Annotated in this window: 55 protein-coding genes and 1 tRNA gene; 19 read left to right on the top strand and 37 right to left on the bottom strand. The window is 64.5% G+C overall.

Going from position 1 to position 56,403, the window contains the following annotated elements:
* Positions 1-115: 115 nt before the first annotated feature.
* The 3 genes from VNC39_RS11945 to VNC39_RS11935 are packed head-to-tail and all read right to left on the bottom strand — an operon-like array spanning position 116 to position 3,336.
* Positions 116-1,594 (bottom strand): sensor histidine kinase, encoded by a 1,479-nt coding sequence (locus VNC39_RS11945; protein WP_325399509.1) that lies wholly within the window; start codon positions 1,592-1,594, stop codon positions 116-118.
* 19 nt (positions 1,595-1,613) lie between these two features.
* Complete coding sequence (locus tag VNC39_RS11940; RefSeq protein WP_325399475.1) at positions 1,614-2,297, bottom strand: response regulator transcription factor; 684 nt, start codon at positions 2,295-2,297, stop codon at positions 1,614-1,616.
* A 4-nt stretch (positions 2,298-2,301) separates the two neighbouring features.
* The gene (locus VNC39_RS11935; protein WP_325399474.1) at positions 2,302-3,336 is read right to left on the bottom strand and encodes a S1C family serine protease; all 1,035 of its coding nucleotides are present in this window, start codon (positions 3,334-3,336) and stop codon (positions 2,302-2,304) included.
* 249 nt (positions 3,337-3,585) lie between these two features.
* Here VNC39_RS11935 and VNC39_RS11930 point away from each other — a divergent pair, with 249 nt between their 5' ends.
* The 3 genes from VNC39_RS11930 to VNC39_RS11920 all read left to right on the top strand — a co-directional run bounded on the left by VNC39_RS11930 (position 3,586) and on the right by VNC39_RS11920 (position 5,687).
* Positions 3,586-3,918 (top strand): hypothetical protein, encoded by a 333-nt coding sequence (locus VNC39_RS11930; RefSeq protein WP_325399472.1) that lies wholly within the window; start codon positions 3,586-3,588, stop codon positions 3,916-3,918.
* Between the two features lie 89 nt (positions 3,919-4,007).
* The gene (locus tag VNC39_RS11925; RefSeq protein WP_325399470.1) at positions 4,008-4,370 is read left to right on the top strand and encodes a hypothetical protein; all 363 of its coding nucleotides are present in this window, start codon (positions 4,008-4,010) and stop codon (positions 4,368-4,370) included.
* Positions 4,371-4,520: 150 nt separating this feature from the next.
* Complete coding sequence (locus tag VNC39_RS11920) at positions 4,521-5,687, top strand: TDT family transporter (protein WP_325399468.1); 1,167 nt, start codon at positions 4,521-4,523, stop codon at positions 5,685-5,687.
* Positions 5,688-5,821: 134 nt separating this feature from the next.
* On the opposite strand, the gene VNC39_RS11915 is transcribed toward VNC39_RS11920, so the two are convergent.
* Together VNC39_RS11915 and VNC39_RS11910 are read right to left on the bottom strand one after the other, a co-directional pair.
* Positions 5,822-6,844, bottom strand: coding sequence for a dipeptidase (locus tag VNC39_RS11915; protein ID WP_325399507.1), 1,023 nt, complete (start codon positions 6,842-6,844; stop codon positions 5,822-5,824).
* Positions 6,844-7,725: an A/G-specific adenine glycosylase gene (locus tag VNC39_RS11910; protein WP_325399466.1), complete on the bottom strand. Its 882-nt coding sequence runs from the start codon at positions 7,723-7,725 to the stop codon at positions 6,844-6,846. The genes VNC39_RS11915 and VNC39_RS11910 overlap by 1 nt, the downstream gene beginning before the upstream one ends.
* Positions 7,726-7,832: 107 nt before the next feature.
* Here VNC39_RS11910 and VNC39_RS11905 point away from each other — a divergent pair, with 107 nt between their 5' ends.
* From VNC39_RS11905 to smc, 3 genes are read left to right on the top strand one after another with little or no spacing between them, the layout of a single operon-like run.
* Positions 7,833-8,321, top strand: a complete 489-nt coding sequence (locus VNC39_RS11905) for a DUF721 domain-containing protein (RefSeq protein ID WP_325399464.1) — start codon at positions 7,833-7,835, stop codon at positions 8,319-8,321.
* A 55-nt stretch (positions 8,322-8,376) separates the two neighbouring features.
* On the top strand, positions 8,377-8,991 hold the full coding sequence (locus VNC39_RS11900; protein ID WP_325399462.1) for a DsbA family protein: 615 nt from the start codon (positions 8,377-8,379) through the stop codon (positions 8,989-8,991).
* A gap of 10 nt (positions 8,992-9,001) precedes the next feature.
* Positions 9,002-12,460, top strand: a complete 3,459-nt coding sequence (smc, locus tag VNC39_RS11895) for a chromosome segregation protein SMC (protein WP_325399461.1) — start codon at positions 9,002-9,004, stop codon at positions 12,458-12,460.
* Positions 12,461-12,964: 504 nt separating this feature from the next.
* Here the strand turns inward: smc and VNC39_RS11890 are convergent.
* The 4 genes from VNC39_RS11890 to VNC39_RS11880 form a co-directional block, all read right to left on the bottom strand.
* Positions 12,965-13,186 carry a hypothetical protein gene (locus VNC39_RS11890; protein WP_325399459.1) on the bottom strand — a complete coding sequence of 74 codons (222 nt, stop codon included), beginning with the start codon at positions 13,184-13,186 and terminating at the stop codon, positions 12,965-12,967.
* A gap of 395 nt (positions 13,187-13,581) precedes the next feature.
* On the bottom strand, positions 13,582-14,547 hold the full coding sequence (locus VNC39_RS11885; protein WP_325399457.1) for a DUF2806 domain-containing protein: 966 nt from the start codon (positions 14,545-14,547) through the stop codon (positions 13,582-13,584).
* A gap of 71 nt (positions 14,548-14,618) precedes the next feature.
* Positions 14,619-14,834, bottom strand: coding sequence for a hypothetical protein (locus VNC39_RS17465; RefSeq protein ID WP_408840653.1), 216 nt, complete (start codon positions 14,832-14,834; stop codon positions 14,619-14,621).
* Complete coding sequence (locus tag VNC39_RS11880; protein WP_325399455.1) at positions 14,816-15,274, bottom strand: SLATT domain-containing protein; 459 nt, start codon at positions 15,272-15,274, stop codon at positions 14,816-14,818. The genes VNC39_RS17465 and VNC39_RS11880 overlap by 19 nt, the downstream gene beginning before the upstream one ends.
* 373 nt (positions 15,275-15,647) lie before the next feature.
* Between VNC39_RS11880 and VNC39_RS11875 the strand changes: the two genes are divergently transcribed.
* The gene (locus VNC39_RS11875; RefSeq protein WP_325399453.1) at positions 15,648-15,947 is read left to right on the top strand and encodes a hypothetical protein; all 300 of its coding nucleotides are present in this window, start codon (positions 15,648-15,650) and stop codon (positions 15,945-15,947) included.
* Between the two features lie 147 nt (positions 15,948-16,094).
* Positions 16,095-16,736 (top strand): hypothetical protein, encoded by a 642-nt coding sequence (locus tag VNC39_RS11870; protein ID WP_325399451.1) that lies wholly within the window; start codon positions 16,095-16,097, stop codon positions 16,734-16,736.
* Between the two features lie 139 nt (positions 16,737-16,875).
* On the opposite strand, the gene VNC39_RS11865 is transcribed toward VNC39_RS11870, so the two are convergent.
* From VNC39_RS11865 to VNC39_RS11810, 12 genes are all read right to left on the bottom strand, one after another.
* On the bottom strand, positions 16,876-17,367 hold the full coding sequence (locus VNC39_RS11865; RefSeq protein WP_325399449.1) for a CAP family protein: 492 nt from the start codon (positions 17,365-17,367) through the stop codon (positions 16,876-16,878).
* A gap of 337 nt (positions 17,368-17,704) precedes the next feature.
* Positions 17,705-20,338, bottom strand: a complete 2,634-nt coding sequence (locus VNC39_RS11860) for a cation-translocating P-type ATPase (RefSeq protein ID WP_325399447.1) — start codon at positions 20,336-20,338, stop codon at positions 17,705-17,707.
* Positions 20,339-21,179: 841 nt separating this feature from the next.
* Complete coding sequence (locus VNC39_RS11855) at positions 21,180-21,860, bottom strand: aspartate/glutamate racemase family protein (protein ID WP_325399445.1); 681 nt, start codon at positions 21,858-21,860, stop codon at positions 21,180-21,182.
* Positions 21,861-22,113: 253 nt separating this feature from the next.
* Positions 22,114-22,521, bottom strand: a complete 408-nt coding sequence (locus tag VNC39_RS11850) for an OmpA family protein (RefSeq protein ID WP_325399443.1) — start codon at positions 22,519-22,521, stop codon at positions 22,114-22,116.
* A gap of 80 nt (positions 22,522-22,601) precedes the next feature.
* Positions 22,602-23,150, bottom strand: a complete 549-nt coding sequence (locus VNC39_RS11845; RefSeq protein WP_325399441.1) for an NADH-quinone oxidoreductase subunit B family protein — start codon at positions 23,148-23,150, stop codon at positions 22,602-22,604.
* Positions 23,150-24,517, bottom strand: coding sequence for a hydrogenase expression protein HypE (locus tag VNC39_RS11840; RefSeq protein ID WP_325399439.1), 1,368 nt, complete (start codon positions 24,515-24,517; stop codon positions 23,150-23,152). Before VNC39_RS11840 ends, VNC39_RS11845 begins: the two co-directional genes overlap by 1 nt.
* Positions 24,514-25,962, bottom strand: a complete 1,449-nt coding sequence (locus VNC39_RS11835; RefSeq protein ID WP_325399437.1) for a proton-conducting transporter membrane subunit — start codon at positions 25,960-25,962, stop codon at positions 24,514-24,516. The genes VNC39_RS11840 and VNC39_RS11835 overlap by 4 nt, the downstream gene beginning before the upstream one ends.
* Positions 25,959-26,618: a hydrogenase-4 component E gene (locus tag VNC39_RS11830; RefSeq protein WP_325399435.1), complete on the bottom strand. Its 660-nt coding sequence runs from the start codon at positions 26,616-26,618 to the stop codon at positions 25,959-25,961. The genes VNC39_RS11835 and VNC39_RS11830 overlap by 4 nt, the downstream gene beginning before the upstream one ends.
* Complete coding sequence (locus tag VNC39_RS11825; protein WP_325399433.1) at positions 26,615-27,577, bottom strand: respiratory chain complex I subunit 1 family protein; 963 nt, start codon at positions 27,575-27,577, stop codon at positions 26,615-26,617. Before VNC39_RS11825 ends, VNC39_RS11830 begins: the two co-directional genes overlap by 4 nt.
* Positions 27,578-27,745: 168 nt before the next feature.
* Positions 27,746-29,407 carry a proton-conducting transporter membrane subunit gene (locus VNC39_RS11820; RefSeq protein ID WP_325399431.1) on the bottom strand — a complete coding sequence of 554 codons (1,662 nt, stop codon included), beginning with the start codon at positions 29,405-29,407 and terminating at the stop codon, positions 27,746-27,748.
* Positions 29,408-29,597: 190 nt separating this feature from the next.
* Positions 29,598-30,578, bottom strand: coding sequence for a malate dehydrogenase (locus tag VNC39_RS11815; RefSeq protein ID WP_325399429.1), 981 nt, complete (start codon positions 30,576-30,578; stop codon positions 29,598-29,600).
* A 132-nt stretch (positions 30,579-30,710) separates the two neighbouring features.
* Positions 30,711-31,580, bottom strand: a complete 870-nt coding sequence (locus VNC39_RS11810) for a diacylglycerol/lipid kinase family protein (RefSeq protein WP_325399427.1) — start codon at positions 31,578-31,580, stop codon at positions 30,711-30,713.
* Between the two features lie 169 nt (positions 31,581-31,749).
* Here VNC39_RS11810 and VNC39_RS11805 point away from each other — a divergent pair, with 169 nt between their 5' ends.
* Both VNC39_RS11805 and VNC39_RS11800 read left to right on the top strand, forming a co-directional pair.
* Complete coding sequence (locus VNC39_RS11805) at positions 31,750-32,658, top strand: UDP-2,3-diacylglucosamine diphosphatase (protein WP_325399425.1); 909 nt, start codon at positions 31,750-31,752, stop codon at positions 32,656-32,658.
* Entirely contained in the window at positions 32,636-33,709 is a 1,074-nt protein-coding gene (locus tag VNC39_RS11800; protein WP_325399423.1) for a glycosyltransferase family 4 protein, read from the top strand. Before VNC39_RS11805 ends, VNC39_RS11800 begins: the two co-directional genes overlap by 23 nt.
* Positions 33,710-33,827: 118 nt before the next feature.
* On the opposite strand, the gene VNC39_RS11795 is transcribed toward VNC39_RS11800, so the two are convergent.
* Genes VNC39_RS11795 through VNC39_RS11785 form a run of 3 tightly spaced genes read right to left on the bottom strand, consistent with a single transcriptional unit; the run spans position 33,828 to position 35,628 of the window.
* Complete coding sequence (locus tag VNC39_RS11795; RefSeq protein WP_325399421.1) at positions 33,828-34,946, bottom strand: 5-(carboxyamino)imidazole ribonucleotide synthase; 1,119 nt, start codon at positions 34,944-34,946, stop codon at positions 33,828-33,830.
* Positions 34,943-35,428 (bottom strand): 5-(carboxyamino)imidazole ribonucleotide mutase, encoded by a 486-nt coding sequence (purE, locus tag VNC39_RS11790; protein ID WP_325399419.1) that lies wholly within the window; start codon positions 35,426-35,428, stop codon positions 34,943-34,945. Before purE ends, VNC39_RS11795 begins: the two co-directional genes overlap by 4 nt.
* Positions 35,425-35,628 carry a YdcH family protein gene (locus VNC39_RS11785; RefSeq protein WP_325399417.1) on the bottom strand — a complete coding sequence of 68 codons (204 nt, stop codon included), beginning with the start codon at positions 35,626-35,628 and terminating at the stop codon, positions 35,425-35,427. Before VNC39_RS11785 ends, purE begins: the two co-directional genes overlap by 4 nt.
* A gap of 172 nt (positions 35,629-35,800) precedes the next feature.
* On the opposite strand from VNC39_RS11785, the gene VNC39_RS11780 reads away from it, so the two are divergent.
* On the top strand, positions 35,801-35,968 hold the full coding sequence (locus tag VNC39_RS11780) for a YdcH family protein (RefSeq protein WP_325399415.1): 168 nt from the start codon (positions 35,801-35,803) through the stop codon (positions 35,966-35,968).
* A gap of 182 nt (positions 35,969-36,150) precedes the next feature.
* On the opposite strand, the gene VNC39_RS11775 is transcribed toward VNC39_RS11780, so the two are convergent.
* Complete coding sequence (locus VNC39_RS11775) at positions 36,151-36,720, bottom strand: DUF1013 domain-containing protein (RefSeq protein WP_325399413.1); 570 nt, start codon at positions 36,718-36,720, stop codon at positions 36,151-36,153.
* Positions 36,721-36,847: 127 nt separating this feature from the next.
* Between VNC39_RS11775 and VNC39_RS11770 the strand changes: the two genes are divergently transcribed.
* The 5 genes from VNC39_RS11770 to VNC39_RS11750 all read left to right on the top strand — a co-directional run bounded on the left by VNC39_RS11770 (position 36,848) and on the right by VNC39_RS11750 (position 40,614).
* The gene (locus VNC39_RS11770) at positions 36,848-37,051 is read left to right on the top strand and encodes a DUF1192 domain-containing protein (protein ID WP_325399411.1); all 204 of its coding nucleotides are present in this window, start codon (positions 36,848-36,850) and stop codon (positions 37,049-37,051) included.
* Positions 37,052-37,329: 278 nt separating this feature from the next.
* Positions 37,330-38,769: a LutB/LldF family L-lactate oxidation iron-sulfur protein gene (locus VNC39_RS11765; RefSeq protein WP_325399409.1), complete on the top strand. Its 1,440-nt coding sequence runs from the start codon at positions 37,330-37,332 to the stop codon at positions 38,767-38,769.
* Positions 38,766-39,446: a LutC/YkgG family protein gene (locus VNC39_RS11760; RefSeq protein ID WP_325399407.1), complete on the top strand. Its 681-nt coding sequence runs from the start codon at positions 38,766-38,768 to the stop codon at positions 39,444-39,446. The genes VNC39_RS11765 and VNC39_RS11760 overlap by 4 nt, the downstream gene beginning before the upstream one ends.
* Positions 39,447-39,515: 69 nt before the next feature.
* A complete protein-coding gene (locus VNC39_RS11755) occupies positions 39,516-40,034 on the top strand; it encodes a Smr/MutS family protein (protein WP_325399405.1) in 519 nt (172 codons plus the stop codon).
* A gap of 151 nt (positions 40,035-40,185) precedes the next feature.
* Complete coding sequence (locus VNC39_RS11750; protein ID WP_325399403.1) at positions 40,186-40,614, top strand: helix-turn-helix transcriptional regulator; 429 nt, start codon at positions 40,186-40,188, stop codon at positions 40,612-40,614.
* Here the strand turns inward: VNC39_RS11750 and VNC39_RS11745 are convergent.
* The gene (locus tag VNC39_RS11745; protein ID WP_325399402.1) at positions 40,544-41,128 is read right to left on the bottom strand and encodes a Maf family protein; all 585 of its coding nucleotides are present in this window, start codon (positions 41,126-41,128) and stop codon (positions 40,544-40,546) included. The genes VNC39_RS11750 and VNC39_RS11745 overlap by 71 nt on opposite strands.
* A gap of 315 nt (positions 41,129-41,443) precedes the next feature.
* Between VNC39_RS11745 and VNC39_RS11740 the strand changes: the two genes are divergently transcribed.
* Positions 41,444-41,518: transfer RNA gene (locus tag VNC39_RS11740), tRNA-Met, on the top strand.
* Between the two features lie 135 nt (positions 41,519-41,653).
* On the opposite strand, the gene VNC39_RS11735 is transcribed toward VNC39_RS11740, so the two are convergent.
* The 3 genes from VNC39_RS11735 to VNC39_RS11725 form a co-directional block, all read right to left on the bottom strand.
* Positions 41,654-41,887, bottom strand: a complete 234-nt coding sequence (locus tag VNC39_RS11735; protein WP_325399400.1) for a hypothetical protein — start codon at positions 41,885-41,887, stop codon at positions 41,654-41,656.
* 62 nt (positions 41,888-41,949) lie between these two features.
* Positions 41,950-42,153, bottom strand: coding sequence for a hypothetical protein (locus tag VNC39_RS11730; RefSeq protein ID WP_325399398.1), 204 nt, complete (start codon positions 42,151-42,153; stop codon positions 41,950-41,952).
* 73 nt (positions 42,154-42,226) lie between these two features.
* Complete coding sequence (locus VNC39_RS11725) at positions 42,227-42,391, bottom strand: hypothetical protein (protein WP_325399396.1); 165 nt, start codon at positions 42,389-42,391, stop codon at positions 42,227-42,229.
* 201 nt (positions 42,392-42,592) lie between these two features.
* On the opposite strand from VNC39_RS11725, the gene VNC39_RS11720 reads away from it, so the two are divergent.
* Both VNC39_RS11720 and VNC39_RS11715 read left to right on the top strand, forming a co-directional pair.
* Positions 42,593-43,174, top strand: coding sequence for a TetR/AcrR family transcriptional regulator (locus VNC39_RS11720; protein WP_325399394.1), 582 nt, complete (start codon positions 42,593-42,595; stop codon positions 43,172-43,174).
* A 170-nt stretch (positions 43,175-43,344) separates the two neighbouring features.
* Positions 43,345-43,593 carry a hypothetical protein gene (locus VNC39_RS11715; RefSeq protein WP_325399392.1) on the top strand — a complete coding sequence of 83 codons (249 nt, stop codon included), beginning with the start codon at positions 43,345-43,347 and terminating at the stop codon, positions 43,591-43,593.
* Positions 43,594-43,702: 109 nt separating this feature from the next.
* On the opposite strand, the gene VNC39_RS11710 is transcribed toward VNC39_RS11715, so the two are convergent.
* The 8 genes from VNC39_RS11710 to VNC39_RS11675 all read right to left on the bottom strand — a co-directional run.
* Complete coding sequence (locus tag VNC39_RS11710) at positions 43,703-44,911, bottom strand: hypothetical protein (protein WP_325399390.1); 1,209 nt, start codon at positions 44,909-44,911, stop codon at positions 43,703-43,705.
* Between the two features lie 375 nt (positions 44,912-45,286).
* On the bottom strand, positions 45,287-46,492 hold the full coding sequence (locus VNC39_RS11705) for an MFS transporter (RefSeq protein WP_325399388.1): 1,206 nt from the start codon (positions 46,490-46,492) through the stop codon (positions 45,287-45,289).
* Between the two features lie 276 nt (positions 46,493-46,768).
* Complete coding sequence (locus VNC39_RS11700) at positions 46,769-48,259, bottom strand: amidase (RefSeq protein ID WP_325399386.1); 1,491 nt, start codon at positions 48,257-48,259, stop codon at positions 46,769-46,771.
* 221 nt (positions 48,260-48,480) lie between these two features.
* Entirely contained in the window at positions 48,481-51,393 is a 2,913-nt protein-coding gene (locus tag VNC39_RS11695; protein ID WP_325399384.1) for an FAD-binding and (Fe-S)-binding domain-containing protein, read from the bottom strand.
* A gap of 330 nt (positions 51,394-51,723) precedes the next feature.
* Positions 51,724-53,028, bottom strand: coding sequence for a TldD/PmbA family protein (locus tag VNC39_RS11690; RefSeq protein ID WP_325399382.1), 1,305 nt, complete (start codon positions 53,026-53,028; stop codon positions 51,724-51,726).
* Entirely contained in the window at positions 53,025-54,290 is a 1,266-nt protein-coding gene (locus tag VNC39_RS11685) for a M16 family metallopeptidase (protein ID WP_325399380.1), read from the bottom strand. The genes VNC39_RS11690 and VNC39_RS11685 overlap by 4 nt, the downstream gene beginning before the upstream one ends.
* 3 nt (positions 54,291-54,293) lie before the next feature.
* Positions 54,294-55,691 carry a threonine synthase gene (gene thrC / locus VNC39_RS11680; protein WP_325399378.1) on the bottom strand — a complete coding sequence of 466 codons (1,398 nt, stop codon included), beginning with the start codon at positions 55,689-55,691 and terminating at the stop codon, positions 54,294-54,296.
* Between the two features lie 30 nt (positions 55,692-55,721).
* Positions 55,722-56,403 (bottom strand): coproporphyrinogen-III oxidase family protein (locus tag VNC39_RS11675; RefSeq protein ID WP_408840633.1); only part of this gene is annotated, 682 nt, incomplete at its 5' end.

Raw genomic sequence — 56,403 nt, 5'->3', positions numbered from 1 at the left:
GTTTACGCTGGGCCTGAGACTGTGTCGCTGACAACGCCCCTGGCCCAGCATAACAAAGTTTTTTTGCTACTTTTTGTTCACAAAAAGTAGCCTTTCCTTTTCTTACTTGCCTGCCCTAGCCCTTCGCCGGCGGCTGGGGCTTAGGTCCCAGGGCCTCGCCGCGCAGGGGCAGCGAGATCATCGCGCGCAGGCCGGGATGGTTGTCCGCCAGATGCAGCGTGCCGTGATGAAGTTGCGCGACCGCCGCCACCAGCGCCAGGCCGAGCCCGGAGCCGGCCGTGTTTCGTGCCGTTTCGGCACGGAAAAACCGCTCGGTGGCGCGGTTGCGATCCTCCGGCGAGATGCCGGGGCCGCGATCGGCGATGGTGATCTCGATCACCATCTCTTCCAGCCTGGCGCGAAAATCGATGGTGGTGCCGGGGGCGGTGAATTTCAGCGCGTTGTCGAGCAGGTTCGCCACCGCCTGCTGGATCAGTTCACGGTCGCCCAGCAGCGGCAGCTCGGGGGCGATCTGGGTGTGCAGCGTCAGCCCCCGCTCCTCGGCCACGGCGCGGTACAATTCGTCGATATCGTGCAGCATCGGCGCCAGGTCGGTCTTGCAGAAGGCGGCGCGGCGCGAGCCGGCCTCGATTTCGGCGATCCGCAGCAACGCCTCGAACACGCCGACGATCCCGTCCAGATCCTGGGTGGCCCGCTCGATCGCCGATTGCAGGTCGTCGAGGGAATGCGCATGCAGCGACGCGTCCTCGAGCCGCGTGCGGGCGCGCGTGATCGGCGTGCGCAGATCGTGGGCGATGGCATTGGAGACCTGTCGCACCCCGTCCATGAGCCGGGCGATGCGCTCCAGCATGTCGTTGATGATCTCGGCCAGTTCATCGAACTCGTCGCCATCCCCGGTCTTGGGGATGCGGCGTGTCAGATCGCCGCGGGCGATCGCCCTGGTGGTAGTGGAAATGTCGCGGATCATGCGCCGGAACAGCGAACGGATCAGGATCGCGCCGATGATGCCGAGCGCGAACATCAGGCCCAGCGCCCAGATCAGGCCGTCGCGCAGCACGTTGCGCAGTTCCGCGCGCGCCCGCACATCGCGCCCGACCAGGAGCTGGTCGCCGCCGGGCAGGGTTGAGGCCCGCAGCAGCGCCACCGAATTTACCCCATGGCGCTTCACCGGAAGCTGGTACCAGGTGCTGGTTTCGGTCAGCCCGACCGGCCACTGGTCGAGATTGCCGATGATGCGGTTGCCGAGCGGATCGAGCAGCAGATAAATCCCGTCCGCATCCAGTGCATCGGTCATGCGATCATGGATCGCCGCGATCAGCGACGGCAGGCCACCGGTGGTGAAATGCTCGTTCAGGGCGATCGAATCGTTGCGGATGGAGATTTCCACCTGGCGCTGCAGCAGGCCGACGGTGGAGTACCAGAGCGAGAAAGCCAGCAGGAAGGCCGAGATCCCGAACACCACCGCATAGATCAAGGCGAAGCGGATGCCGGCGGAGCGAATCAGCGGGCGGGAGCGGCGTTTTTGCGGTTGCGCCGCCGCAACCGCCGGCGGCGCAAACCGCCACCACCCTACGCCAGATCGCTGATTCTCCATCAAATCACGCCGCCTGCCGTTATACTTCTTCCGCCTTTAGCATATATCCGGCGTTACGGACCGTATGCAGCAGCGGCAAATCGAACGGCTTATCGATCTTCTGCCGCAACCGCGACACATGCACGTCGATCACGTTGGTCTGCGGGTCGAAATGATAGTCCCATACGCCCTCGAGCAGCATGGTGCGGGTGACCACCTGGCCGGCATGGCGCATCAGATATTCCAACAGGCGGAATTCGCGCGGTTGCAGGTCGATCCGCTGCGTGCCGCGGCGTACTGAGCGCGACAGCAGATCCATCTCCAGGTCGCCCACCACCAGCCGGGTGGTCGGCCCGTCGCTCTTGCCGCGCCGCGTCAGGGCTTCGACACGCGCCAGCAATTCCGCGAACGCGAAAGGCTTGGTCAGATAATCGTCGCCGCCCGCCTTCAGCCCCTTCACGCGGTCGTCGACCTGGCCGAGGGCGGAAAGGAACACCACCGGGGTCGCGTTGTCCTGCGCCCGCAAGGTCTCCAGCAGGCGCAGCCCATCGATCCCGCCGGGCAGCATGCGGTCCAGAATGATCGCATCGAAATTCTCCGACGCGGCAAGAAACAAGCCGTCGCGGCCATTATCGGCGTGCTCCACCGTATGTCCCGCCTCGCGCAGGCCTTTTACCACAAAGCCCGCGACGTCCTTGTCGTCCTCCACGACGAGTATGCGCATCTCTCTACTCTCCCAGTTGAACCGGCCGGCGGTCGATCACGACCGGCAGGTAGGATATATGTTCCTTGTCCTGAATCCCAAGGACTACCTTGGTCCAGGGCGCAATCGAGGCGATCACGCGCGTCAATCCGGCGGCGCCGGATACCGGATGGCCATCCACGGAGACCACCATGTCGCCGCGCTCCAGCCCGGCCCGGTCGGCCGGGCCGCCCGGCTCGACACCGACGATTTCCGCGCCGGCGCGGCTGGACGGCACGTCCTCGACCGACACGCCGAGCCAACCGCGCGAGACGTCGCCATGCGCGATCAGAGCGGCGACGATCGGCCGCGCGCTGTCGCTGGGAATTGCGAAGCCGATGCCGACCGAGCCGCCCGACGGCGAGACGATGGCGGAGCTGATGCCGATCACCTGGCCCTGCATATCAAAGTCGGGGCCGCCGGAATTGCCGGGATTGATCGGCGCGTCGAGCTGCAGGAAATGGTCGAACGGACCGTCGCCGATGTCGCGCCCCTCCGCGGAAATGATGCCGAGCGTAAAGGAATTGCCGAGCGCGAACGGATTTCCCGCGACCAGCGCCCAATCCCCCACCTCGACCGCGGCAGAACGACCCCAATGCGCCACCGGCAGAGGCCGGTGCGCGTCGATTTTCACGAGCGCAATGTCGGTGAGGTCATCGGCCGCCACCATCCTTCCCGGGAAACTCTCGCCATCGTCCAGCGTGACGGTGATTCGCGCCGCGCCCTTCACGACATGGTCGTTGGTGACGATCAGCCCGTCCCGGCTGACAATGAAACCGGAGCCCGCGGCCTCGGAGACCGGCTCGGTCCGGGAGGAAAGCCCTTTGCCCGGCGCCGCCGGAACCTCGGTGGTGACGGCACCCGGCGTTTCGGTCACGGCAATGCCCACGACCACCGGCGCCACCGCCCGCACCAGCGGCGCCAGCGAGGCCGGCGCGCCGCCGAACCGGCCGAGCTGCGCATGCACCGGCGCAGCCATCGCCGTGGCGAAAAACGCGCCCATCAAGGCTGTCGTCTTCAAGGAGGAAGGCGCTGGCCCGATTTTGGCGAGCCATGCGCATTTCGCCGGAATCAGCCGATTCCAGCGAAATGCGTATAGCTCCAGGCGGCGTTTCGAGCAGCGCTCCATAAACAACGCGCAATGCCATCACGCCCGGCGCCATGCAAGCGGTCCTTCGCGGCAAACGCGCCGTCGTCAGCAAAATTGCGCCGCGGGCGTTGACAAGCCACGCCCTCCTTACGAAATCCAGGTTGATCAGGAGGTCCCGCTATGCACAACAGCTCCGTCGACTCCGAGACTCTCGATTTCGAGCATCTGAAGCAGGAATTCAACCGCTTTCGCAGCGAGCTTAGCGAGAAGCTGGGCCCCCATGCCGCCGAGGCCCTGGCGCAGATGAACGCCTATCTGGAGGGCGGCAACGTCACGTCGCGGATCAGCGCGCTGGAGGCCGAATTCGAGCAGCTCGCGGGGCGGCTCAAGGGCACCGGCCAGGACGCCATGGCGCGGCTGGAACGCGGGGTCGAAGCACGGCCATTCACCAGCCTGGCGGTGGCGTTCGGGGTCGGAATCGTCGCCGCGCAGCTTCTGCGCCGCGTCCCCTGAGCCATTCCCGTCATCATGACGCCTCATCTCCCGGCCGGCAGGGCCGGCCGGCGGGTCCGCCGCAACGTATCGGCTGACGGTTCCGCCGCGTGATCAAATGGGCGGTGATCGGGTTCTGTCTGGCCCTCGCCGTGCTCGGCATCCTGCTGGCGGCGAGCGGATGTTTCGTTGCCGCCTTTTATTTGTGGGTGGCGCCGCATCTGGGCAGGCCGGCGGCGGCGGCGGTCACCGGAGCGGTGCTTGTGGTGCTCGCCCTCTGCCTCGCTTTGGCAGGCGGCGCGAGCCTTCGCCGGATGAGGCGGCGGCCGCGCCGCCTGCTCGGTGAGTTCCAAAACACCATCGGGCTGGTGGCCAGGCTGATGCTGGCGCGGGATCCAAAAAAGGCGCTACTCGCCTCCCTGCTCGCTGGCGCGCTCGCCGAATATATCTTGTCACCTGGACGCAAGCGCTGAGCTTCCCATTCCCATTCGACTATTTTTAGCTCGGGGCCCGGCGCCAACCGCGTCAAAAACAATCATTTATTTTGGACAATACAAACAATACAATCTGATTAATTAATCATTTTGTCCGGCCTACGTTCCCTCCAGACAAGGAGGGTTCCCGTGTTCAAACTTACCAAGCCATTCTCGCATCATGATCGTCCGCAGGAGATCATCCGCCAATTCACCCCGAACTGGTTCACCGCCACGATGGGCACCGGCGCCACGGCCCTCGTGCTCAACCAGTTTCCGTTCCCGGTTCCCGGCCTGCACGAAATCACCGGGATGCTCTGGCAGGCCAATATCGTACTGTTCGCGGCGCTAACCCTGCTTTACCTCGCGCGCTGGAGCTTCTTTCCCGAAGGTGCTGCGAAATCCATGCTCCATCCCGTCACGCCGATGGCCCTCGGCGCCATCCCGATGGGCCTCGCCACCATCGTCAACGGTTATCTCGCCTTCGGCATCTCCCGCTACGGCGCCGAAGCCGTGACGATCGCGCAAGCCCTTTGGTACATCGACGCCCTCCTCGCCGTCGGCATCGGCCTGTTCGTGCCGTTCCTGATGTTCACCCGGCAGAAGCACAGCATTGAGACCATGAACGCCGTCTGGCTGCTGCCTTTCGTCGCCTGCGAAGTGACGGCGGCCAGCGGCGGGCTGCTGGCACCCCATCTCACCGACGCCGTCGCCGCCGAACATCTGCTGTTCGCCTCCTATTTGCTCTGGTCGCTGTCGGTGCCGATCGCGCTCAGCATCCTGACCATCCTGTTCCTGCGCCTGGCGCTGCATAAGCTGCCGAAAAGCGACGCCGCGGTCACCACCTGGCTGGCTCTGGGCCCGCTCGGCACCGGTGCGCTTGGCCTGCTGGTGCTCGGCCACGATGCGCCCACCCTCCTCGGCGCGGTCGGCATGGGCGATATCGGCACCGTTGCCTGCGGCATCGGCCTGCTCGGCGGCCTCGTCTTCTGGGGCTATGGCGCCTGGTGGATGACCATGGCCGTGGCGACCACCCTGACCTACCTGCGCGGCGGCCTGCCTTTCAATCTGGGCTGGTGGGGCTTCACCTTCCCCCTCGGCGTGTTCACCCTGGCGACCTTCGCCCTGGGCCAGCAGACCGGCATCGCGGCGTTCACCCTGCTGGGCGCTTTCCTGTCCATCGCCCTCGCAATCCTGTGGCTGACCGTCATGACCCGCACCTTGATCGGCGCGTATCACGGCCGCCTGTTTACGGATCCCGGCCTGGCCGGCACCCCCGCGCCTGTACGTAAAGAAAGGGAAGCAGCCGCTTTTTGAAAAAAGCGGCGCAAAAACTTTATTATGCTGGGTCCGAGGCTGCGTCAGCGCCAACGCCCATGACCCAGCATAACAAAGTTTTTTTGCTACTTTTTGTTCACAAAAAGTAGCGCTTCCTTTCTGTTTTCCTTGCCTTACGCCCGAACGCGCGCTTCCGCGCGCACGGCCTCGGCCTGGCGCAACAGGCGCAGAAAATTGCCGCCCCAGATTTTCTGCAGGCTCTCGCGGTCATAGCCCCGCTTGGCCAGTTCCGCGGTCAGATGCGGCGCCTGCGCGGCGTTCATGAAGCCGTGCACGCCGCCGCCGCCATCGAAATCGGTGCCGATGCCAACATGGTCGATGCCCATGCGGTTGACCGCGTAATCGACATGGTCGGCGATGTCCGCCACGGTGAGATCGGCGGCGCGCGCCTTGAGCCGCAGGAAACCGGAAACGATAGTGACCTGCGCCAGGCCGCCGGTCGCCTTCAGCATGTCGAGCTGCTCGTCGTCGAGATTGCGCGGATGGTCGCACAGAGCGCGCATGCAGGAATGGGTGGCGAGGACCGGCGTGGCGGAGCATTCCGCCGCCTGCATCATGGTGGATTTCGCGGCGTGCGAGACATCGACGAGAATGCCGAGCTGGTTCATGCGCGCGATCACCTCGCGGCCGAAGGCCGAGAGCCCGCCATGCTCGGCCTGGGCGTCGTTCAGATCCTGCCGGGGAATCGCCGCGTCAGCGATGGCGTTATGGCCGTTATGGGTCAGCGTAATGTAGCGGATGCCGCGCTGGGCGAAGCCGTCGAGCCGGCTGAGATCCGTGCCCAGCGCGTATCCATTTTCGATGGCGGGGATGATGGCGGTTTTCCGCGCCGCGAAAGCCGCCTCCACCGCGGCGGCGGTCGTGGCCATCACGCCCCCGGAACCATCCGCCGGCGCCATCGCCGCGATCGCGTCCAGCATGGCGCTGGCCCTGGCGGCCGCTTCTTCGTGCCCGGCCGCATCGCGCGGCCCTTGCGGCACGTAGGCGGCGAAGCACACGGCGGCGACGCGGCCGGCGCGCAATTTCGGCAGATCGACACAGCGCGCGCCATTCTCGAACGGGCTCGGCCCGTGCGGCCAGGGAATGTCGACATGGGTGTCGATGGCGAGGAGGCCGTCATGCGGATCGGTCAACATCATGCGGCATCGTCCAGCGCCCGGCGGCCAGCGTCAAGCGCTTTGCGCATGACCGACGGCAGCGAAGCCGTCGCCGCCGGGGCCCGCAGCGCCGAGTCGGGCAATTTTTCGCGCGCCACCCGCACGCTTAGCGTCAGGGCGAAATGAGTGAACACATGTTCGATCGCCCCGGCATCGCGCCATTGCGTGGCGATCGGCGGCGCCTCGGGCAAGGCCAGCATGCCGCCGAGCAGCCCGCGCGGCGGCCGGCGGATCAGGAACACCTCGTCAGATTCATCCAGCAGCACGTAAGCGATTCCGGTGCGGCGCGGCTTGGCCGGTTTCTTGGCCCGACGCGGCAGCTCCGCTTCGATGCCGCGTGCCTGCGCGGCGCAATGCCCCATCCAGGGGCAGATGCCGCAGGCCGGGCTGCGCGGGGTGCAGATGGTAGCGCCGAGATCGAACAAAGCCTGCGCGAAATCCCCCGGCGCTGCCCGCGCGGCATCATCCTCCATCAGCCGGCCCGCCGCGGTGGCGATGGCCGGCTTGCCTGCGGGAAGCTCTGCCTCGATCGCGAAAATTCGTGACGCGACACGTTCGATGTTCCCGTCCACCGGCAGGGCCGGAACCTGAAAAGCGATCGCGCCGATGGCGTTGGCGGTGTAAGGGCCGATGCCGGGCAGCGCGCGCAGCCCTTCGATGGTGCGGGGAAACCCGCCCAGCGCCGTCACCGCCTGGGCGCAGGCATGCAGGTTGCGGGCCCGGGCGTAATAGCCAAGCCCCGCCCACATTCCCAGCACCTCATCGAGCGGGGCGGCGCCGAGTCGCTCGATGCTGGGGTAAGAGCTAAGAAATTTCGCGTAATATGGGATTACGGTGGCCACCACGGTCTGCTGCAGCATGATCTCGGAGAGCCAGACATGGTATGGGTCGGCGGCACCCCCCGGCGGCGACCGCCAGGGCAGATGCCGCCGATGGGCGGCGTACCAGGACAGGAGGTTTGAGGCCGGTGGTATTGGGGACGGAGAAGAAGAAGCGGGTTTCACGCCAACAGGATGTGCCGTTGCCCGAGGCGCCGCGCAACTATGCCCCGCGCGGCATTGCCGCGCTGCTGGCGCCGGTGGTGCGTCCGGCGTTCCGCAAGCGCGCCCCGGCCGCGGCGCAATTGCTGGCGGATTGGCGCCAACTCGCCGGGCCGGAACTCTATGCGCGCACGACGCCATTGAAATTCGCCGGCGGCACGCTCACCCTCGGCTGCACCGGCCCGACCGCGATGGAGCTGCAGATGGCGGAAGCGCAGATCATCGAACGCCTCAACCTCGCCCTCGGGCAGAAACTGGTGGAGCGGTTGCGCTTCCTACAGCAAACGCCGCGCCACGCCGCGCCGCGCCCGGCCCGACTCGGGCCCGCCGCCATCGAGCCGCCCGCGAATCTTCCCGAGGGGCCACTTGGCGAAGCTTTGGCGGCGCTGTACCGCGGTATGAAGAGCCGCTCGTAAATTTACGAGTCGACGCGGCCGAGAAAATCCGCTTACACTATATTTAGAGGTAATTATGCGTTTATTTCGCCGTTCCGTACTATCTCTAGTGGGCGCAAGCGTCATTGCCCCGTCTGCGTTCGCCGCCGCGAGCAGCTCGTCGAGCGCCACCCCCTTCAGCGAGCGGTCGATCGGTTCACCCACCGCGCCGGTGACGGCCATCGAATATTTCTCCCTCACCTGCACGCATTGCGCGGAATTCGGCACGGTGACGATGCCGCAGGTAAAGCCGAACCTGGTCGATACCGGCAAGCTCAGGATCATTTACCGGGATTTCCCGCTCGACGACGTGGCCCTGATGGCCGCCCAGGTGGCGCGCTATCTGCCGGTTGACCAATATTACCCGTTCATCGAGGCGCTGTTCGCCGGCCAGAATGACTGGGCCTTCGCGCCGGGCGTGAACTACAAGCAGAGCATCTACAAATATGCCGCGCTCGCCGGCATGGACCAGGAAACCTACAACGCTGCCCTGGCCGACACCAAGCTGCGCGCCTTTATCCTCAACGAGCAGCAGGTGGCGGAGAAAAAATACAACGTCAACGCCACGCCGACCTTCATCATCAACGGCAAGATCATGCCCGGCGCGATGGATTATGCCGATTTCCGCGCCGCGGTGAACGCCGCCTCGTAAGGAGCCAGGAGTGCCCGCCCGTTTCGCCCGCCTGCGCATCGCCGGCTTCAAGAGCTTCGCGGATGCGACCACCGTGGAAATCCTGCCGGGATTGACCGGGGTGGTGGGGCCGAACGGCTGCGGCAAGTCCAACGTCATCGAAGCGCTGCGCTGGGCCATGGGCGAATCCAATGCCCGCCAGATGCGCGGCGCGGAGATGGAGGATGTGATTTTCGCCGGGACCGCCGGCCGCTCCTCCCGCAGCCTCGCGGAAGTGACGCTGACGCTGGAGGAGACCGCCGGGCTCGCCCCGCCCCCGTTCGACGCGCCGGACCTGGAAATTTCCCGGAAGATCGAACGCGGCGCGGGCAGCACCTACCGGGTGAACGGCAAGGAGGCCCGCGCCCGCGACGTGCAGACCTTGTTCGCCGACCTCGCTTCCGGCGCCCGCGCCTCGGCGATGGTGAGCCAGGGCCGCGTCGGCGCGCTGGTGAACGCCAACCCGAATGAACGCCGCGCGTTGCTCGAAGAGGCCGCCGGCATCACCGGCCTGCATGCCCGCCGCCATGAAGCCGAGCTCAAGCTCAAGCAGGCCGAGCAGAACCTGACCCGCGCCGACGACCTGAAAGGCCAGATCGAGGCGCGGCTGGCCGAGCTGAAACGCCAGGCGCGCCAGGCCAGCCGCTATCGCAACCTGTCCGGCGCGATCCGCGCCGCCGAGGCCGAACTGCTGGCGCTCCAGCAGGCCCTGGCCGTGGCCGCGCGGGAAACCGCGCAGGCCGCCTTCGCCGCCGCCGAGGCCGCCGTGGCCGCAACCGCCGCGCAAGCCGAGCAGGCCGCCGCCCGCGCCGCCGCGGCGGAAACCGCCTTGCCCGCATTGCGCGAAGAGGAAGCCGCTTCCCGCACCGCCTTGGAGCGCGCGCGCATCGCCAGCGAGCAATCCGCCGAGGTGGAAAACCGCGCCCGCGCCGCGTTGAACGAGGCCCGCGCGCGCCTCGACGCTTTGACCCGCGACCACGGCCACGCGCAGAAACTCGTCGCCGACGCCACCGCCGCGCGCGCCCGCCTGGAAGAAGAACAAACGCGGCTGACGCAGGAACAGGCGGCCACGCCGGCAGCTTTGGCGGAAGCCGAGGAAGCCGAGGCAACCGCGTTGGAGGCGGTGCGCGGCGCCGAAGCCGATGCCACCCGCGCCACCGAGGATGCCGCGCGCATCGCCGCCGAGTCGGAAGCGGCGCGCCGCGCCTTGGCCGAGGCCGAGCAACGCGCCCGCCGCGCCACGCTGCGTTTTGCCGAGGTTGATGCCGAATACAAAAAGATCGCCGCGACGCTGATCCCGCCCGAGCGCGTCGCCGCCGCCGAAACCGAGCGCGCCGAAGCCGAAACCGCCTTGACCGCCGCCCGCGAGGCGGTCACCCAAGCCGAAGCCGCCCGCACCCAGGCCGAGGCCGGGCTTGCGCAATCCCGCGCCCAGGCCGCCGAGGCGGAGGCCGCCGCGACCAAAAGCAACGCGGAATATGACGCGCTGGCGGCGATCCTGGCGCAGAAATTCGGCCGCGAAGGCAAGCCGGTGCTCGACGAGCTGCAGGTGCCGGACGGGCTGGAAACCGCCCTCGGCGCTGCGTTGCGCGAGGAACTTTCCGCCTCCGCCGACGAAGCCGCCGCACGCCACTGGCGGCACCTGCCGGATCTTGAGCACGCGGCTCCGACAATCAAATCCTTCGCGGAGATCGTCACCGGCCCGGCGGCGCTGGCTCGCGCTCTGTCGCATATCCTGCTCCTCCCCGACGGTGCCGACGGCAACGCGCACCAGGCCAGCCTGACACCGGGGCAGATCCTGGTCTCGCGCGAGGGCGCGGTGTGGCGGTGGGACGGGTACACCATGCGCGCCGGCGCCAAATCCGAGGCGGCGGTGCGGCTGGCGCAGCGCAACCGCCTTTCCGTGCTTGAGCGCGAGCGTAGCGGCGCGCGGCAGAAAGCCGAGGAAGTGCGCGCCGCGCGCCAGCGGGCCGAGCAGGCTGAGCGCGAGGCCCGCAGCGCCGAAGCCGCCGCGCGTGAGGCGCGCCGCAACGCCGAGCAGCGTTTCGACCGCGCCCGCAACGAGGCGATCCGCCTGACCTCCGAGGCCGACCGCCTCGCCGCCCGCCATGCCCAGGCGCAGGCGCAGCATCACCAGATGGAAACCGAGGCAACGGAGGCGCAAGCCGCTTTCGCCGCCGTGCAGGCCAACGCCGCGCAACTGCCCGACGCGCAGGTGGCGCGCGCCACGGTGGAGAAGGCCCGCGCGGTTCTGACTGCCGCCCGCCAGGCCGAATCCGCGACGCGGACCAGGCGCGAATCCCTGCGCAGCGCCGAGGCCGCGCGCACCCGCCGGCTGGAAACGCTGGGCCGGGAAATGAACGACTGGCACGAACGCGGGCGCGACGCAGGAGACCGCCTCGCCGACCTCGCGGCCCGGCATGAGGAGGCGAAAAACGCCATCGCCGCCCTGGAGGCCGCGCCGAGCGAGGCCGCCCGTGCCCGTGAAGCGGCCAAGGGCGATCTGGCCGACGCCGACGAATTGCACCGCCGCGCCGCCGAAACCTTGCGCAAGGCCCAGGCCGACGCCGACACCGCCGCCCGCGCCGCGCGCAAGGCCGAGAGCGACATGAGCAGCGCCCGCGAAGCCCGCGCCCGCGAGGAAGGCAACATCACCGCCGCCAACCATGCCTGGGGCACCGTCGCCGAACGCATCCTGGAACGGCTCGGCGTGAATCCCACCCTGCCGGAACTGCCCGCCGATCTCTCGCCCGATTCGGAAGAGAAAGCCAAACGCCGCTTCGAACGCCTGACGCGCGAGCGCGAGGAAATGGGCCCGGTGAACCTGCGCGCGGAAATCGAGGCCGGCGAGGCCGAAGAGGCCATCGCCACCATCGACCGCGAGCGCGACGAGATCACCACCGCCATCGCCAAGCTGCGCGGCTCCATCGGCCATTTGAACCGCGAAGGGCGCGAACGCCTCACCGCCGTGTTCAAACAGGTGGACGAACATTTCCAGGCTCTGTTCACCCGCATGTTCAACGGCGGCAAGGCGCATCTGGGGATGGTCGGCTCCGACGACCCGCTGGAAGCCGGGCTGGAAATCTACGCCCAGCCGCCGGGCAAGAAACTCAGCACGCTCTCGCTGCTCTCCGGCGGCGAACAGGCGCTCACCGCCCTCTCGCTGATTTTCGCGGTGTTCAAATGCAACCCCGCGCCGATCTCGGTGCTGGACGAGGTGGACGCGCCGCTCGACGACGCCAACGTGGAACGCTTCTGCACCCTGCTGGAAGACATGGTCCGCGAAACCGGCACACGCTTCCTGGTCGTCACCCACCACCACCTCACCATGGCGCGCATGGACCGGCTCTACGGCGTGACCATGCAGGAACGCGGCATCTCCCGCCTGCTCTCGGTCGATCTGTCCCGCGCGGTGCAAATGGTCGAGCCGGACCGGATGGCGGCGGAGTAAGGAAGTAAGAAAGCAGCCGCTTTTTGAAAAAAGCGGCGCAAAAACTTTTTTGACGCTGGGCCTGGGGCATTGAAACCAGCACGGCCCAAGTGAACGAAGAAGGGCAAATCCCGTTCCTTTGTTCGATCCGCAAAACGCCTGTTCCTTCGTCCCGACCTGCCACAGACAAGCTACCGCGCGGAGATGTTCGAGGCCACCGCGAAGCGGCGCGCAGCGTCCTTGACAACATCGAGCACGGTAGCAGGCTAGTGCGAGGTCGAGGCGTGCCAGCGGCTCATTCCCAAACGAGGCAAGACGGGCCGAGAGCGGTCGGTCCGCTTCGGGGTTAAAATCGTGGAAAACAGGCATGGATTGGATGCGTCCCATTGGCTGCAGTCGATCCCAACCCAGCCATTCGCGGGCACTGTTCGCGCCCGAATTTGAACTGACACCAGAACATTGAAATTTTTCCCTGGACGGTCGAAAATAGGGGCGAAAGGAACCGTTTATATGAGACTGCCCCGCCTATGCCTGTTTGCCCTGCCGTTGGCCCTTGCCGCCTGCAATGCCAATGGCAACCGTGCGCAAGGGGATTTCAACGCAGCCGGCAATAATCTTGGCCAAGGCCATATTGGCAGCGGTTTCAATGACATCGGCCGGGGTTTTAGCAACGGTGCCAAGGCCACGGGCGACGCCATTGTGCATACGGCGCATCAGGTGGGGAACGCGTTCAGCCAATAAGCTCAAGCGCCCGCTGCAAAATGCCGGCGGCTCCAACGGGAGCCAATCAAGTCGTGCCCCTATTCGACTTCAGGACGGGTTCCCAAGACGCCGAAGGCGATTTCACCGCCCTCGTGGTCGTAAGCCTCGACGATCCGCTATTCGGCAAGGTTCATATCGCCACTACCAGATACTGGCTCAAATTCATCCACGCCACCTAATAGCAGTTGGTCAGTAAACGACCCAGGACGGCCATGCCGCTGGATGGACGGCTGGCGGTTTATGGGTGAAGAGGGCCGAAAGCGGGATGGCAGCTTTAGAGTTATTTCTATGGATGAGCGGACGGTCGTCGCTTACGGGAATATGGGACAACTTTGTTGGCATGTTGGTAATTTCAGCACTGAGCGCCTAGTCGTGACAGTTCAAGGCACGAGTGCGCGCCTGTTTCGCTGATAGAGGCGTCCATCTTTAAGCTCAATTTCGCAGATATCTACCCTCGCTATCTGCTCTAGGAGCTTTAGGCCTAATGCAATCTCTTGAAATTTCTCTTGCGTAGACGATGGAAACAAGTCGCTCAATTCTCGACCGATTGGCGTCAGGGATAGTGTGCCGACAAAGAATTGATTGTTCGGAACAGATACCGCTATCAATAATTTGTCACCCATTTTGAGCTTGATGTCTCCGTGCGCGTCAGCTTTCCAGGGAACGAGATTAGCACTGCGAGCAATAGATACGCTCTCTAAAATGTCCGCATAGCGAGCAAACTCCCCATCGCCCTCGGGATAATAGGTCCAGTTTGGTTCAAATAGGCGCTCACGAAGATATTGCATGGCCTGAACCAACTCTTGATCCATCACGGCCACGGTCTGAAGAGTACGCCGGGACACGCTGAGCGGCTTTCGAATCTCCCCAGCAAGTACTCTAGCTAGGAGGTCTGCTATCGCTTCTGTCGTTGCGCGTTCAGCCATATCCTCAAACATACGCATAAACTCTTCTGTCGGTGCGGCTGCATCAGGCGGGAGATGCTCTTCGTTGAGGATACCAATCGTACGTATGGCTACATCTTCAATCGACTTTTGCCGCGCCTCGAATTTGCGGGTCCATCGGTCGAGACCACGTTGCACCAAATTCTGGTCGGCACTCGCGAACAATTTAGCCTTGTCGGCTACAGCCGCCGCGATTTTCTTTTCTGCAATATTATCGCTACGTCTACGCTGAGCCCAGCCTTCCAAATATGCGACTGGAACGTCAACCGCTCCATATAGGAGGCGGCCGATAGCTTGCTGCACCGGCTTACCAGCGACAAGCCGTAATAGACCACCTTCGAGTGCCTGCTCTAAGACTTCAACGAAGTTTGTCGTCGGGTCGTTTTCGTTATTATCAGTCATAACAGTATCGTGCCTCCATACCTTATTGCGGCAAACGGGATTATCGCGCGTTAGCCGGTTGTCTGTAGTTTTCAGCCGGAGGCCTTTGGCAGGGCGTACCCGAACACCAACCAAACAAAAAAGATTGTTCCGCCTAACAGAACCGCCAATGCGAAATTATCGTAAATGAACAATGATATGCATATTTTCTGCTTTTGCCACCAAGTTAACCATTTATACTCGTGTGGGCGCTCATATTGTTGCCTCTTAAAATCAATATCGTCATGATTTACAGAATATTTTTGCAGGATATCGCCATATTTCTTTTGCCATTCTTCTCTTGCGCTTTTCGTAATTGCAACCCCGTGACCTGGGCGTTGTAGAGGTCGCTCTCAAGTCCTCTCAGAATTTCATTTAATTCTAAAGCACTTCTGTGGTGTTGCTCTGCATTTACAGCATCTTTCCGAGAGGCCACCAGTAAAGACGATACGAGAGTGACAATTGAAAAGCCAACCACAGCCAAAGTTAGTGAATCTACCACATAGACTGGCAGTTTAAAAAAATATGGAATCACTGAAACAATGATCGTATAAGCTGAAGCCATTGCGATTATCCAGCCTATACTTGTATCTCGTTTTTCCAGACGCTTAGATGCATTAAAACGACAACGAGTAGTTATGGCTAAATTTGCATAAAGTCGCTGTAGAGGGTCGGTGATTTGAGCCGTCTGGCCGGTTGTAGCGCTCATTTGAAGATCCCTTTTTAAGCTTGCCTCACCCTTTTGATTGTCTCGTCGAATCAATCAAGCCCCTTATGACCCTGCAGCCAATATGCCTCGGTTTTAGTTATGATCTGTAGGCTGATATATGCCTTTTCGGTGCGTTGGAGCGACCGGGAAGGACGTTAAACCGACAGCGGGCAGCGCCAGGACCTTCCATTAATGGGAATGTCGGCTATCGAGAAGCCGGTATTTGAATGGCAGTGACCGAGATGGGCTCTAAGCCGCCGCACCAGCCGACCTAGCGAAAGCCAGCCCTTTAGTTTGCCGATGGCGGCCCAGTCATTGCCACCCAACCCGGGCCGGGGTTAGAAAGCGGCGCATCAATTCAGGATCTTGTCTTATGAGCGAAACCAAACTTGGCTTCCCCGAAGCCGCGCGCCAGTTCGGCGTTTCCATCCGCGTTCTGCGCCGCGCCATCCGCGCAGGCAAGCTGCCGGCCCCGCCGCAGCTGAGCGCCACGGCCACCCTTCCGGCCGACTGGCTTGCCAACGCCAAGGCGGCCGTCGCGGCATCGCCCAAGGCCCTGAGCCGCGCCGCCGCGCAGAAGACCCCCGCCTTCGCGCGGTACGAGGGCACTTCGGCCTGGCGGAAATATGCGGTCCGCGTGCGCGACTACAACAATTTCCGCGCCTCCGCGTAAAGCCGAACCCTTTTACGATTACAGCCAGGCGCTTGCGCCTGGCTGTAATTCTCTCCAGTAGACAATTTTGCGCGCCTATAAAGGTCGTATAAAGAAGCAGTGGCACCAATCTCGGCGCATCTGCGGCCTGTCAATCGGAGATCTTTCATGTCCATATTATCCGTCGGTCCCAATCTTGGAAATGAGGCTCAACCTCAGACAAGTACGGACCAGCAGCAGGCAACTGCTTCATCCAGTGCGAACGTGAATACCGCAACGACCGCCCCCCAATCTACGACCGCTGCAACGTCACAGTCGTCGACGGAAATCGTCACTCTGAGCCCTGAAGCAAACGCGTATGCGACGCTCGCATCACAGGGTATCGCGGTTACGCAGGTCAGCATTGCCGGGCTCGGCCTCCCGTCCTTGCCGCAAGGCAGCAGTGCCGCAACCATGATTGGTTACTTGAAAGACATGAGAGAGGCCTCTCCCACGGTACCGGTCGACGCTAATGGCAAAGCGGACGGAGCGATCACATCCTCTGCTTTCGCGAAGGTTGTCGAGCAATTCGGCGGCACAAAGCAACAGGCTGATCAACTCTTCTCTGCCCTTGATACGAATGGCAACGATTCGCTGTCGAATGCCGAAGTGCTGCAAGGTCTCGCTTCGGTATCTACTGACGGTAGCAGCCTTACCGCGCAGTCACTGCTATCGCTGATGAACCATGGCAACAGCGGCACCAGTGTGGACCAGACGGCCTTCCTTGCATTTGAGACCGACCTGATTGCCGCTGAAACTCCGGCGCCCTAATCACTCACCTTGATCAGCGCCCGGCGCGTTGGCTGAGCCATCACCCTGATCTTGATCCCTGACACCATCCACGATCGGCCGCCAGGCGCTTGCGCCTGGCGGCACTCTCTCTTCCGCGGCCTGCGCCGCGCGCGATCGGTCAGAAGGCCCGTTGCCCCATGACATTTCCGGGCGGGTCGTAATCGCAGACCAGAATTTCGAGCCCATTGCCCTCGGCGACCCCGCACCCGACCTCGGTCGTCGTCCTCCAGACCATCTGGCTGTAATGGCCCGCATCCGCCCAGTTGCCGGTGGTGGAGATCGCCGGGAAATAACCATCCGTGAAGTCGGCCTGCTCGCTGCCCCACAGATCGACCAACTGCGACAGCGACTCCGTGCCGGCCGTGGCCATCGCCAGATTCTGGCCCGACCCGCTATGCTCCAGCTGCCCGATCTCCGCGAGATGGTCGGCCCAAAGCTGCGCATGAGCCGCCAGCCGGTGGGACCACCGCAATGGCGGCAAATCGAGGCTTGCCCGATAGGCGTTATGGGCGGCCAGCAACTCGGCGGTGCTGCGTTGGTCCGCGTGGGCGTGAACCGTGGCGCCGAACGTCAGGGCGGCGAACACGGCAGCGATGGATCGTCTCTTCATCAAATCCTCTGTTGGTCAAACTGACGACCGGCACAAGCCCGGTCCGCACGTCGGATAACGAGGGGAAATGGCGGAGATGTGGCGGACCTGGGATACGCCAATTCGGACCCGACGGGAATTTGGGAATCATTTGAGGGCGGTGGTGGGGGGTCTAAATACCGTTAACGGGAACAAACCGGCCGTTCCGTGGCTGCGCCTCAAACGGCCTGTACCCGGCCGACAACGGACACAGCCCCAGTGCCCGCAACGTGTCTCCAAACAGACAGGACGGGCCGAAAGGAGACAGTCCGCTTTAAGGCGCTGGAAGGTCAAAGCGGTCATTCACACCTGGCTTCCGCTAACGTTTGCGGATCCCGGCGAGCAGCTTACTACCTTCAATAGCAAAGAACACGATGCTTGCCGCAGCTAAGCATACCGCCAACTCACCCATCGTTAAAGGCGCCGTGTCGAAGATGGCGTTAAGTGGTGGCAGGTAAATCACCCCGAGTTGCAGAATGAAGGTAAGCAGCGCGGCACCCAATACGAAAGGATTTGAAAAAACGCTTTGTTTGAACAGGAGCTCTCTCTGAGAGCGGCTTGCCATAACCTGCCACATTTGTGTCAGGGTCAGGACCGTGAACGTCATGGTGCGCCAGTGCAGATCTCCGGAAAATACCGCAATAGCCTGCGTCAGCAGAGTGATCGCCGCCATCAACGAGCCAACCCAGATGACGTGCCACGCCATGCCTTTCGCAAAGAGCCCCGCATGGGATGACCGAGGGGACCGGCGCATAATGTCCGCTTCCGCCGGCTCCGCCGTGAGCGCAAGGCCGGGCAAGCCATCAGTCACCAGGTTCATCCACAGAATCTGAATAGGCGTCAGAGGTAGAGGCAAGCCGAGAAACGGAGCGATGAAGATCGTTAGTATCTCGGCGAAGTTGCAGGCGACAACGAACCGGATGAACTTCAGAATATTGTCGTAGATACGACGGCCTTCATGCACCGCCGTGACGATCGTTGCAAAATTATCGTCCAGCAGGATCAGGCTTGCCGATTCGCGGGCGACATCAGTGCCGATTTTTCCCATCGCCACGCCGATATCCGCGCGCGCCAACGCGGGTGCGTCATTCACGCCGTCCCCCGTCATGGCGACGATTTCGCCCACCTCCTGCAGGGCAACAACGATTCGGATTTTTTGGCGCGGGTCGATCCTGGCATAGACGCGCACATCGCGTACGCGATGCCTAAGCGTAATGTCGTCCACTGTAAGCAATTCGCGGCCGGTCATAACGGAACCACCGTCTTGAAGGATGCCGATTTGCCGAGCGATGGCGCAAGCCGTGACAGGGTGATCCCCAGTGATCATAATCGGCGTGATGCCAGCCGCTCGGCAAATCGCGACCGCTGCCTTCACCTCCTCACGCGGCGGATCAAGCAACCCGACGAAGCCGAGCAGGCAGAGATCCCGTTCAACCGAGTCCGGAGAGCGCTCTTCAGGCAACCTGTCCAAGTGCCGCCAAGCGACCGCGAGCACCCGCAGACCGTCCTGTGCCATCAACTCGGCGTTGGCCTGGGCAGTCTTTAGATCAAGCGCCACCTCTCCTGCCTCCGACATCATCGTCGTACAGCGCGCCAGAACCGTCTCAGGTGCACCCTTGGTGAACGCAACGAAGCCACCGGAGGCAGCATGAACCGTCGTCATGCGTTTACGCTCGGATTCGAATGGAAAATTCAGCAGGCGTGGACAGACGTTCTCGCGTTCGGCCTTGTCAACTCCGGCCTCAGTCGCAGCTCGCCAAAGGGCGACCTCGGTGGGATCGCCGAGTATACCATTAGTGCCACGCGCGACATCGTTGCAGACCGCAAGTGCGGTCAGCAACGTCATGGCAGGCTCACTGGCCGGGTCAATATCGCCTATCATATATCGCTGCCCAGCCAGGAACGCCTCGACAACGCGCATCTCGTTGCGGGTCAATGTGCCGGTTTTGTCCGAGCAAATGCTCGTTACAGAGCCGAGTGTCTCGACGGCGGACAGGCGGCGAATCAGCGCATGCGCGCGCGCCATCCGGCCGGCGCCGAGCGCAAGTAGAACCGTCACTACCGCTGGCATCGCTTCCGGTATCGCGGCCACCGCCAGGCTCAGCGCCGTCATCAGGATCAGGAGCGGTGGCTCTCCGCGCATCAGGCCGGTGATGAAGATAACCAAGCAAATGACCAGAGCCAGAATCGTGAGTTGGCGGCCGAAAGCCGTTAAACGCCGTTGCAACGGTGTGCGTCTCTCGCCGACGCCCTCCAGCATCCCGGCGATATGTCCAAGCTCAGTGTTCATACCGGTGGCGACCACCACCCCACGGGCGCGACCGTACAATGCCACGGTTCCCTTGAAGGCCATATTTTGCCGCTCGGCGAGCGGCAAAATGTCGTTCTCGAGCGGCCTTGCGTACTTCTCTACAGGCAGCGACTCGCCGGTGAGTGCGGCCTCACCGACTTTGAAGCTCGTCACTTCAACCAGGCGAAGATCGGCAGGAATCGCGTTACCTGCTTCCAGGAGCACGACGTCGCCTCGCACGAGCATCTCAGCCTGTACAACCTGCGGAAGGCCGTCGCGGACTACGACGGCCCCATGCGCCGCAAGACGTTTCAGTGCGGCCATGGCACGCTCCGCGCGGAACTCCTGGGCGAACCCGACCGCCGCGTTTAGCACGACGATACCAAGGATCACCAATGTATCCCGAAGATCGCCGATGAAACCCGAGATGATGGCGGACGCGACAAGCAATAGGATCATGAAGTCGGAGAATTGGGACAACAGCATGCGTAGCGTACTGCGCCGCCTGGCTTCGACCAGCGTGTTCGGTCCAGATTGAGACAGGCGGACGCGCGCCGCCGATGCCGTAAGGCCGTGGGCAATATCGGTCTCAAGATGCATGGCAACGGCTTCGCCAGATAGTGCATGCCAAGGGAGGCCGGGCGGGCTGGTTGGATCAGGCACCGCACAATTCCTTCGGTATAAAAATGAAATGATAGGCCATGAACCAAACCAGGGCGCGTTCATTTCACTCTATGGGAGCGCCATGTGTCCCACCAATGTTGCACTCGGCCGAGTGCGTGCAGCGTGAAGCGCCGCAGCGGCGGAACATCCTCGCCCACAAGCAGGGCGCCAAGCGGAAGCATCCATAAGCCGAGAACCGGCAGGAAGCCAAAGATTCCACCCGCTATCAGAGCGATGCCAAGCGGCAAGCGCGCCCATCTCGCCGACGGCCGAATCAACCATAAATAGCCGTCCCGTGCAGGTCGAGGCAACGCTCTCAGCAGGCGCCGAAGGCGTGGATCATGTCTTTCGTCAGGCGCGTTCATGTCAGTGAACGCCTTCTCGGGTGCTGCGATCGCTCAGCCCCACATCACGTTTCCTAGCACCGGCATTTGGCCGCGTTCGTTCATTTGACGCATCATAATACGAAATAATCCACAGGTCATTACAAGGTTAGTTTGCTTCCGGGTGGACTATTTTCCCGCCAGTCTGCGAGAATTGCCCGGCAGCATTTTCTGCCTCGATACCGCCTGTGCGTAATCCTTAAATTTTGCACCAGGGTCTGGGCGTGTGTACGTCGGCTTTCGAGGTCCGCGTCGAGAGCATGGAACGGCCGGGATGGGCGCTAAGCCGCCGCACAGCCAACCTATTGGCGGGCGGAGATGTGGCGGCCCTGGAATGCGCCAGTTCGGACCCGGCGGGAATTGCGGCACGTGCTCGCCAGGCGAAATGCCGCCAGTGAGTACCGGTTGCCAGGGATTTAATGCCGACGCGGACGGCAAACACAAAGAGGATCGAAGCGTCACTCAGCCAAAGAAAGACGTATGATTTGGTCGATGTGCATCTGGGCGACATCTATGAACGGGAAATCCGGCTTTTGTTCAGCGTAAAAGGACGATAGGTCTGTACCCGCAAGAAGAATTGCTTGCGCATCGTTCTTTTGCACGAGCCGGTGAGCCAGTCTGCTGAGTTCTGCCATTTCAGGCTGCGTCGCTCTCTTCCCGCGAAGGGCGATCTCATTATATGTATTGTGCACCCAATCGAGATCGTTCGGTTCCAGCGGGACTCCCTTTTGCTGCGGAACCGCTCCGAAGACATTCGTCTGCATGACGGCACGATTACCAAACACAGCAACGCGGTCTATCCCTGCAGCTTCCAGGCCAGCGGGAATAACATCCAATATATTGGCCAGCGGGACACGGGCGGTTTTCGTTGCTTCCGAGATCGCAAGATGGGGCGCAACAGCCGAAATGGCGACAATTTCGCAGCCGGCGTCGGCCAATTCATTGGCCAGGCTACCAAGGTAAATGCCAAGCCCGTTCCTGTCTGCGACGCTGATGTACGATAATACCCGGGATACATCCGCATGGCTCAGCATAAGCTGTAATGACGGCTGGCTGTCTCCAATTTTTTTTTGGATCTGCTCGTAGTAGAAAACCCCTGCCCGGAGGGCGAGACCTCCGATAAGACCGATCTTACGCATTTCTGAATTCTTTACTGCCTGGAGTGTCCAATCCCCACGGGGATAACCCATCAGAGGCCTTCCTGCTAGGCAGGGGAATCGACGCCGATGAGCCGCTCCAAGACCCCTGGAACGGTGGAAAGCCTCCCGAGGGGGCCCCTTTTTGACACGTCCTTTTTATGTGCCTCTAACAGCGCCGGCAGCCCGCCCACAGGCAAAAGCACATCCGCGCCGCCGAGCATGGCAACCGAAAGCTTGCGACAGAGCCGCCGCTTTAATCACTCACCTGGATCAGCGCCCGGCGGCTGAATTGCGCGTACGAGCCCGGCGCTGCACCCGGTGCCTCGGTTGCGCCGCTCGCCCTGACCTTGATGCGGGACGCCGCGACGCCATCGGCCGCCAGGGCATCCGAGACGACCTGCGCCCGGGCTTCCGACATGTATTTATTCGCAAGCGCGCTGCCCACGGTGTCGGCGGCGCCGGTGACGATCACCGAGGTTGACGGATCAGCCAACGCCGCCCGGGCCGCCGCGGCGATCGTTTCAGACGCCGTCTTGCTGATGGCGGCGGACCAAGGTTGGAAAAACACCGGATACGTCTTTGTGTCCGCCTTGGCAGCGGGCCCAGAGGCGACCCAGGCGGCGATAACGGCGAGTGACATAACGGCAGCAATCCGGCGCATGATTGTCTCCCCCAGACGATTGTTTCGAAAGCGAATTCAGCACAATATCCAGGTCATTGGCAAATGCCCGGGCGCCGATGTCAAGGCGCCGCCCCCCTTGCCTTCCCTTCCTTCTTGTCTCCATGCGCCTCTAACAGCGCCAGCAGCCCGTCCACGATCTGCCCCGGCGTCGGCGGGCAGCCGGCGATGACCAAATCCACCGGCAGCAGCGCATCCGCACCGCCGAGGATGGCGGGGGAGCCCTTGAACACGCCGCCATCGACCGCGCAATCGCCCACGGCGACGACGAAGACCGGGTCGGGCATGGCCTCGCGGGTCTGGCGCACGGCCTCGGCCATGTTGCGCCCGGCCACGCCGGTGATCAGCAGCACGTCGGCATGGCGCGGGCTGGGGGTGAAGGTCAGGCCGTATTGGGTGAGGTCGTAGATCAGATTCTGCGTCGCCCGCAGCTCCAGCTCGCAGCCGTTGCAGCTGCCGGCGGGCACGTGGCGGATGGCGAGGCTGCGGCCGAGCCGGCGCGCCGAGGCGGCGGCGAGGCGCGCGCGTAACGAGGCCGCGATGGCCGGGTCGGCGGCGCGTGGCGCGGCCTGGGGCAACAGCAAATGCCGGGCGACGGTTCTCCACACCATTACAGGTCCACCCCCGAATAGGAGCCGTTGACGGATTTGTTGATCACCGGAAAGTCCGCGAAAATGCTGGTGGTGACGGCATGTTCCAGCAGCGGCCAATGCAGCGTGCTGGGATCGGCGATGAACAGGTCGGCGATCACGCCATTGTCCAGGCGCAGCCAGGTCCAGACCGGCCCACGAAAGCTTTCCGCCACGCCGATGCCGCTGCCGCTGCCGGCGGGCGGCGCGACGGTCAGGCCGTCATCCGGCAGGCCGGCGAGCAAGGCGCGGACGAGGCGGATGCTCTCGGTGATCTCCGCTAGCCGGATGCGGATGCGCGCGGCGACGTCGCCCTCCTGCTCCACCGGCACGACGAGGCCGAACTTCTCGTAGGGCGCATAACCGGGCGTCAGCCGGGAATCGGCATTCTGGCCGGAAGCGCGCCCGACATAACCGCCCGCCGCATAGGCCGAAGCCAGTTCCACCGGGATGATTCCGGTGCCGATCAGCCGGTCCTGCAAACTGGCATAATCCTCGAACACCCGGATCAGGCTGGGCAGCTCGGTTTCCAGCGCGTCCAGCGAGGAGAGGATCGCCGCTTCTCCCTTGGGCCGGAGGTCGGAGGCGACGCCGCCGGGGACCACGATGTCCATCATCAGCCGGTGGCCGAAGGCGGCATAGGCGGCGGCGCAAAAGGATTCGCGATGCCAGGCGAAACGCGAATCGAGGAACGCGAAGCCGACATCCCCGGCGATGGCGCCGATGTCGCTGGCATGGTTGGCGAGACGCTCGATCTCCGCCATCACCGCGCGCAAATGCACGGCGCGGCGCGGCGGCGCGAAGGCCAAAGCCGCCTCGGCGGCCTGGGCGTAGGCAAGGCTGTGGGCCACCGTGGCGTCCCCGGAAATCCGCGCGGCGAAGCGCGCGGCCAGGCGCGGCGATTTGCCGCGCATCAGCGCCAGCGTGCCTTTGTGCGCGTAGCCGAAGCGGCTTTGCAGCTTCAGCACCTGTTCGCCGCGCAGGGTGAAGCGGAAATGCCCCGGCTCGATGATCGCCGCATGCACCGGCCCGACCGAGACCACGTGCGCCCCCTCGCCTTCCGGCGCGGCAAAATCCGGCCAGGGGGCGGTGCCGTCCGGCGCGCGGAATTGCTCGATCGCCGGGCGCGTATCCGCCGCACCCGTGGCGATGGCCCCGGTCATGTCGTGCGCGAGGCGCTGAAACCATGACGCGCCGGGATGTTTCAAGGCCGGATAAGCGCCTTCCGCCAACGGCACGGCGAGCAGCGTGCCCGGCTGGTACAGCGCGTAGGCATGCTGCGCATCCGTCCACAGGGCGACGAACCTGCCTTCATAAGCCTGCCATTCCTCAGCCGTGCACAGAATCATTCGAGCCCCGCCGCGACACCGGAGAGAAGATGGAAGAGCAGCAGCGGCATGACGAAGGCCAGGCCAAAAGCCAGCAGCAGATGCAAGGCGACGAGCCCCGTCTCGACCCTGGCCTGCGCCGGCTTGGGCTTGGAGGGGGCGAACAGCAGGGGCCCGAGATGGCGCAGGATCGGCACGGCACACAGCACCATCCCCAGCCCCAGCGGCAGCGAGAGCAGCGGGTCATGCTGGATGGTCTGGCTGACGATGATGAACTCGCTGGCGAACAGGCCGGAAGGCGGCATGCCGGTGAGCGCGAACATCGCAGCCGCCAGCGCCCAGCCGAGATATTTCTGCTCGCCGCCCAGGCCGCGCAGATGCGCGAAGGCGTAATGGCCGGGGGCGGCCGAACCGCGCCAGGAAGCGGCGCGGATCAGCGCCTGGAACAACGCCGATTTGACCAGCGTATGCAGAATCATATGCAGCAGCCCGCCGAAAATCGCCGCCGCGCCGCCGACCCCAAAGGCAAAAGCCGCGAGGCCGGAATGCTCGATGGAGGAAAAGCCGAAAAACCGCCGCGCATCGCGCCGGCGCGGCAACGAAAACGCGGCGAGCAGCAACGAGGCGAGCCCCAGGGTCAGCAAAAACGGCCCCGGCTGCATCGCCCCGCCGCCGGCCGCAGCATTTTCCTGCATCACATGGCGGAAGCGCAGCAGGGCGATCAGCGCGACATTCAGCGTGAGGCCGCTCATCGCCGTGGTCACCGGCGCCGGGCCTTCGGCATAGGCGTCCGGCAGCCAGCCATGCAGCGGCGCCAGCGCCGCCTTGGTGCCATAGCCGAACAGCAGGAACACGAAAGCGAGCGTGAGCAGCGTGCCGTTGAGCGCCGCGCCCTGGGCTGCGAGCGCGGAAAAACTCATGGCGGGCAGGCCCGGCCCCAAGGCCGGTTGCGCGGCGAGATAGGTGAGCATCGTGCCGAACAGCGCGAGCGCGATGCCGATGCCGCCGAGAATGAAATATTTCCACGCCGCCTCCAGCGCGCTGGCGCTGCGCGTCAGGCTCACGGCCACGGTACCGGCGATGGTCGCCCCTTCCAGCGCCACCCAGAGCAGGCCGAGATTGTCGGCATACAGGCCGAGCAGGCAGGCGCCGAGCACGAGCTGGAACATCGCATGATAGAGCCGCCAGCGGCGCAGGCTGAGCGCCTCCAGGCTGGCCGCGACGAAATTGAGATTGCCGCATGCGGTGGTCAGCCCGACAAAGCCGGTGAGCGCGCCGAACAGCATGCCGAGCCTGTCAGCATGCACCAACCCCGCGCCCGGATCGGCAAACACGCCGAGCGTGAACAGAAAGGTCACGCCGCACAGCAGCAGATTCGCCACCGCCCCCTGGCGCGGGGTGCCGAGCAGGCCGAGCGGCACGGCGGCAAGAAGCGGCAGCAGCGCGGCGACGAGGGGGAAACTCAACGGCCGCGCCTTTCGATCGTTTCGATGCCCGCAAGATCCAGCGTGTCGAAATGCTCACGCAAACGGAACAGAAACACGCCGACGACGAGAAAGGCGAGCAGCACCAGAAGCGCCACGGAAAATTCCGCGACGAACGGCATGCCCGGCATGCCGATGGCCGCCAGAACCAGGCCGTTCTCCGTGGAGAGAAACCCGATGACCTGCGCCACCGCATTGCGCCGCACCGCCATGAGCAGAAACCCGAGCAGCACCACCGAGAGGGAGATGGCGAGATCCTCGCGGGTCAGCGACACCTCGTTGAGCGTGGTCGGCAGCACCACCAGCACGGCAATGCCGATCAAGGCCAGCCCCAGGATCATCGCCAGGCCGATCGGCATCACGGTCTCGACCGCGCGGATCAGGTTGAAGCGCAGCACCATTTTCCGCAGGCCGATCGGCAAAACCACAGCCTTGATCGCGAAGGTGATCAAGGCCGTGGCGTAGAGATCGGGCGAGTGCTGCGCGTAGCCCTGCCACAGAGCCGCCGCGGTCAAAGTGAGGGCCTCGGCCTGGTAGAGCGAGATCATGGAAGCGAGGCGCCGCTGCGAGAGCAACGCGAAGGCGCACAGCAGCATCAGCCCGCCCATCATGTGCGCCAGAGAGAAACTTAAGCTCATGCGCCGATCCTCGCCGCGACAAACAGGAACACGCCGGCCAGCACGCCGAGCAGGATCGCGACACCGAGGAATTCCGGCACGCGGAACACGCGCATTTTCGCCATGGCCACCTCGAACACCGGCAGCGCCACCGCCATCACGCCAAGCTTCACGGCCCACAGGCCCAACCCGACGGGCCAGCTCCGCGGATCGCCGGCATGCGCCATGAGGAAGGGGAAGAAGATGGTGGCGATGATGTTCAGCCACACCATCAGCCGCAGCATCCCCGCATATTCGAACAGCAGCAGATAGCGGCCGGAATATTCCAGCAGCAGCGCCTCGTGCACCATGGCGACTTCGAGATGCCCGGCCGGGTTGTCGACGGGGACGCGCCCGGTCTCGGTCAGCGCCACCGCAAGCAGGGCGACCAGCGCGAAACCGAGGGAAATGGAAACGCCGATATGACCGGTGGCGAAAGCGGTGGCGATGGCGCCGATATTGAAACTATGGGCGAGCAGCACGAAGCTGATCAGCACCACCAGCAGCGCCGCCTCGGCGAAGATGGAGAACAGCAGCTCGCGCGCGGCCGCGGCGCCGCCGAAGCCGAAGCCGGTTTCCAGCCCGCCCAGCAGCGTGGCGACCCGCGCGAGCGCCAGCAGGCCGATGATGTTGATGAAATCGCCCAATGGCGCGGTGAGCATCCCGGTGCTGAAACCGGGCACCAGCATCGCCGCACCGGCCATGGCGGCACAGGCCGCGAACGGCCAGACCGGGTAGAGCTCCGTGCTGGTCTCGGGAACCAAAGTGGTCTTGCGCAGCAGCCGCAGGAGGCTGCGATAAGGCTGTGTGACCGGCGGCCCGCGCCGCCCGAGCAGCCGCGCCCGCCAGCGCGCAATGCAACCCGCCAGCAGCGGCGCCAAAGCGAGGACCAGCGCGATGTGCAGCAAAGTGGCGAACAGCCGGGCGAGAAGCGCAAACATTAAGAAAGGCTACTTTTTGTGAACAAAAAGTAGCAAAAAAACTTTATGAGTCTGGGCCATGGGCTGTGTCGGCGACGACGCCCATGGCCCAACATAACAAAAGTTTTTGCGCCGCTTTTTTCAAAAAGCGGCCACTTTCTTTCCTGCGCGTTCATTGCCCTGGCCATGCTAGCCCCCCTGTTCCAGCCCGAGGGCCGCCAGGAACGCCACCAGAACCAGGAACACGAAGGCCAGGCGCTGGCGGATGGTGGCGCGGCGGATATATTCCGCGCCGCGCGTCAGGCGCAGCTGCAGCCGGAACAAAGGCTGCCATAACAGCATGTCGGTCGGGTCACCGCCGCGCAGCAAAATCGCCTCGCCCAGCGCGCGGCGCACCGGCTGGGCAAAGCCGGTGGCGCTGGGCTGGGTGGCCGGATCGCCGAAAGGCAGCCAGACCGGCGGCCGGCCGAAACCGCCATTCCAGGCCGCCACCTCGCTGGTGCCGCGCACGCCATAACGCCGCAGGAGCCAGTAAGCCGCCCCCGCGGAAACCGCCAGCAGCGCGGCCAGGCCCAAAAGCGCATGGCCAAACGGCAGCGGCGCAGCGCCCGGCACCATCAGCCGCACTGCCGGGTCAAGGCCGAGCAGCACCAGGCCGGGCAACAGCGCCACCGGCACGCACAACGCGGCGAGCAGGCCCATGCCCAGCAGCTCGGGGCGCCGCGCATCCTCGGCGGCGGCGGCGGCCAAAGTGCGCGGCCGCCCGAGAAAGCCGATGCCGATCAACCGCACCGCAGCGCTCAGGCCCAGGGCCGCGCCCAAGCCCAGCACTGCGAGCAGCGCGGTAAAGCCGATGCGCGCGAAGATCCCCCCCGTGCCGGCGGCGGCAACGACCGCATGAAGCAGCAGAAATTCCGGCGCAAAGCCGGGGCCGAGCGGCACCGCCGCCAGGCCCGACGCGCCCGCCAGCATCAGCAGGCCGAGCTTGGGCATGCCGCGCATCAGCCCGCCCAGCCAGTCCAGCGAGGCGGTGCCGGTCGCCCGCTTCACCGCGCCGGCGCCGAGGAACAGCAGCGGCTTGTAAAGCGCGTGCGCCACCGCGCACAGCAGCGCCCCCTGCAAGGCGAGCGCCGCCAAAACCGGGTCGCCCATCGCCTTGGCGCGCAACGCAATTCCGGCGCCCACCGCGATCAGCCCGACATGCTCGACCGTGGAACAGGCGAGCATGGTTTTCAGGTCCACCTCCAGCACCGCCCTGAGCGCGCCCAATAGCACCGAGGCCGCGCCTACCACGATCAGCACGGTTCCCCACCAGGGCTGAGCGGCATTGCCGAAAACCAGGAATCCGTAGCGGAAGATAACGTACAGCGCGACTTTCACCATGCCGCCGGACATCACCGCCGAAACGCCGGCCTCCGGCGCCGGGTGCGCTTTCGGCAGCCAGCCATGCAGCGGCGCAAGCCCGGCCTTGGCGCCGGCGCCCAGCAGAATGAGCGCGAAAGCGAGGCCCGAAGCGGGCAGGAACAGCGCCGGGATCAGGCAGGCCGCGGCGAAAATCGCGACGCCGATGTAAAGCGGCGCCGGGGCGCGGTCGCCGCGCAGCACCAGCAACCACGAGGCCGCGCTCATCAGCTCAAAGCCGAAAATCAGGGTGAAGGCGTCGCCCGCCAACACGGCCAGCACCATGCCCAGCACGAACGCCCAGAAGATCGCCGAGCCGCGCATGCCCGCGATCGCGCTGGCGACGGTTTGCGGCAGCAGCAGGAGCAGGAAAACCGCGGAGAGCGCATCGAAGCGCAACTGCATCCCCTGCCCGGGCAGTCCAAATATCAGCGGGAGGGAGTCATGCACGGCGCTTACGTTAGCAAACCAAACTCCGCGCCGGAAGGCTCTCAGGATAAAAGGAAGTGGCCGCTTTTTGAAAAAAGCGGCACCAAAAACTTTTTTGAAACTGGGCCGGCGGCGGTGAAACCAGCACGGCCCAGAGTTAACAAAGTTTTTTTGCTACTTTTTGTTCACAAAAAGTAGCGCTTTCTTCTTTCTAACCGAGCAGCGCGGCGACGGCGTCGCGTTCCTCGGTGAGTTCCTTCAGCGTGATCGCCATGCGGCTCTTGGAGAATTCGTCCATCGGCAGGCCCTTCACGCGGTGATACGCACCGCCCTCGCAGGTCACCGGCACACCGAACATGATGTCTTCCGGCACGCCGTAATCACCGTCGGAAGGCAGGCCCATGGAGACCCATTTGCCGTTGGTGCCGAGCACCCAGTCGCGCACATGGTCGATCGCCGCATTGGCGGCGGACGCGGCGGAGGAGAGGCCGCGCGCCTCGATGATGGCCGCACCGCGCTTGCCGACGGCGGAGAGGTAGGTGTCCCTGTACCAGGCCTCGTCGTTGATCTTGTCCTTGAGCGACTGGCCGTTCACGGTGGCGAAGCGGTAGTCGGCATACATGGTCGGCGAGTGGTTGCCCCAGACGGCGATCTTCTCGATCCCGGCCACCGGCACCTTCGCCTTCTCGGCCAGCATCGACACGGCGCGGTTATGGTCCAGGCGCAGCATCGCGGTGAAAGCGGCCTTCGGCAGGTCCGGGGCCGACTTCATGGCGATATAGGCGTTGGTGTTGGCCGGGTTGCCGACCACCAGCACCTTGACGTCGCGCTTGGCGTTCTCGTTCAGGGCCTTGCCCTGGACCTTGAAAATCTCGGCATTGGCGGCGAGCAGGTCGCGGCGCTCCATGCCCGGGCCGCGCGGGCGCGAGCCGACGAGGATGCCGATATCGATGTCCTTGAACGCCACATTCGGGTTGTCGGTGGGCTCGATGCCGGCCAGCAGCGGGAAGGCGCAGTCATTGAGTTCCATGATCACGCCGGTCAGCGCCTTTTGCGCCACCGGCAGGTCGAGAAGATTAAGGATGACGGGCTGGTCTTTGCCGAGCAGATCGCCATTGGCGATGCGGAACAAGAGGGCATAACCGATTTGGCCGGCGGCGCCGGTAACGGCAACGCGCATGGGGGTTTTCATCTTAGAGACTCCTCGTTTTGTCCGTCCCCCTTATCCCCTCGCCTGCCCTGCCTCAAGCCCGGAGAACCGGCGCGCCGCGCATCGCCGCCCCGCTCTTTTTTGGAGCCGGACCGGGCGCGCGCTCGGAGGGGATCAGCCGACGATGAGGGAAATCGGGCGGGCGGCGTTCACCACCGCGGCCGGCGTGCACGGCAAGGCGTCGCCGTCCGACTGCGTCATGATCTCGTCGTTGTTGACGAACGTAATATCGCTGCCGGCGACCACCCGCACGCCCGGGCAATGCGGCAACAGCCCCAGCGGCAAAGCGGCCCCGGCGAGCAGGGCGGGAAACGTGCCGGGCCTCTCGAACAGCGCGACCTGGAAGCCCGGTGCGGTCGACATGGCGTTGGGCGCCAGCAGATACGGGCCGCCATAGAGCCGCCCCTTGCTCACGACGACGCTGGCCGCCTCGTAATCATGGCCGTCGACGGTGAGGCGGACGCAGGGGAACGGGTAGGCCACCGATTCCCAGAGCGATTGCCAGACATAGGCGCCGCGGCCGATGGCGCGTTTCAGCAGCGGCTGCAGCCCGTGCACCACGGCGCCATCGAAGCCGAGCCCCACCATCTGCACGAACACCTGGTCGCGCCCGCGCAACCGCACCACGCCCGGCCAGAGCGGCTGGGTGCGCTTATAGGCCAGGGCGTTGGCTATGCCGCGTGCCGTGGTCGACAGCTTGTACTCCTTGGCCAGGACATTGGCGGTGCCGAGCGGGATGATGCCGAGCGCGGTGTCGCTGCCGAGCAACCCGTTCGCGACCTCGGCGATGGTGCCATCCCCGCCGGCCGCGACCACCATCAGGCGGCCCGCTTCCGCCGCCTCACGGGCCAGCACCGTTGCGTGACCGGCATATTTCGTCTCCGCCACCTCGACGTTGATGCCGTTCTCGACCAGCAGATCGAGCACACGCCACAGGGCCGTGGCCCGCCTTCGCCCGGCGATGGGATTAAAGATGACCAGCATTGCGCGAATCCCCATAGGCCGACCGTAAACCGCCCCCATGCCCGAGAAATGCGTCTTGCCTATGTCATTACAATGATGTTTCAATGACATCGCATTTTAAAAAATCTACAGGAAACGTCATGGAATTTTCACTGTCTTCGGCAACGCCGCGCGGCCTATTGCCTAGGCCATGAACGCTCCCGTGTCATCCCACGCCATGGCCACCACCGCGTATCGCAGCGTTTTCATTTCGGACGCGCATCTTGGAACCCGAGGCTGCCGCGCCGAGTTCCTTGCCGACTTTTTGAGATCAGTCTCCTGTGAAAATCTATACCTCGTCGGTGACATCATCGATGGCTGGCGGCTGCGCCGCTCCTGGTTCTGGGACCACCACCATGACGAGGTGCTGCGGCTGATCCTGCGCGCCGCGCGCGGCGGCACCAACGTGGTGTATGTGCCGGGCAACCATGACGAGGTGATGCGCAAATATGTGCCGCTGAGCCCGGAAATCTGCGGCGTGAAGCTGCAGATGGAGACCGAGCACACCACCGCCGACGGCAAGCGCCTGCTGATCACCCACGGCGACGCCTTCGACTCCGTGGTACGGCACGCCAAAATTTTAGCTCTGCTGGGCGACTGGGCCTACACCATGGCGCTCGGCCTGAACCGTTATTTCAACCAGATCCGCGTGCGGCTCGGCTATCCATACTGGTCACTCTCCGCCTGGCTGAAGCTGCAGGTGAAGGAAGCGGTGAAGGCGATCGACCGGTTCGAGACGGCGCTCGCCGACGATGCCCGCCGCCGCGGCTTCGACGGGGTGGTGTGCGGCCATATCCACCATGCCGAAATGCGCACCGTGAACGGCGTGCTCTATCTGAACGACGGCGACTGGGTGGAAAGCTGCACCGCCCTGGTCGAGCATAGCGACGGCAAGCTGGAACTGGTGGACTGGGTGGCGCGCAACAAGCTCTCGCTGCTGGCCAAACCCACGGGCCGCCCCCGCGCCACCAAAGAGGCCGTGATGCAGGCCATGGCGGCCGAGTTCGGCGCCGGACAACAAGACGCCGAAGCGGCCAGTGCTCTACCAGCCCGAACCTGATCGCCCCTCGGCCGCCCCCGGCATCAAACGCATTCTCATCATCAGCGACGCCTGGGCGCCGCAGGTGAACGGTGTGGTGCGCACCTTGCGCACCGTGGCCGAGGCGTTGCGCGACCGCGGTTTGACCGTGGACGTGATCGGCCCCGACCGATTCAAGACCGTGCCGATGCCCTCTTATCCGGAAATCAGGCTGGCGCTGTTCCCGGGCCGAAAATTAGCCCGGCTGATCGACGATTTCGCCCCGGACGCGCTGCATATCGCCACCGAAGGCCCGCTCGGAATGGCCGCCCGCGCCTACGCGAAGAAGCGCGGCCTCGCATTCACCACCGCCTTCCACACGCGCTTCGCGGAATATCTGCAGGCGCGAACCGGCATCCCGCTCTCGCTCACCTATGCCTGGCTGCGCTGGTTCCATGGCGGCGGCGCGGGCGTGATGGTGGCGACCCAGTCCCTGCGCGACGAGCTGACCGCCCGGGGGTTCAAAAATGTGCGCGCCTGGTCGCGCGGCGTGGACCTCGCCGCCTTCAGCCTCGAGCCGAAAGAGGCCTGGGATCTACCCCGGCCGATTTTCGCCTATGTCGGCCGGGTCGCGGTGGAGAAGAATCTCCCGGCCTTCCTGGACCTGAAACTCCCCGGCTCGAAGCTGGTGGTCGGCGACGGCCCGCAGCGCAAGGCGCTCGAACGGGCCTACCCTGACGTGCATTTCGCCGGGGCACGGCACGGCGCGGCCCTGGCCGCCGCCTATGCCGGCGCGGATGTGTTCGTATTCCCGTCCAAGACCGACACGTTCGGGCTCGTGGTTCTGGAAGCCCTGGCCTCGGGCTTGCCGGTGGCAGCCTATCCCGTCACAGGTCCCAAGGACATTCTGGGCGAAGCGCCGATGCCGGTCGGCGCGCTCAATGAAGATCTCGGCCAGGCCGCGCTGGCGGCGCTCGCCATCGATCGCAGTGCCTGCCGCCCTTACGCCGAACAGTTTTCCTGGGATTCCTGCGCGCAGCGGTTTTTGGACAATCTTGTGCCGGCAGAAGAGAAGAAAGCAGCCGCTTTTTGAAAAAAGCGGCGCAAAAACTTTTACTTTACGCTGGGCCTGAGGCGCTCAAACGGCACGGGCCCAAAGTAAACAAAGTTTTTTTGCTACTTTTTGTTCACAAAAAGTAGCGCTTGCCTTCCTAATCTACCTTCAGCGCGTCCTCGATGCCGAACTCTCCGGGCAGCGCGCCTTTGGGGAACAATTTCGTCACATGCCCCATCTTGCGGCCGGGCCGGGCTTCGGTTTTGCCGTAATGGTGCGGGATCAGCCCCGGCGTGGCGAGAATCGCCGGCCAATGCGCCATGTCCTCGGGCCCGACCAGGTTCTTCATCACCGCGTCGGAATGCCGGCTCGCCGGCGGCAGAGGCAGGCCGGCAACGGCGCGGATATGCATCTCGAACTGGCTGACCGGGCAGGCATCGATGGTCCAATGGCCGGAATTATGCGGCCGCGGCGCGATTTCGTTGACCAGCAGCCGGCCGTCGGCGGTGACGAACATCTCGACGCCCAGCAGGCCGATCAGTTCGAGCTTTTCGGCGACCGTGCGGGCGATCTCCCCGGCCTCGGCCAGCAGCTCCGGCGACAGCGGCGCCGGCGCCAGCGTGAGGTCGAGAATATGGTGCTTGTGGCGGTTTTCCACGGTGTCGAAGGCGGTGATGGTGCCATCCGCGCCGCGCGCCACCATCACGGAAATCTCCGCCGCGAAATCGACGAAGCCTTCCAGCACCAGCGGTTTCGGCATCAGGGCGGCGAAGGCCGATGCCGCATCCTCGGGCGCGCGCAGCATGGCCTGGCCCTTGCCGTCATAGCCGAGCCGCGTGGTTTTCAGCACCGCGGGCAGGCCGAGCTTCGGCATCGCCTCGGCCAATTCCGCCTCGCTGGTCACCGCCGCCCAGGGGGCGGTAGCGATGCCGGCATCGTTGAGGAACTGCTTTTCCAGCAGCCGGTCCTGGCTGATGCGCAGGATCGCCGGGCTGGGATGCACCGGGCGGAGTGCTGCGAGCAGGTCCAGCCCGTCCGCCGGCACATTCTCGAACTCGAACGTCACCACATCCACCGAGGCGGCGAAATCGGCCAGGGCGCCATGGTCGGTGTAAGGCGCGACAATGGTCTGCGCCGCGACATGGGAGGCCGGGCCGTGGCCCTCGGGTGAGAAGATGCAGACGCGGTAGCCGAGCCGCGCCGCCGCCATCGCGGACATGCGGCCGAGCTGACCACCACCGATGATGCCGATGGTGGCACCGGGGGCAAGGCTCATGGTTCAGGGGTCTCCGGCACGGAGTCGGTCTGTTCGGCCCGCAGGCGGGCCACGCGGTCGCGCAGTTCCGGGTCGGACAGCGCCAGGATCGAGGCGGCCAGCAGACCGGCATTGATCGCCCCGGGCTTGCCGATGGCCAGCGTGCCGACCGGAATGCCGCCCGGCATCTGCACGATCGAAAGCAAGGCATCCTGGCCCTGCAAGGCGGTCGCCGGCACCGGCACGCCGAGCACCGGCAGATTGGTCATGGACGCTGCCATGCCAGGCAGATGCGCCGCGCCGCCGGCCCCGGCGATGATGATCTTGAGCCCCCGCGCCTCCGCCGAACCGGCGTAATCATAAAGCCGCTTCGGCGTGCGGTGCGCCGACACCACCTTGGCCTCATACGGCACGCCCAGGCGCGCCAGCATCTCGGCCGCATGCTGCATGACCGGCCAGTCGGAGCGACTGCCCATGATAATCCCGACCAGAGGTGCGCTCATGCCGTGCGGTCCGGGATCAGCCGGCTTTCCAGCCAGGCGATTTCATCCTTCAGTCCCAGTTTGCGCTTTTTCAGACGCTGCATCTGCAGATGATCTATCGGGCCGAACTCCGTGAGCCGCGCGATCACGGTATCGAGATCCCGGTGTTCGCTGCGCAATGCGTGCAGGCGCCGCAACAGATTGTCCTTATCAGTCAGCATGCGGGAGCAATAGATGGAATTCGTGAAACCTGGAACCGGAATTTTATCGCCATGTTTTTAGATGACAATATCGTGGCGGCGGGTCTAGCCTGATTTTCCTGGAAGTCACGAATGCTTCGCCCGAAGGTTCGGGACTCCAGGTTTCGCGACGTCAATTGGTGAAGGACGTACTATGAACCTGAAATCGCACCTCGACACCCTGAAATTGCGGCATGCCAATCTGGAAAGCAAAATTTCCGCGGAAGACCGCCGGCCCCGCCCTGACGATACGGAGCTCACGCGAATGAAGGTCGAGAAATTGCGACTCAAGGAAGAGATGGAACGGCTGAAGATGTCATGACCAAGCGGGCCGGACCCGCTCGGCAATGACGACTAGTTAGAAAGAGGCCGCTTTTTGAAAAAAGCGGCGCAAAACTTTTACGATGCTGGGCCTGAGGCTGTGTCAGCGCCACACCCATGGCCCAGCATAACAAAGTTTTTTTGCTACTTTTTGTTCACAAAAAGTAGCGCTTTCTTCCTGACTTAAGCCGCTTCAGAGGGCAGCGGCGCCGGCGGGGTCAGGCCTTCCCGCGCCAGGCGGTCATTGGCCGCGGCCACCGCGTCATTCAGGTCGGACTGCTTGCACAGGCCCAGGATCACCGGGTCGCGCGGCTTGATGTTGCTGCTGTTCCAGTGCGAGCGGTCACGGATCTTCTGGATCGTGTCCTTGGTGGTGCCAAGCAGCTTGACGATCTGCGCATCCGAAAGATGGGGAAAATTGCGGAGCAGGAAGGCGATCGCGTCCGGCCGGTCGTTGCGCTTGGCCACCGGGGTATAACGGCCGCCTTTCGGCTTCTTCTGCTGCTGCTCGGCGGCGGCCAGCAGCTTCAGCCGCAGCGCCGGATTGGCCTCGCAGCGCGCGATGTCCTCGGCGGTCACCTGCTTGTTCGCCACCGGGTCGTAGCCATTAATGCCCTGCGCCACCTCGCCGTCGGCGATGGCCTGAACCTCCAGCGGGTGCATACCGCAGAAATCGGCGATCTGCTCGAAGGTCAGCCCCGTCTTGTCAATCAACCAAACAGCAGTAGCTTTGGGCATCAAAGGAAGAGACATGTTTCGAATACCTTTTAACGTCACAGGCCTGATGCGCCTGGAACGGTAAGAAATGGGCGCTCGCGGTTCGCAAGTCCGACTTGGTCGGGGTATGGAACCCCACGCTACCCTTGGTCAAGGTGATATTATGACAAATTCCGACGAAGATCTCCCCCGGCCGACAAAAAAACTTCTGCTTCCCCCGCCGCTCGACTTGCTGGGGGTCGAGGAGCTGGAGGCCTATATCGCCGATCTCGAAGCCGAAATTCTGCGGGTGCGGCAGGCGATCGGCGCGAAACAGGCGCATCGCAACGCCGCCGCCGCCTTCTTCAAAACGCCGCCCCAGGGCTAGAAGCAAGAAAGTAGCCGCTTTTTGAAAAAAGCGGCGCAAAAACTTTTACTATGCTGGGCCTAGGCTGTGTCGCCGCCCAAGCCCATGGCCCAGCATAACAAAGTTTTTTTGCTTCTTTTTGTTCACAAAAAGAAGCCCTTTCCTTTGCTTGCTTACGCAGCCCCGTGCGCCGGAAGGCTGGACCCGGCCGCCAAACTCACCCATTATCGCGCCTTAAGAGCCTGATTTAAGCGGGCGATTCATTTTTCGGGACGATCGCCTCCAACGGAGCCACGGATATGCTGCAGACCAGCCGAACCTTCAAGGAAAACGCCACCAGCGCCATGGCAAATGCCGGGCTGCAGCGGGCGCTGACCCGGGCGCGGCCACAATATGCGAAAAAGCGTTTGGCGGCGGTGGAACGGCTGCCGGAATTCGAGGCGCTGCGCGATGAAGCCCGGGACATCAAGAACCACGCGATCGCCAACCTGGATTTCTACCTGGAAACCTATGCCGCCAATGTGGAGAAGTCCGGCGGCATCGTGCATTGGTGCGCCACCGCCGAGGACGCCCGCAAGACCGTGCTGGAGATCGCCCGCAAAGCCGGCGCGAAGACCGTGACCAAGGGCAAGTCGATGGTCACTGAGGAGATCCACCTCAACGACTATCTGGAAGCCAATGGCGTGACCCCGGTCGAAACCGACCTCGCCGAATATATTCTGCAGCTGCGCCACGAGCCGCCCAGCCACATCATCGGCCCGGCCTTCCACCTCAACCGCGAGGATTGGGAGGAGACCTTCCGCAAGAGCCACACCGACCTGCCCGCCGACCGCGTGTTCCGCGACGCGCGGGACATCCAGTCCGAAGCGCGGCTGCAATTGCGGAACAAATTCTTCGCCGCCGACATGGGCATCACCGGGGCCAATTTCCTCATCGCCGAGACCGGCACCTCGGTCATCGTCACCAATGAAGGCAATGGCGATCTCACCCAGACCCTGCCGCGCGTGCATGTGGTGGTCACCAGCATCGAAAAAGTGGTGCCGACCGTCGAAGACACGCTGTCTCTGCTGCGGGTGCTGGCGCGCTCGGCCACCGGGCAGGATATTTCCGTCTACACCACCTTCTCCACCGGCGCCCGCCGCCCCGGCGATCCGGACGGGCCGGAGGAATATCACGTGGTGCTGGTCGATAATGGCCGCTCCGGCATGGTCGGCACGGAGTTCCAGGAGATGCTGCGCTGCATCCGCTGCGCCGCCTGCATGAATCACTGCCCGGTCTATGGCGTCGTCGGCGGCCATGCCTACGGCTCGACCTATCCGGGGCCGATGGGCTCGGTGCTCACACCGATGCTGGTGGGCGTGGACGAGGCCGGGCAACTGCCCAATGCCAGCACGTTCTGCGGCAAATGCGAGAGCGTGTGCCCGGTGAAAATCCCGCTCACGGGGCTGATGCGGCATTGGCGCGAACGCGAGTTCGAGCGCCACCTCACGCCGTCCGCCATGCGCTACGGGCTGAGCTTCTGGGCCTGGTTCGCGCGCCGGCCCGGCCTGTACCGGTTCGGCACCCGCATGGCGGCAATCGGGCTCGGCCTCCTCGGCCGCCGGGGCGGACATCTGCCGCGCCTGCCCTTCCTGGGCGGCTGGACCAAAGGGCGGGATTTCCCGTCTCCCGAAGGTGACACGTTCTTCGCCCGTTACGCAGCGGCGCAGCGGCAGCGCAATGCGGGAGGCCGGTCATGAGCCAGGATCCCGGCCGCAGCGCCATCATCGGCAATATCCGCCGCGGGCTGAAGCGCGGCCCCTTGCCCGCCGACCAGCAAGCGATGCTGGCCGGGCGGCTTGCGACCCATCCGCGCCATCTGGTGCCGGCGCGCGGCCAGGGCGATTCCGCTCGCCTCGTGGCCTCGTTCATGGACAATGTTCTGCGTGAATTCGGCACGGTGCAGCGCCTGCCTGATTTTGCCGCCGTGCCGGGCGCGATCAGCGCCTATCTCGCGGCGCAGAACATCGCCGCGGAAATCACGGTATCGCCGCACCCGGAACTGCAGGCGATTCCGTTCGCGGACACGCCGCTCCTCAAGGTCCGATTCGGCAAGGCCGAACCGACCGACCCGGTCACCGTAACCCAGGCTTTCGCCGGCATCGCCGAAACCGGCACGCTGATGATGCCCTCCGGCCCGGAACGGCCGACCACCAACAATTTGCTCTCGGACACCGCCATCGCCGTGATCCGCGCCGCGCGCATCGTCGGCGCCTATGAGGATGCGTTCGACCTGCTGCGCACCGAACGCGCGGGCATGCCGCGCAACGTGATGATGATCACCGGCCCCTCGCGCTCGGCCGACATCGAACAGACGCTGGAGCTGGGGGCGCACGGGCCGCGGTCGCTGCATGTGCTGATCGTCGACGAAAGCTGAACATTCATCCCCACGATGAAGGCTGCGGCTTGATCTGGGCGCGCGATTCACGTCTCATATTAAACCGATATGAGACGATTGCGCGCCAAGGGCCTCTCCGAGGCTGACCTCAAACTCTGGGCGGCTTACGGCCAGACGCTCACACGGCTGATGCCGGGCCGCACGCGCCTGCCCGTGGCGCCCGAGGCGCCGCCCGAAGCGGCGCCGGAACAAGCCTCTGCGCCCCCGGCAAAGCCACCGAAAACGCCCGCCTTCAGCTCGCCGATCGGCATCGCCATCACCCCGTCCGGGCTGGACAAGGCGACCTGGAAGAAATTCGTCACCGGCAAGATCCGCGCCACCGCGCGGCTGGACCTGCACGGCCACACCGCCGCCCGGGCGCATCGCGCCGTGATCCTGTTCGTCGAGCGCGCCTATGCCGAGCAGGAACGCTGCATCGAAATCATCACCGGCAATGGCGAAATCCTCGCGCACGAACTGCCGCACTGGCTGAACGCCCCCCGCCTGCGGCCGATGATCCTCGCCATCGCCCACCCTCACGCCGCCAATACCGGCGCGGTGCGCGTGCTGCTGCGGCGGATTCGGTAGGAAATGAGTACAAGAAAGAAGCCGCTTTTTGAAAAAAGCGGCGCAAAAACTTTTGTTATGCTGGGCCATGGGCGGTGGCGGGGACAATGCCCGTGACCCAGCGTAAACAAAGTTTTTTTGCTACTTTTTATTCACAAAAAGTAGTCCTTCCTTGACTCCCTTCGGCGAAAAACTGCGCCAGTTGCGGGCCGAACGCGGGATACTGCAGCAGGACATGGCGGCCGCGATCGAGGTTTCGCCCGCTTATCTTTCCGCTTTGGAACATGGGCGGCGCGGCGCGCCATCGGCGGGGCTGATCCACCAGATTTGCGAGTTTTTCGGCCTGATCTGGGACGACGCCGACGAGTTGAAGGCCCTGGCGAAACTGTCCCGCCCGCGGTTGAAGCTGAACGCGGCGGGGATGACGCCGGAGCAGACCGCCCTGGGCAACCGGATTGTCCGCGAACTGCGCCATCTCGACCCGCAAACCGTGACGGCGATGCAGCAATTGCTGGACCAGGCGCGCCCGGTCACGCTGGAAGCGCACCGGCCTCGCGCAGGAAAGCGAGCAAAGGCAGCAGGTTCAGACCAAGAATCGTGAAAAAATCGCCCTCGATTCGCGTGAAGAGCTGGGCGCCGCGGCCTTCCAGCCGGTACACGCCGACCGAGCCCAGCACCGCCGCGCCTTCCGCCGCCAGATAATCCGCCATGAAGCCCTCGGAAAGCGGCCGCATGGTGAGCCGCGCTTCGGCGATGTGGCTCCAAACCGGCTTCCCCGCCCGGTACACGCACACGGAAGTCACCAGCGCATGGGTGCGGCCGGACAGGAAGCGCAGATGCCGGGCCGCCTCCGGCACGTCGCGCGGCTTGTCGAAACGCCGCCCTTCGCAAACCAGCAGCTGATCCGCGCCGATCACCAGCGCCGTCGGGACGCGGGACGACACGCTGGCCGCCTTGGCGGCGGCCAGCGCCTGGGCCAGCGCGCCGGGCTCCGACATTGGCAGGGATGTTTTCAACGCCGCCTCATCGACGTCGGCCGGCATGGAAAGACATTCGACGCCGGCCTGCCGCAGCAACGTGCGGCGCGCGGCCGAGCCGCTGGCAAGGATGATCACGACGCCATCCTTCCACAACGGCGCGCCAACAGCAATTTTTCACTCAATCTCGTTTTGCCCCAGATGACGATCATCGGCGCCCCGCCGGCGCCCCCCTCGTTCTGACGGCAAGTTCTAAACCACCATGGCCCCGCCTGTCGCCGCAAATCGCCGCGGGTGCGGGAAAGGGCTCGACCGGCCTCGCCGGCGCTTCGCGCCGGTGCCGGAACAGGGCGAACCGACGCCGGCTGAAACGATCAAAAACCCACGAAATCTTGCCACCTTCGGTGCATTGACTTCCCGGCGGCGAGGCATTAACCCGCTGGGTCACTGCATGGCGGCGTAGCTCAGCGGTAGAGCAGGGGAATCATAATCCCTTGGTCGGTGGTTCAAATCCGCCCGTCGCTACCAGTGAAATTCCTCGAAATATCAACGAACTTTCGCCCTGGGGCTTGGGCCCCTCGCCACGACGGCTGTCGGGAACCCGAGGATATTTCCAGGGATTGACGGCAGCCATCGTTGGGTTTGGCGGGTTGAACCAGAGGTTTAGCGGGCGCAGTCGTCCGGACGCGGCCAGAAGCCCTTTTGCACGTCAACGCAGACGGACGGCTTGCAGGTGGTCGGCAGGAAGCCAAAATTCGTCACCCAGCAAGGTTGCTCTGCCGGCATGGTGACATGTTGCGGCATCAAATGCGGCGCATCGGTGCGCGCCTGGGCGGCAAGCGGTGTCAGGCTCACGGCCAGGCCAAGGAGAGCAAGTCGTTTGGTCAAGTAAGTCATTTGGAAAACCTTAATCAGATTCGGCCGGAGTGGGACGGGCCGAGGGCGTGGGCGCGGGTTGGTTAACCGCCGAAGGAGTCGGGAAACGCGTTGTTGGTGTACACCCGCGTCGGGTTCGCGATGGTGGCGGAGCTCGGCGTGACAGCGTCGACCTGCGCGTGATTTTGCGGGGTCTGATAGGCCTGGGTGCTGCCGGCGTGAGCCGCCAGCGGGGACAGCGCGACGGCCAAAGCCATCGCCGGCAGGAATTTCGAAGCGCTAAACATCGGATGGAACCTTTCTGGATCACGGCCCAGACGGGCCTGACGTCGTGGTCGGGTTTGAAAACGGGCGAAGATGTCAGCCGCCGGTGGAGGCCGGGAACTGCTGGTTCGCCGGGCCGCTCTGCACGATGGTCTGGTTGCTGCCATTGGCCTGATGCGGCGCGGTCTGTGCGTGCGCTGCCAGCGGCGACAGCGCGATCGCCAGAGCGAAGGCGGGCAAGAATTTAGTGAAACGGAACATCTGAAACATCCTTTTGAAACCGCCGGCGCCTCGTCGGGCCGGCATGGTCAGGGATATATACGTACGTACGTACACGATCAACCGCCAAGAGCCATTCTCTGGCCGCAAGGGTCCGGAAGCTGCTATGTGGAAACGGAATGGGGTCGGGCAGGGACTTCACGAGCCCTTGATCTTTAATACGTACGACCGTATTCTATTGCCATGGCGAAACCATCAAACCGTACCAAGATTCTCACTGAGGGCCTCCGCATCGTGCATGAGCGCGGCTTCGGCGGCGCCAGCGTGCGGGACATCGCCCAGGCCGCGCAGGTGCCGTTGGGCTCCTTCACCAACCATTTCGCCTCGAAGGAAGCGTTTGGTCTCGAAATTCTCGAACTGTATTACCGCAACAGCCGGGTACATATCGCCGAGACGCTGAGCAACCCGGCCTTGCAGCCACTCGACCGCATCCGCGCCTATGTCGACCATATCATCGCCGTCCAGAACGGCACCGACATGCGCCGCGGTTGCCTGTTCGGCAATTTCGGCGCCGAGGTCGTTGAGCAGTTCGAAACCATGCGGCTGCGCCTGGTCGAAATGTTCGAGGATATCCGGCACGCCTTCGCCGACTGCCTGAAAGCGGCCGTGGCGGCCGGCGAATTGCCGGAAGATTATCGTTGTGAGGATGCTGCCTGCTTCCTGTTCGCGGCGCTGCAGGGCGCCATTGTCGTCGCCAAAACCCAGCGCAGCGATGTCCCGTTGACGCGCTACAAGCGCATGATTTTCGAGACAGTCCTGCATTAGACCGCCGGGCGACGCCCCCCCAAATGCCGGGCCCCGGACGCCATGCGCCCCCCTCCCCCGGAGGCGGTTTTTGACATCCTCCAAACAGGCACGTTGAGCGACTCCCCAACCTTGTGCTTTGAAGGTTCTCTCCTTGGGCATCAGGCCCAAATTCACAGCGGGAGGTCATCATGAGGTCGCTGAAGCCGTTAATGACACTATCGTCGATCGCGTTGGCGGGATTTTTATATGTTTCCGGCACTGGAAATGCGGTTGCGTCTCCGGAGCAAATGCAAGCCGTCCATGCCGGCGCGCCTACGTCGCATGATCTGCATCACGCATCCTATTACCGCTATCAGGGCAAGCATTATAAATACAAATATAATGGAAAATACTATAACTATCGCGTGCGCAAGCACGGCAAATGGCGTTATTACTAACGCAGGCTTAGATAATCTTCAGGGCGCGGGACGACGCCGCGTTCCCGCCTGAAAATGCAGCGTTCAGCCTTGCGGGCGGAGAGTTCACGCTCTCCGCCCGTTAGGCTTTTTAGGGCGGCGCGTTCGGGTTCGGCGAACCCTCCGGCAGCGGGACATGGCAGAGCCGGGAAATCTGCTGCATTTCCTGCGTCTCCTGCACCGCCTGCTGCGCGAGTTGCGCGGACGTGCCGGGCGACGCCGCCAACGCGGCCTTCGCCTTCGCCTCCTCGTCCCGCGCGGCGGCGATTTGCGCCTGATCCGCCTGCGCTTGCGCCTGCCGCCCCGCCGCTTCGCCCTGGGCGAAGCCGCTCCGCTGTGCGGCCTGCAACGAAGCCGCGGGCCGCGCCTCGCTCGACGCGGCGGTGAGTTGCGCCTGGTCCGCCTGTGCCTGTTCCTGCCGCCCTTTAGCCTCGCCCTGGGTGAAGCCGGTCTGTTGTGCGTCCTGCAGCGAAGCCGCCGCAGGCCGCGCCGCCGACGCGGCGGCAAGTTGCGCCTGATCCGCCTGCGCCTGCGCCTGCCGTCCCGCCGTCTCACCCTGAGTGAAGCCGGTCTGTTGCGCCTCCTGCAATGAAGCCGCCGCGGGCCGCGCCGCCTCCGACGCGGCATCTATTTTCGCCTGGTCCGCCTGTGCCTGTTCCTGCCGCCCTTGGCCTTCGCCGCGGGTGAAGCCGGCCTGCTGCGCTTCCTGGAGCGCTGCCGCCGTGGGCCGCGCCGCTGCCGCCGCGGCGAGCTGAGCCTGATCCGCCTGCGCCTGTTCCTGCCGCCCTTGGCCTTCGCCGCGGGTGAAGCCGGTCTGTTGCGCCGCCTGCAACGAAGCCGCCGCAGGCTGCGCCGAAGCGGCGGCGGCGAGCTGCGCCTGGTCCGCCTGCGCCTGTTCCTGCCGCCCCTGGCTTTCGCCGCGAGTGAAGCCGGTCTGCTGCGCCGCCTGTACCGCCCCCGCCGTCGGCTGCGCCGCCGACACGGCGGCGAGTTGCGCCTGATCCGCCTGTCCCTGTTCCTGCCGCCCTTTGGCCTCGCCCTCGACAAAGGCGACCCGTTGCGCCGCCTGCGACGCGCCGCCGGAGGGTTGCGCCCCGGTCATCTGCGGCCGGTCTTGCGCCGCTTGGGCGGTTTTGCCGTCTGCCACGCCTTCAGAATAGGCGCTGGCCACCGCGACCTGCTGGGCATCGCGCGCCGCTTGATCCGTCGACGCGTTCTTGGCGCCGCGATCCATCTGGGCCTGCAAACGCTGGCCGGCGGCGAACCCGTCCTGATAGGTGCTGGTCTGCAGCTGGCTCACCGATTCCGTGCCCGGCGAATCAGGGGAAGAAAATTGCGCCCCCGTACAGCCTGAAATGGCCAGGCACAGGCCGAGGCCCCAAGCTAGGCGGGACGAACGCGAAAACACGGGCGCGGCGCATATCACGGCAGCATCACTCCCAAATGGCTGAGCTGCCGCCCGTCAGCTTGGTCTGCGGGTTTCTTAGGCCGCGTCAGGGAGGCAACTTGTGATCGAAACAACCGGGCCCGCTGCGGGCGTCCGGCCATCGTTGCAAAATGAACAGCGCAAACGTTATGGCATCACGCCAGACGGCACCACCAACCGCCAGTTGCGCCGACAACCCGCCCCGCGCCCTGCCTTCCAGCACGCCTCAAACGAGAGACGCGCTTCCGTCTAGCGCGCCTCGACCGAACGGAGATCCGGCAGGAACATCGTGAGCAAGCCGATGGCCGGCAGGAAGGCGCACAGCTGGTACACGAAACCGATGCTGGTCCAGTCCGCGAGCTCGCCCAGAACCGCAGCGCCGATGCCGCCCAGGCCAAAGGCCAGGCCGAAGAACAAGCCCGACACCATGCCGACCCGGCCGGGCAGAATCTCCTGGGCGTAAACGATGATGGCCGAAAACGCCGAGGAAAGGATGAGCCCGATCACGATGCTGAGCACGATCGTGGCCGTGAGCCCGACATGCGGCAGGATCAGGGTGAACGGCAGCACACCGAGAATTGAACCCCAGATGACATGCTTGCGGCCGAAGCGGTCGCCGATCGGCCCGCCCACCACGGTGCCCACCGCCGCCGCCGCGAGGAACACGAACAAATCGATCTGCGCATCCTCCGTCCGCAGGCTGAAGCGCTGCATCAGGTAGAAGATGTAGTAGCTGATGAAGCTCGCCAGGTAGAAAAACTTCGAGAATATCAACGCCATCAGAACGGCAATGGCACGCGCCGCCTGGCCCTTGCTGAGTGGCGCCGTCACGTTGCGCTGCTTCGCCGGCGCCCGCGTCACCATGGCGGTCTTGTACCATTGGCCGAGCACGCTGAGGATCACCATGCCGAGCAGCGCCAGGAAGCCGAACCAGGCCAGGCTGCCCCGGCCATAAGGCAGCACCAGGAAGGCCACCATCAGCGGCCCCAGCGCCTGCCCGAAATTGCCGCCTACCTGAAACACCGATTGCGCCAGACCATGCCGCCCGCCCGAGGCGAGCCGGGCGATGCGCGAGGACTCCGGATGGAAAATCGAAGAGCCGACGCCCAGCAAAGCCGCGCCGCAGAGCAGGACCGCGTAATCCGGCGCTTTGGCCAGAATCACCAGGCCGGACAGCGAAAAAGCCATGCCGATGGGCAAAGAGTAAGGCTGCGGCTTGCGATCGGTATAGTGCCCGACCAGCGGTTGCAGCAGTGAGGCGGTGCACTGGAAAACCAATGTGAGCAGGCCGATCTGGCCGAAGCTGAGATTGAACCCGCTCTTCAGGAGCGGATAGCTCGCCAGCAGCAGCGCCTGCATCATGTCGTTCAGCATGTGGCAGAAGCTGATCGCCCCCAGGACGGGGAACGCGGTGCTCGGGGCCTTATAGGGAACGGCGATCGTGCTCTGGCTCACACTCGGGACCTTTTTGTTGGCTCTCGCGCCCGCGTTTGCAGCCGCAACGCGCAAGGGGGACCACAGGTTAGTGCATCTGACTGCCGGAACGCATCCCCCAGTTTTGGGACCGTGCCATGCTAAGTAAGGAAGTGGCCGCTTTTTGAAAAAAGCGGCGCAAAAACTTTCTTTACGCTGGGCCTGAGGCGGTGAAACCGGCACGGGCCCAAAGTAAACAAAGTTTTTTTGCTACTTTTTGTTCACAAAAAGTAGGTCTTTCTTCCTTCCCTTCCCTTTTCAGCCATACCCATAAAAACCCGGCGTCTCGGAAAGCGGCGCACGGGCCTGCAACGCGGCGAGATCCGGCAACGGGCGGCGCGTGAGCGCATCGGCGGCGAAAACCTGCTCCAGCACGGCGGCCGCGGCGATCACCCGCGTATCGCCATGGCGCGGGCCGACGATCTGTAGGCCGAAGGGCATGCCGTCGCTGTCCAGCCCCACCGGGAGCGAGAGCGCCGGATGGCCGACCAGAGACACCGCATAGGCCGGGGCCAGCCACTGATAATAGCTCTTCATCGCCTGGCCATCGATCTCCTTGGGATAGAGCTGCGACCAGGGTTGCGGGCTGATCGCCATCGCCGGGGCCAGCAGCAAATCGTACTGCTCATAGAACGCCTGCCAGCGCCGGTAGATCGCGGTCTGCGCGGAGAGCGCCGCGGCGAGCTCGGCGATGCCGTAGCCCCGCGCCTCCTCCAGATTGGCGTGGATGTTGGGCGAAACCAGATCCGGCGTCTTCGCCGCGCGCGCGCTGTGCGACGCCACGAACGCCAGACCGCGCAGCACGGCGAAAGCCTCGTCGGTGCCGGTGCAGTCCGGCGCCGCGATTTCGAGTTTCGCGACATGCGGGCGCAGCCGCTCGACGCGGTCGAAGAACACGTCCTTGATCCGCTGCTCGACCAGGGCGAAGCCGAAATCCGGGGTGATGGCGACGCGCAGGCGCGAGAGATCGAGGCCAGGCGGGGGCGAGAATTCACCCGGCGCGGCGGCGACCGGCCGCGAGAGCGGGGCGCGCTGGTCGATGCCGGTCATGGCGGAGAACAGCAACGCGAGATCCGCGACATTGCGCGCCATCGGCCCGTGCACCGAGAGCGGCGACCAGCCATGGAGCTGCTTCTCCACCGGCATCATCTCCGGCGAGGGACGCATGCCGACAATGCCGTTGAATGCCGCCGGATTGCGCAAACTGCCGCCCATGTCCGAGCCGGTGCAGAGCGCGGCCATGCCGCAGGCGAGCGCCACGGCCGAGCCGCCGGACGAGCCGGCGGCCGAGCGCAGCGGGTCGAACGGATTGCCGGTGGCCCCGTACACGGCGTTGCGGGTGTTCGCCCCGGCGCCGAATTCCGGCGTGTTGGTCTTCGCGAAAATAATGCCGCCGGCGGCGCGGATAGACGCCACGCTGCGCTCATCCTTGGCCGGCACATTGTCCTTGAAAAGCGGGCTGCCGAACGTGGTGCGCAGCCCGGCGGTTTCTTCGAGATCCTTCACCCCCACCGGCAGGCCATGCAGCGCGCCCAGCACCTCGCCGCGCATCACCGCCGCCTCGGCCGCCTGCGCGGCGGCGCGCGCCGCCGGCACATCCATCGCCACCACCGCGTTCACCGCAGGGTTCACGGCCTCGATCCGCCGCAAATTGCTGTCCAGCAACTCCACCGGCGAAAGTTGCTTCAAGCCGATCAGGCGGCGCGCCTCGGTGGCGGAAAGATCGCAGGGTTCGGTCGCTTGGGTCATCGGAACTCCGTTAAAGGCGGCGTGAGCTAAGTAAGTTAAGTAAGTAAGGAAGCACTACTTTCTGTGAACAAAAAGTAGCAAAAAAAACTTTGTTATGCTGGGCGGAGGGGCTGAAGGTTCCGGCAGTGCGTAGCACCGTTGGAATAGCCCCGGAGGGCATGGGCGTTGTCAGCGACGCAGCCTCCGGCCCAGCATAAACAAAAGTTTTTGCGCCGCTTTTTTCAAAAAGCGGCCTCTTTCTCTGCTTTTTCCATGCTGGCCGCCAGCACCCGCACCACATGCACCGCCTCGCGCCCGGCACCGTCATGGATCTGGTGCCGGCAGGAGGTGCCGTCGGCCACCACAAGCGTGTCCGGCGATGCCGCGCGCACCGCGGGCAGCAGGCTGAGTTCAGCCATGCGCAACGACACATCGATGGTCTCGGCCTGGTAGCCGAACGCGCCGGCCATGCCGCAGCAGCTGGACTCGATGGTTTCCACTTTCAGGTCCGGGATCAGGCCGAGGGCGGTCTGCACCGCGCTCATCGCGCCGAACGCCTTCTGATGGCAATGGCCGTGCAGCACGGCCCGCTCCGCTACCTTGGCGAGGCGCGGCGCGAAGCGGCCGGCCTTGATTTCGCGGGCGATGAACTCCTCCACCAGCATGGCCTGCGCCGCCACAGCTTGCGCGGCCTTGCCGGGAAGCAGCGCGCGCACTTCATCACGGAAGGAAAACAGGCAGCTCGGCTCCAACCCCAGCACCGGAATGCCGCTCATCACGAACGGCTCCAGCACCGCCAGCGTGCGGGCCATCTCCGCCTTGGCGGCGCCGACATCGCCGACCGAGAGATAGGTACGGCCGCAGCAAAGCGGGCGCCCACCGCCCGACGGCCGCGCCACATGCACGCGGTACCCCGCGCCGGTGAGGGTGGCGATGGCGGCATGAATGTTTTCCGGCTCGAAGGCGGCGTTGAACGTGTCCGCCCAGAGCACCACTTCCGGGCCGTCCGCCCGGCCCTGCGCGCCGACCGTCGGCGTGAAACGGTCGCGCCGCCAGACCGGCAGGCTGCGCCGGGCGCTGAAGCCGACCAGTGCCTCCGTGAGTTTGGCGAGCGCGGGAATCCGATTCCGCAGATTGAGCAAGGGCGCGAGATAAGCGGCATAAGGCGCATAGCGCGGCAGATGCCCCACCAGCCGGTCGCGCAGCGACAGGCCGTGTTTCTGCGCGCGCGCGGCCAGTACCTCGATCTTCATCCGCGCCATATCCACGCCGGTCGGGCATTCGCGCTTGCAGGCCTTGCAGGAGACGCAGAGTTTCATGGTCTCCGCCATCGCGTCGGACGCAAAAGCGTCCTCCCCGATCTGGCCGGAGAGGGCCAGGCGCAAACTATTGGCACGGCCTCGGGTGACATGCTGCTCATCGCGCGTGGCGCGGTAGGAGGGGCACATCGCCCCGCCCTCCAGCTTCCGGCAGGCGCCGTTATTGTTGCACATCTCCACCGCGCCCTGCAGGCCGCCAACCGCGCCGGGATACTCGGACCAGTCCAGCGCCGGCTGGAAATCCTTGACCGCGTAATCCGGCTTGTAGCGGAACAGCGACCGGTCATCGAACCGGGACGGATGCACGATCTTGCCCGGATTGAGGGCGTCGGCGGGATCGAAAACCTCCTTCACCTCCTCGAAGGCGCGGACCAGCCGGGTGCCGAACATTTTCTCGTGGAACTCGCTGCGCACCAGCCCGTCGCCATGCTCGCCGGAATGCGAGCCCTTATATGCACGGACTAGGTCGAACGCTTCCTCCGCTATGGCGCGCATCGCCGCCACATCCTTCTCCAGGCGCAAATTCAGCACCGGGCGCACATGCAGGCAGCCTTCCGAGGCATGGGCGTACCAGGTGCCCTTGGTGCCGTGCTTCTCGAACACTTCCGTGAGTTTGGCCGTGTATTCGGCGAGATGCGGCAAGGGCACGGCGCAATCCTCGACAAAGGAGATCGGCTTGCGCTGGTCCTTCATGGACATCATGATGTTCAGCCCCGAGGTGCGCAGATCGGTGATCGCCGCCTGCAACGCCGGGTCCAGCACCTTGACCACGCCGCCCCAATGCGCGCCCTGGCGGTCGAAGCCGAAGCCGAGATCGCCCATCAGCTCGGACAGGCGCTCGAGCCGAAGCTCATTCTCCGCCTCGTCCTCGGCGAATTCCACCAGCAGCAGCGCCTCCGGCTTGCCTTTCACGACGGCTTCCAGTGTCGGGCGGAACATCGGGATCTCGCGCGCCAGCCCGATCATGGTCGCGTCCACCAGTTCGATGGCGATGGGCTTCAGCTTCACCAGATGCTGCGCGGCATCCATGGCGGCATAGAACGAGCCGAAATGGCACACGCCCACGCCGCGCCGGCCCAGCAAGGGCCAGAGCTTGAGCTCGATGGCGGTGGAATAGGCCAGCGTGCCCTCGGAGCCGACCAGGATATGCGAGAGATTCACCCGGCCCGGCGCCGGGTTCAGCGCATCAAGGTTATAACCGCCGACACGGCGCTGCACCTGCGGGAAATTCGCCGCCACTTCACCGGCCTCGCGCGCGCCGATGCCCAGCAGCTTCGCCGCCAGATCCCGCCGCGCGGGATCGTTGAGCTCTGAAAGATCGGCGGAAATCTCGCCGAAATGCATGGCCGAACCGTCCGCCAGCACGGCGTCGATCGCCACCACGTTGTCGCGCATGGTGCCGTAGCGCAGCGAGCGGCCGCCGCAGGAATTATTGCCGGCCATGCCGCCGATGGTCGCGCGCGAGGCGGTGGAAACATCCACGGGGAAATACAGCCCGTGCTTTTTGAGCTGCCGGTTGAGATCGTCCAGCACGATCCCCGGTTCCACCACGCAGCTTTTAGCCTCGACGTCCAGGGACAGGATGCGGTTCAGATATTTGGAATTGTCGATGACCAGGCCGCGATTGATGGTCTGGCCGCATTGCGAGGTCCCGCCGCCGCGCGGCGTCACCGGCACGCCCTCCTCCCGGGCCAGCGCCATGGCACGCAACGCGCCTTCCATGGTCTTCGGCACGACCACGCCGAGCGGCATCATCTGATAATGCGAGGCGTCGGTGGCATAGCGGCCGCGGCTGAAGCGATCGAACAGCACCTCACCGTCGATTTCGGATGTCAAACGCCGCTCAAGCCCTGGCCGTAATACCGTCGCCATTTTGTTCCCCCACTTATGGGAAAGAGGCTGACATAATTGAATGCAAAATTCAATGCGATGGCAGCAGAGCAGCCGCGAGAATGGCGAACACCCCGCCGCCAGCGGCCGTTACGAGCCAAAAAAATGCATGCAATTCCGCTTAAGGAAGAAAGGAAGCGCTACTTTTTGTGAACAAAAAGTAGCAAAAAAACTTTGTTAACTTTGGGCCGTGCTGGTTTCACCGCCCTCGGCCCAGTTTAAAGGAAAGTTTTTTGCGCCGCTTTTTTTCAAAAAAGCGGCTTCTTGCTTCCTTCCTTAAGCCCCCGCCAGCGTCATGCCCTCGATGCGCAGAGTCGGCGCATCCGTGCCGCGCTTGAAGACCAGATCGTCGGCCGGCGTGAGGTGCAGGAACATGTCCTTGAGATTGCCGGCGATGGTGAACTCGGCCACCGGCTCGGCGAGGATTCCGTTGCGGATCATGAAGCCGGCGGCGCCGCGCGAATAATCGCCGGTAATGCCGTTCACGCTCGAGCCGAGCATTTCGGTCACGTAGAGCCCTTCGGCGATGTCGGCCATCAAGGCGGCCGGGGTCAGCGTGCCGGGTGCGAGGTAGAAATTACTGGTGCCACCGGCATGGCCGGTGGTTTTCAGGCCGAGTTGGTTGGCGCTGCGGGTGTCGAGAATCCAGCTGGTCAGCACGCCGTCCACAATGAAGGCACGGACCGTACCGGGCTGGCCTTCGCGGTCGAACGGCCGGGAGCGGCGGCCGCGCACGCGCAGCGGGTCGTCGATGATGCGAAGGCCCGCGGCGAAAACCGGCTTGCCCAGACTCTCCTTCAGGAAGGAAGTGCCGCGGGCGACCGACGCGCCGTGGATCGCGCCGGAGAGATGACCGAGCATGCTGTTGGAAACGCGGGGATCGAAGACCACCGGCAGCCGGGCCGTCTTCGGGCGGGCCGGGCGCAGCCGGGCGAGCGCCCGCTCGGCGGCCTTGGCGCCGAGCGCGGCCGGATCGTCGAGATCAGCAGCATGCGCGACCGAGGAAAAATCGTAATCGCGCTGCATCTCCGTGCCCGCGCCGGCGATCGCGGTCGCGGAAACGGCATGGTTGGAGCGGGTGTAGAAACCGGCGAAGCCGCGCGTGGTGGCGAGGAGAAAATCGCTGCGCGACCAGGAGGCGGACGCGCCCTCGGAATTGGTGATGCCAGGCACCGCGAGCGCGGCCTCTTCCGCCGCAGCGGCGCGGGCGATGAGAATTTCCGCCGAGGGCTCGACCGGGTCGTCGAGGTCCAGGGACTTCACGTCCATCGGCGCCGGGGCCTGGGGGATCTCCGCGTAAATATCCTCCGGCACGACGCGCGCCATGGCGACGGCCTGTTCCGCGAGGCGCGTGAAGGCAGCGGGATCGATGGCGCTGGCCGAGACCGAGGCGCTGCGTTTGCCGATAAACACGCGCAGGCCGAGCTCGCGGGATTCGGCGCGCTCGGTCTCCTCGATCTTGCCAAGCCGGCGCTGTACCGAGACCGCAGTCCCGGTGCTCATCACCGTCTCCGCCACATCCGCCCCGGCCGCCTTGGCAGCGGCCAGGAGGGCGGCGGCCTGGTCGAGCAGCGCGCTCATGCCGCCAGACGATCGGCGATGGCGGCGAGCTTCGGCACCTGCGCGATCGGGCCGATGGTGGCGATGGTCGGGCGTTGGCGGAAGATTTTCGCCGCCGCGCTGTGGATGTCCGCCTCGGTCACCCGCTCGATCTTCGCCACGGTCTCCGCAACCGGAATCACGCGGCCGAAAATCTGCCATTGGCGGGCGAGCTGCTCGCAGCGGCTGCCGGTGGATTCCAGCGACATCAGCAGCCCGGCCTTGAGCTGCGCCTTGGCGCGGCGCAGTTCCACCTCGGTCACCTGATGCTGCACCTTGCCCAGCTCCTCGAGCGTGACCGGGATCAGCTCCGCCGCCTCGGATTCGCCGGTGCCGGCATAGATGCCGAACAGGCCGCCATCGCGCGCCGGCGCGGTGAAGCTGTAGATGGAATAAACCAAACCGCGCTTTTCGCGGATTTCCTGGAACAGCCGCGAAGACATGCCGCCGCCGAGCAGGGTGGAGAGCAGCATCGACGGGTAATAATCCGGCTCGCCATAGCCGGGCGCGGAAAAGCCCAGCACCAGATGCGCCTGGTCGAGATCGCGGTCCTCGCGATACTCGCCGCCGGTATAGTCGGCCGGCAGCGGTTCAAAGCGCGCCGCCTTGGGCAGATCGGCAAAATGCTGGGCGACCAGATCCACCACTTCGGCGTGGCGCAGATTGCCGGAAGCGGCAATGACCATGGTCTCCGGCGTGTAATGCGCGCTCATGAAGCCGGGCAGCGCCTCGCGCCTCATGTTGCGGATGATGTCCTCGGTGCCCAGCACCGGGCGGCCCATCGGCTGGCCGGGATAGGCGGCGGACTGGAAATGGTCGAAAATGATGTCGTCCGGCGTGTCGTTGGCCTGGCCGATTTCCTGCAGGATCACCCCGCGCTCGCGCTCCAGCTCCTCGGGCTCGAAGATCGAGTGGCAGAGAATGTCGCCGATGATGTCGACGCCGAGGCCGAGATCTTCTTTGAGCATTTTCACGTAATAAGCGGTCTGCTCGCGCGAGGTGTAGGCGTTGATGTGGCCGCCGACATCCTCCACCGCCTCGGCGATGTCGACCGCGCTGCGGCCGGTCGTGCCCTTGAACGCCATATGTTCGAGAAAATGCGCCACCCCGTTCTCCGCCGCCGTCTCCTGCCGCGTGCCGGCGCCGATATAGGCGCCGAAGGAGACGGTCTCGACCCGGTCCATCCGCTCGGTGAGCACGGTCAAACCGGAGGGCAGCGTGGTAATCTCGACTTGTTCACTCATTAATCATCTGTTCCTGTTCGCAAAATTCCGCACCAGCGTCTCGATCGCCGCGAGCTCGTTGGGGGCACGCTCATATTGCTCCTTCCTCTCATATAGGTCGGAAAGATGCGGCGGTAGGGCCGGGCGGAAACCGACGGCCTGCTCGATCGCGTCCGGGAACTTCGCGGGGTGGGCGGTGGCGGCGACGATCACCGGCAGGCCGACCGGCCCCTGCTCCCGCGCCGCCGCGACGGCGACCGCCGTATGCGGGTCAGCGAGGTAGGCCGCGTCGCGCCAGGTGCGGGCGATTTCCGCCAAAGTGCCCTCGTCGCTTAAGCGAAACCCGGAGAATTCGCGGCGGATTTCCTGCCATTTCCCGTCCGGCACCGCCATCCGGCCGGTGGCGCGGAAATCGGCCATGGTAGCTTCGGTGGCGGCGGCGTCACGGTCCAGCAGCTCGAACAGCAGGCGCTCGAAATTCGAGCTGACCTGGATGTCCATGGAGGGCGACAGGCTCGGCTCCACGCCGCGCACGCTCATATCGTTGGCGTTCAGAAAGCGGCACAAAATATCGTTACGATTGCTCGCGACGATGAATTTCTGCACCGGCACGCCCATCTGCCGGGCGGCCCAGGCGGCCAGCACATTGCCGAAATTGCCGGTGGGCACGGAAACCGCCACCTCCCGGTCCGGCGCGCCCAGCGCGAGCGCCGCCGCGACATAATAAGGGATCTGCGCGGCGATGCGCGCGAAATTGATGGAATTGACCGCCGAAAGGTTCATCTCCCGGCGGAACGGCGCATCGGCGAACATCGCCTTCACCAGATCCTGGCAATCGTCGAAATTGCCCTTGACGGCGACGTTCAGCACGTTCGGGGCGGTGACCGTGGTCATCTGCCGGCGCTGCACCTCGCTGGTGCGGCCCTCAGGGTGGAGAATGGTGATGTCGACGCGGTCCCGCCCGGCCATGGCCTCGATCGCCGCCGAGCCGGTATCCCCCGAGGTGGCGCCGACGATGCACACGCGCTCGTCACGCTGCGCCAGCACATGGTCGAACAGATGCCCGGCGAGCTGCAGGGCCAGATCCTTGAAGGCCAAGGTCGGGCCGTGGAACAGTTCCAGGGCGAAGATCGCGCTGTCGAGCTGCACCAAGGGCACAATGGCGGGGTGCGCGAACCCGGCATAAGCGCGCCGGCACATCGCCTGCAAATCGGCGAAGGCGATGCAATCGCCGACGAAGGGAGCGATCACCCGGGCGGCCAGCTCCGCGTAAGGGAGGCCGCGCAAGGCGCGCAGCTCGGCGGCGGAGAAACGCGGCCAGCTTTCCGGCATATAGAGCCCGCCATCGGACCCCAGCCCGGCCAGCAGCACGCCCGCAAAATCCTTTGGCTCTGCCCGGCCTCTCGTAGACATATAAAGCATTCGTCGTCCCTTCGTTCCGCCCGGCCTATACTATCTGACCAAAGCCGGCAGCAATGCGTCCAGCCGCTTGCGGCCCTCAAGGGTGGCAATGAGGGCCGCGTCAGTCAGGCGCAGATAGTCTTCTTCAATGCAGGCGGCCAAAATGCCCGGCTCGACCGCGTCCGCCAGCGCCACGCCGGTGCGAGCGGCAAAATCGTCCAGAGATATGCCGGAGGCCAGGCGCAACCCCATCAGCAGCGCCTCGCGGGCGCGCTCTTCCGGCGCGACGAGCTGCTCCTGGTGGGCGCCGCTGCCGCCGCGTTCCACCAGATCGGCCCAGGCTTCCGGGCCGCGATGCCGCGCGGTAGCGACCAGCCCGTCGCGCAAGGAAAGGCGGCCATGCGCGCCGGGGCCGATGCCGGCATAATCCTGATAGCGCCAATAGGCGAGATTGTGCCGGCTCTCGCCGCCCGGCCTGGCGTAGTTGGAAATCTCGTACGGTTCGAGGCCGAAGCACGCCGCCTCTTCCGCCGTGGCGTCATATAAGCGCGCCGCCAGCTCCTCCTCCGGCAGCACGAATTCGCCCCGCCCATGCAGCACCGCAAAGCGCGTGCCGGGCTCGATGGTGAGCTGATAGAGCGACAAATGATCGGCGGCGAGCGACAAAGCCCGGCGCAACTCCGCGCGCCAGCCCGCCTCCTCCTGCCCCGGCCTTGCATAGATCAGGTCGAAC

The sequence above is a fragment of the Acidocella sp. genome, from assembly GCF_035535915.1.
In the GTDB taxonomy this organism is placed as follows: domain Bacteria; phylum Pseudomonadota; class Alphaproteobacteria; order Acetobacterales; family Acetobacteraceae; genus Acidocella.
Note: the sequence above shows the minus strand (reverse complement) of the source record. Positions and strands in the feature narration are given on the sequence as shown.

Excerpts from the sequence above, each read along its gene's own strand:
- VNC39_RS11830 (WP_325399435.1), bottom strand. The coding sequence starts at position 26,618 with ATGAGCTTAAGTTTCTCTCTGGCGCACATGATGGGCGGGCTGATGCTG.
- VNC39_RS11825 (WP_325399433.1), bottom strand. The coding sequence starts at position 27,577 with ATGTTTGCGCTTCTCGCCCGGCTGTTCGCCACTTTGCTGCACATCGCG.
- purE (WP_325399419.1), bottom strand. The coding sequence starts at position 35,428 with ATGAGCGCACCTCTGGTCGGGATTATCATGGGCAGTCGCTCCGACTGG.
- VNC39_RS11840 (WP_325399439.1), bottom strand. The coding sequence starts at position 24,517 with ATGATTCTGTGCACGGCTGAGGAATGGCAGGCTTATGAAGGCAGGTTC.
- VNC39_RS11715 (WP_325399392.1), top strand. The coding sequence starts at position 43,345 with ATGAGGTCGCTGAAGCCGTTAATGACACTATCGTCGATCGCGTTGGCG.
- VNC39_RS11685 (WP_325399380.1), bottom strand. The coding sequence starts at position 54,290 with ATGAGTGAACAAGTCGAGATTACCACGCTGCCCTCCGGTTTGACCGTG.
- VNC39_RS11700 (WP_325399386.1), bottom strand. The coding sequence starts at position 48,259 with ATGACCCAAGCGACCGAACCCTGCGATCTTTCCGCCACCGAGGCGCGC.
- VNC39_RS11795 (WP_325399421.1), bottom strand. The coding sequence starts at position 34,946 with ATGAGCCTTGCCCCCGGTGCCACCATCGGCATCATCGGTGGTGGTCAG.
- VNC39_RS11910 (WP_325399466.1), bottom strand. The coding sequence starts at position 7,725 with ATGCTGCAGCAGACCGTGGTGGCCACCGTAATCCCATATTACGCGAAA.
- VNC39_RS11735 (WP_325399400.1), bottom strand. The coding sequence starts at position 41,887 with ATGACTTACTTGACCAAACGACTTGCTCTCCTTGGCCTGGCCGTGAGC.
- VNC39_RS11945 (WP_325399509.1), bottom strand. The coding sequence starts at position 1,594 with ATGGAGAATCAGCGATCTGGCGTAGGGTGGTGGCGGTTTGCGCCGCCG.
- thrC (WP_325399378.1), bottom strand. The coding sequence starts at position 55,691 with ATGCTTTATATGTCTACGAGAGGCCGGGCAGAGCCAAAGGATTTTGCG.
- VNC39_RS11900 (WP_325399462.1), top strand. The coding sequence starts at position 8,377 with ATGCGTTTATTTCGCCGTTCCGTACTATCTCTAGTGGGCGCAAGCGTC.
- VNC39_RS11755 (WP_325399405.1), top strand. The coding sequence starts at position 39,516 with ATGAGACGATTGCGCGCCAAGGGCCTCTCCGAGGCTGACCTCAAACTC.
- VNC39_RS11805 (WP_325399425.1), top strand. The coding sequence starts at position 31,750 with ATGAACGCTCCCGTGTCATCCCACGCCATGGCCACCACCGCGTATCGC.
- VNC39_RS11850 (WP_325399443.1), bottom strand. The coding sequence starts at position 22,521 with ATGCGCCGGATTGCTGCCGTTATGTCACTCGCCGTTATCGCCGCCTGG.
- VNC39_RS11940 (WP_325399475.1), bottom strand. The coding sequence starts at position 2,297 with ATGCGCATACTCGTCGTGGAGGACGACAAGGACGTCGCGGGCTTTGTG.
- VNC39_RS11730 (WP_325399398.1), bottom strand. The coding sequence starts at position 42,153 with ATGTTTAGCGCTTCGAAATTCCTGCCGGCGATGGCTTTGGCCGTCGCG.
- VNC39_RS11875 (WP_325399453.1), top strand. The coding sequence starts at position 15,648 with ATGAGCGAAACCAAACTTGGCTTCCCCGAAGCCGCGCGCCAGTTCGGC.
- VNC39_RS11690 (WP_325399382.1), bottom strand. The coding sequence starts at position 53,028 with ATGAGCGCGCTGCTCGACCAGGCCGCCGCCCTCCTGGCCGCTGCCAAG.
- VNC39_RS11725 (WP_325399396.1), bottom strand. The coding sequence starts at position 42,391 with ATGTTCCGTTTCACTAAATTCTTGCCCGCCTTCGCTCTGGCGATCGCG.
- VNC39_RS11885 (WP_325399457.1), bottom strand. The coding sequence starts at position 14,547 with ATGACTGATAATAACGAAAACGACCCGACGACAAACTTCGTTGAAGTC.
- VNC39_RS11775 (WP_325399413.1), bottom strand. The coding sequence starts at position 36,720 with ATGTCTCTTCCTTTGATGCCCAAAGCTACTGCTGTTTGGTTGATTGAC.
- VNC39_RS11810 (WP_325399427.1), bottom strand. The coding sequence starts at position 31,580 with ATGCTGGTCATCTTTAATCCCATCGCCGGGCGAAGGCGGGCCACGGCC.
- VNC39_RS11760 (WP_325399407.1), top strand. The coding sequence starts at position 38,766 with ATGAGCCAGGATCCCGGCCGCAGCGCCATCATCGGCAATATCCGCCGC.
- VNC39_RS11930 (WP_325399472.1), top strand. The coding sequence starts at position 3,586 with ATGCACAACAGCTCCGTCGACTCCGAGACTCTCGATTTCGAGCATCTG.
- VNC39_RS11880 (WP_325399455.1), bottom strand. The coding sequence starts at position 15,274 with ATGAGCGCTACAACCGGCCAGACGGCTCAAATCACCGACCCTCTACAG.
- VNC39_RS11780 (WP_325399415.1), top strand. The coding sequence starts at position 35,801 with ATGAACCTGAAATCGCACCTCGACACCCTGAAATTGCGGCATGCCAAT.
- VNC39_RS11785 (WP_325399417.1), bottom strand. The coding sequence starts at position 35,628 with ATGCTGACTGATAAGGACAATCTGTTGCGGCGCCTGCACGCATTGCGC.
- VNC39_RS11865 (WP_325399449.1), bottom strand. The coding sequence starts at position 17,367 with ATGAAGAGACGATCCATCGCTGCCGTGTTCGCCGCCCTGACGTTCGGC.
- VNC39_RS11915 (WP_325399507.1), bottom strand. The coding sequence starts at position 6,844 with ATGTTGACCGATCCGCATGACGGCCTCCTCGCCATCGACACCCATGTC.
- VNC39_RS11855 (WP_325399445.1), bottom strand. The coding sequence starts at position 21,860 with ATGCGTAAGATCGGTCTTATCGGAGGTCTCGCCCTCCGGGCAGGGGTT.
- VNC39_RS11720 (WP_325399394.1), top strand. The coding sequence starts at position 42,593 with ATGGCGAAACCATCAAACCGTACCAAGATTCTCACTGAGGGCCTCCGC.
- VNC39_RS11845 (WP_325399441.1), bottom strand. The coding sequence starts at position 23,150 with ATGGTGTGGAGAACCGTCGCCCGGCATTTGCTGTTGCCCCAGGCCGCG.
- VNC39_RS11765 (WP_325399409.1), top strand. The coding sequence starts at position 37,330 with ATGCTGCAGACCAGCCGAACCTTCAAGGAAAACGCCACCAGCGCCATG.
- VNC39_RS11770 (WP_325399411.1), top strand. The coding sequence starts at position 36,848 with ATGACAAATTCCGACGAAGATCTCCCCCGGCCGACAAAAAAACTTCTG.
- VNC39_RS11870 (WP_325399451.1), top strand. The coding sequence starts at position 16,095 with ATGTCCATATTATCCGTCGGTCCCAATCTTGGAAATGAGGCTCAACCT.
- VNC39_RS11815 (WP_325399429.1), bottom strand. The coding sequence starts at position 30,578 with ATGAAAACCCCCATGCGCGTTGCCGTTACCGGCGCCGCCGGCCAAATC.